General features: G+C 74.2%; 46 protein-coding genes and 1 riboswitch (1 of these 47 cut by a window edge). Of the genes, 25 read left to right on the top strand and 21 right to left on the bottom strand.

Annotated elements, in window-relative coordinates; translation table 11 throughout:
* The 3 genes from ACFVUH_RS22005 to ACFVUH_RS21995 form a co-directional block, all read left to right on the top strand.
* Positions 1-45: the 3' portion of a hypothetical protein gene (locus tag ACFVUH_RS22005; protein WP_355369303.1), read on the top strand. 159 nt of this gene lie to the left of the window's left edge; the window shows 45 of its 204 coding nt (coding positions 160-204); its start codon lies off the left edge, out of view; the stop codon is at positions 43-45.
* Positions 46-141: 96 nt separating this feature from the next.
* Positions 142-777: a TetR family transcriptional regulator gene (locus ACFVUH_RS22000; protein WP_355369305.1), complete on the top strand. Its 636-nt coding sequence runs from the start codon at positions 142-144 to the stop codon at positions 775-777.
* Complete coding sequence (locus ACFVUH_RS21995) at positions 774-1,538, top strand: glucose 1-dehydrogenase (protein ID WP_355369307.1); 765 nt, start codon at positions 774-776, stop codon at positions 1,536-1,538. The genes ACFVUH_RS22000 and ACFVUH_RS21995 overlap by 4 nt, the downstream gene beginning before the upstream one ends.
* Before the next feature lie 60 nt (positions 1,539-1,598).
* On the opposite strand, the gene ACFVUH_RS21990 is transcribed toward ACFVUH_RS21995, so the two are convergent.
* Complete coding sequence (locus tag ACFVUH_RS21990) at positions 1,599-2,846, bottom strand: cytochrome P450 (RefSeq protein WP_387915006.1); 1,248 nt, start codon at positions 2,844-2,846, stop codon at positions 1,599-1,601.
* Between the two features lie 234 nt (positions 2,847-3,080).
* Here ACFVUH_RS21990 and ACFVUH_RS21985 point away from each other — a divergent pair, with 234 nt between their 5' ends.
* The 8 genes from ACFVUH_RS21985 (at position 3,081) to ACFVUH_RS21950 (ending at position 13,832) form a co-directional block, all read left to right on the top strand.
* Positions 3,081-4,121, top strand: a complete 1,041-nt coding sequence (locus ACFVUH_RS21985) for an alpha/beta fold hydrolase (RefSeq protein ID WP_387915005.1) — start codon at positions 3,081-3,083, stop codon at positions 4,119-4,121.
* Between the two features lie 292 nt (positions 4,122-4,413).
* Positions 4,414-6,048 carry a ribosomal protection-like ABC-F family protein gene (gene abc-f, locus ACFVUH_RS21980; RefSeq protein WP_387915004.1) on the top strand — a complete coding sequence of 545 codons (1,635 nt, stop codon included), beginning with the start codon at positions 4,414-4,416 and terminating at the stop codon, positions 6,046-6,048.
* A 175-nt stretch (positions 6,049-6,223) separates the two neighbouring features.
* A complete protein-coding gene (locus ACFVUH_RS21975) occupies positions 6,224-8,470 on the top strand; it encodes an MMPL family transporter (protein ID WP_387915003.1) in 2,247 nt (748 codons plus the stop codon).
* Positions 8,471-8,511: 41 nt separating this feature from the next.
* Positions 8,512-9,615: a glutamate--cysteine ligase gene (locus ACFVUH_RS21970; protein ID WP_387915002.1), complete on the top strand. Its 1,104-nt coding sequence runs from the start codon at positions 8,512-8,514 to the stop codon at positions 9,613-9,615.
* Between the two features lie 77 nt (positions 9,616-9,692).
* Positions 9,693-10,739: a YihY/virulence factor BrkB family protein gene (locus ACFVUH_RS21965; RefSeq protein ID WP_387915001.1), complete on the top strand. Its 1,047-nt coding sequence runs from the start codon at positions 9,693-9,695 to the stop codon at positions 10,737-10,739.
* A gap of 123 nt (positions 10,740-10,862) precedes the next feature.
* Positions 10,863-11,267: a DUF4259 domain-containing protein gene (locus ACFVUH_RS21960; RefSeq protein ID WP_387915000.1), complete on the top strand. Its 405-nt coding sequence runs from the start codon at positions 10,863-10,865 to the stop codon at positions 11,265-11,267.
* 115 nt (positions 11,268-11,382) lie between these two features.
* Positions 11,383-12,228 carry a PIG-L family deacetylase gene (locus ACFVUH_RS21955; RefSeq protein WP_387914999.1) on the top strand — a complete coding sequence of 282 codons (846 nt, stop codon included), beginning with the start codon at positions 11,383-11,385 and terminating at the stop codon, positions 12,226-12,228.
* 202 nt (positions 12,229-12,430) lie between these two features.
* Positions 12,431-12,669, top strand: a riboswitch (cobalamin riboswitch).
* Between the two features lie 53 nt (positions 12,670-12,722).
* Positions 12,723-13,832 (top strand): HoxN/HupN/NixA family nickel/cobalt transporter, encoded by a 1,110-nt coding sequence (locus tag ACFVUH_RS21950; protein ID WP_387914998.1) that lies wholly within the window; start codon positions 12,723-12,725, stop codon positions 13,830-13,832.
* Positions 13,833-13,915: 83 nt separating this feature from the next.
* Here ACFVUH_RS21950 and ACFVUH_RS21945 read toward each other — a convergent pair whose 3' ends face one another.
* Both ACFVUH_RS21945 and ACFVUH_RS21940 read right to left on the bottom strand, forming a co-directional pair.
* A complete protein-coding gene (locus ACFVUH_RS21945; protein WP_387914997.1) occupies positions 13,916-15,313 on the bottom strand; it encodes an erythromycin esterase family protein in 1,398 nt (465 codons plus the stop codon).
* Between the two features lie 176 nt (positions 15,314-15,489).
* A complete protein-coding gene (locus ACFVUH_RS21940) occupies positions 15,490-15,753 on the bottom strand; it encodes a hypothetical protein (protein WP_355369324.1) in 264 nt (87 codons plus the stop codon).
* 346 nt (positions 15,754-16,099) lie between these two features.
* On the opposite strand from ACFVUH_RS21940, the gene ACFVUH_RS21935 reads away from it, so the two are divergent.
* Positions 16,100-17,869, top strand: a complete 1,770-nt coding sequence (locus tag ACFVUH_RS21935) for an oleate hydratase (RefSeq protein WP_387914996.1) — start codon at positions 16,100-16,102, stop codon at positions 17,867-17,869.
* A 47-nt stretch (positions 17,870-17,916) separates the two neighbouring features.
* On the opposite strand, the gene ACFVUH_RS21930 is transcribed toward ACFVUH_RS21935, so the two are convergent.
* Positions 17,917-18,216 (bottom strand): WhiB family transcriptional regulator, encoded by a 300-nt coding sequence (locus ACFVUH_RS21930; protein WP_355369326.1) that lies wholly within the window; start codon positions 18,214-18,216, stop codon positions 17,917-17,919.
* A 47-nt stretch (positions 18,217-18,263) separates the two neighbouring features.
* Positions 18,264-18,710 carry an SsgA family sporulation/cell division regulator gene (locus ACFVUH_RS21925; protein WP_355369328.1) on the bottom strand — a complete coding sequence of 149 codons (447 nt, stop codon included), beginning with the start codon at positions 18,708-18,710 and terminating at the stop codon, positions 18,264-18,266.
* A gap of 200 nt (positions 18,711-18,910) precedes the next feature.
* On the opposite strand from ACFVUH_RS21925, the gene ACFVUH_RS21920 reads away from it, so the two are divergent.
* The gene (locus ACFVUH_RS21920) at positions 18,911-19,693 is read left to right on the top strand and encodes a hypothetical protein (RefSeq protein WP_387914995.1); all 783 of its coding nucleotides are present in this window, start codon (positions 18,911-18,913) and stop codon (positions 19,691-19,693) included.
* Between the two features lie 76 nt (positions 19,694-19,769).
* Here the strand turns inward: ACFVUH_RS21920 and ACFVUH_RS21915 are convergent, their stop codons facing one another.
* From ACFVUH_RS21915 to ACFVUH_RS21905, 3 genes are all read right to left on the bottom strand, one after another.
* A complete protein-coding gene (locus tag ACFVUH_RS21915) occupies positions 19,770-20,252 on the bottom strand; it encodes an ATP-binding protein (RefSeq protein ID WP_387914994.1) in 483 nt (160 codons plus the stop codon).
* 132 nt (positions 20,253-20,384) lie between these two features.
* The gene (locus tag ACFVUH_RS21910; protein WP_355369334.1) at positions 20,385-20,780 is read right to left on the bottom strand and encodes an STAS domain-containing protein; all 396 of its coding nucleotides are present in this window, start codon (positions 20,778-20,780) and stop codon (positions 20,385-20,387) included.
* Positions 20,781-20,895: 115 nt separating this feature from the next.
* The gene (locus ACFVUH_RS21905) at positions 20,896-21,771 is read right to left on the bottom strand and encodes a SigB/SigF/SigG family RNA polymerase sigma factor (protein WP_387914993.1); all 876 of its coding nucleotides are present in this window, start codon (positions 21,769-21,771) and stop codon (positions 20,896-20,898) included.
* 261 nt (positions 21,772-22,032) lie between these two features.
* Between ACFVUH_RS21905 and ACFVUH_RS21900 the strand changes: the two genes are divergently transcribed.
* Both ACFVUH_RS21900 and ACFVUH_RS21895 read left to right on the top strand, forming a co-directional pair.
* A complete protein-coding gene (locus tag ACFVUH_RS21900; RefSeq protein ID WP_387914992.1) occupies positions 22,033-25,512 on the top strand; it encodes a HAMP domain-containing protein in 3,480 nt (1,159 codons plus the stop codon).
* 60 nt (positions 25,513-25,572) lie between these two features.
* Positions 25,573-28,071, top strand: a complete 2,499-nt coding sequence (locus ACFVUH_RS21895) for a SpoIIE family protein phosphatase (RefSeq protein WP_387914991.1) — start codon at positions 25,573-25,575, stop codon at positions 28,069-28,071.
* Here ACFVUH_RS21895 and ACFVUH_RS21890 read toward each other — a convergent pair.
* The 3 genes from ACFVUH_RS21890 to ACFVUH_RS21880 all read right to left on the bottom strand — a co-directional run bounded on the left by ACFVUH_RS21890 (position 28,014) and on the right by ACFVUH_RS21880 (position 30,185).
* A complete protein-coding gene (locus ACFVUH_RS21890; protein ID WP_387914990.1) occupies positions 28,014-28,280 on the bottom strand; it encodes a hypothetical protein in 267 nt (88 codons plus the stop codon). The genes ACFVUH_RS21895 and ACFVUH_RS21890 overlap by 58 nt on opposite strands.
* A gap of 79 nt (positions 28,281-28,359) precedes the next feature.
* On the bottom strand, positions 28,360-29,457 hold the full coding sequence (locus ACFVUH_RS21885) for a chemotaxis protein (RefSeq protein ID WP_355369344.1): 1,098 nt from the start codon (positions 29,455-29,457) through the stop codon (positions 28,360-28,362).
* A gap of 74 nt (positions 29,458-29,531) precedes the next feature.
* Positions 29,532-30,185 carry a flavin reductase family protein gene (locus ACFVUH_RS21880; protein WP_387914989.1) on the bottom strand — a complete coding sequence of 218 codons (654 nt, stop codon included), beginning with the start codon at positions 30,183-30,185 and terminating at the stop codon, positions 29,532-29,534.
* Between the two features lie 510 nt (positions 30,186-30,695).
* Between ACFVUH_RS21880 and ACFVUH_RS21875 the strand changes: the two genes are divergently transcribed.
* From ACFVUH_RS21875 to ACFVUH_RS21860, 4 genes are all read left to right on the top strand, one after another.
* Positions 30,696-31,517, top strand: a complete 822-nt coding sequence (locus tag ACFVUH_RS21875) for an alpha/beta fold hydrolase (RefSeq protein ID WP_387914988.1) — start codon at positions 30,696-30,698, stop codon at positions 31,515-31,517.
* Between the two features lie 279 nt (positions 31,518-31,796).
* Entirely contained in the window at positions 31,797-32,900 is a 1,104-nt protein-coding gene (locus tag ACFVUH_RS21870) for a substrate-binding domain-containing protein (RefSeq protein WP_387914987.1), read from the top strand.
* Positions 32,901-33,006: 106 nt separating this feature from the next.
* Positions 33,007-33,669, top strand: a complete 663-nt coding sequence (locus ACFVUH_RS21865; protein ID WP_387914986.1) for a hypothetical protein — start codon at positions 33,007-33,009, stop codon at positions 33,667-33,669.
* Positions 33,670-33,767: 98 nt separating this feature from the next.
* A complete protein-coding gene (locus ACFVUH_RS21860) occupies positions 33,768-34,136 on the top strand; it encodes a hypothetical protein (RefSeq protein WP_355369354.1) in 369 nt (122 codons plus the stop codon).
* Between the two features lie 143 nt (positions 34,137-34,279).
* Here ACFVUH_RS21860 and ACFVUH_RS21855 read toward each other — a convergent pair whose 3' ends face one another.
* Positions 34,280-35,764 carry an FAD-dependent monooxygenase gene (locus ACFVUH_RS21855; RefSeq protein WP_387914985.1) on the bottom strand — a complete coding sequence of 495 codons (1,485 nt, stop codon included), beginning with the start codon at positions 35,762-35,764 and terminating at the stop codon, positions 34,280-34,282.
* A gap of 97 nt (positions 35,765-35,861) precedes the next feature.
* On the opposite strand from ACFVUH_RS21855, the gene ACFVUH_RS21850 reads away from it, so the two are divergent.
* The 3 genes from ACFVUH_RS21850 (at position 35,862) to pntB (ending at position 39,754) form a co-directional block, all read left to right on the top strand.
* Positions 35,862-36,497 carry a TetR family transcriptional regulator gene (locus ACFVUH_RS21850; protein WP_355369358.1) on the top strand — a complete coding sequence of 212 codons (636 nt, stop codon included), beginning with the start codon at positions 35,862-35,864 and terminating at the stop codon, positions 36,495-36,497.
* 215 nt (positions 36,498-36,712) lie between these two features.
* Positions 36,713-38,290 (top strand): Re/Si-specific NAD(P)(+) transhydrogenase subunit alpha, encoded by a 1,578-nt coding sequence (locus tag ACFVUH_RS21845; protein ID WP_387914984.1) that lies wholly within the window; start codon positions 36,713-36,715, stop codon positions 38,288-38,290.
* A gap of 6 nt (positions 38,291-38,296) precedes the next feature.
* A complete protein-coding gene (gene pntB, locus ACFVUH_RS21840; RefSeq protein ID WP_387914983.1) occupies positions 38,297-39,754 on the top strand; it encodes a Re/Si-specific NAD(P)(+) transhydrogenase subunit beta in 1,458 nt (485 codons plus the stop codon).
* A gap of 78 nt (positions 39,755-39,832) precedes the next feature.
* Here pntB and ACFVUH_RS21835 read toward each other — a convergent pair whose 3' ends face one another.
* From ACFVUH_RS21835 to ACFVUH_RS21795, 9 genes are all read right to left on the bottom strand, one after another.
* On the bottom strand, positions 39,833-40,534 hold the full coding sequence (locus ACFVUH_RS21835; protein ID WP_387914982.1) for a DUF3152 domain-containing protein: 702 nt from the start codon (positions 40,532-40,534) through the stop codon (positions 39,833-39,835).
* Positions 40,535-40,696: 162 nt separating this feature from the next.
* Positions 40,697-41,434, bottom strand: a complete 738-nt coding sequence (locus tag ACFVUH_RS21830) for a class I SAM-dependent methyltransferase (protein ID WP_387914981.1) — start codon at positions 41,432-41,434, stop codon at positions 40,697-40,699.
* Between the two features lie 92 nt (positions 41,435-41,526).
* A complete protein-coding gene (locus ACFVUH_RS21825) occupies positions 41,527-42,561 on the bottom strand; it encodes a substrate-binding domain-containing protein (RefSeq protein WP_387914980.1) in 1,035 nt (344 codons plus the stop codon).
* A 225-nt stretch (positions 42,562-42,786) separates the two neighbouring features.
* Entirely contained in the window at positions 42,787-43,830 is a 1,044-nt protein-coding gene (locus ACFVUH_RS21820) for an NAD(P)-dependent alcohol dehydrogenase (RefSeq protein WP_387914979.1), read from the bottom strand.
* Positions 43,831-44,038: 208 nt separating this feature from the next.
* Positions 44,039-44,722 (bottom strand): pyridoxamine 5'-phosphate oxidase family protein, encoded by a 684-nt coding sequence (locus tag ACFVUH_RS21815; protein ID WP_387914978.1) that lies wholly within the window; start codon positions 44,720-44,722, stop codon positions 44,039-44,041.
* Positions 44,723-44,874: 152 nt separating this feature from the next.
* Positions 44,875-46,875, bottom strand: coding sequence for an NHL repeat-containing protein (locus ACFVUH_RS21810; protein ID WP_387914977.1), 2,001 nt, complete (start codon positions 46,873-46,875; stop codon positions 44,875-44,877).
* 172 nt (positions 46,876-47,047) lie between these two features.
* Entirely contained in the window at positions 47,048-48,514 is a 1,467-nt protein-coding gene (locus ACFVUH_RS21805) for a hypothetical protein (RefSeq protein WP_387914976.1), read from the bottom strand.
* Between the two features lie 50 nt (positions 48,515-48,564).
* Positions 48,565-49,821, bottom strand: coding sequence for an MFS transporter (locus ACFVUH_RS21800; RefSeq protein WP_387914975.1), 1,257 nt, complete (start codon positions 49,819-49,821; stop codon positions 48,565-48,567).
* Positions 49,822-50,045: 224 nt separating this feature from the next.
* A complete protein-coding gene (locus tag ACFVUH_RS21795; protein ID WP_387914974.1) occupies positions 50,046-50,810 on the bottom strand; it encodes an HPF/RaiA family ribosome-associated protein in 765 nt (254 codons plus the stop codon).
* 356 nt (positions 50,811-51,166) lie between these two features.
* Here ACFVUH_RS21795 and ACFVUH_RS21790 point away from each other — a divergent pair, with 356 nt between their 5' ends.
* The 3 genes from ACFVUH_RS21790 (at position 51,167) to pflB (ending at position 57,197) form a co-directional block, all read left to right on the top strand.
* Complete coding sequence (locus ACFVUH_RS21790; RefSeq protein WP_387914973.1) at positions 51,167-52,039, top strand: universal stress protein; 873 nt, start codon at positions 51,167-51,169, stop codon at positions 52,037-52,039.
* Positions 52,040-52,201: 162 nt separating this feature from the next.
* Entirely contained in the window at positions 52,202-54,850 is a 2,649-nt protein-coding gene (gene adhE, locus ACFVUH_RS21785) for a bifunctional acetaldehyde-CoA/alcohol dehydrogenase (protein ID WP_387914972.1), read from the top strand.
* Positions 54,851-54,896: 46 nt separating this feature from the next.
* Positions 54,897-57,197 carry a formate C-acetyltransferase gene (gene pflB, locus ACFVUH_RS21780; RefSeq protein ID WP_387914971.1) on the top strand — a complete coding sequence of 767 codons (2,301 nt, stop codon included), beginning with the start codon at positions 54,897-54,899 and terminating at the stop codon, positions 57,195-57,197.
* The last annotated feature ends 107 nt before the right edge of the window (positions 57,198-57,304 follow it).

Here is a 57,304-nt window from a genome sequence, read left to right as displayed (position 1 = left end):
GTCTGGTACCAGGACCACTGGGTGACCGTCTCGACCAGCTGCTGACACCCTTCCGGCCCCTCGGCCCCGCCGTCCCGCGACGGCGGGGCCGAGGCGTTCTGCTTCATTGACGTTAATAATGCCCAGTATTAATCTGGTCGTATGGCAAGAACGTCGGCGGGCCATGAGACCCGCGAGAGGCTGCTGCGGGCCGCGGAGGAACTCTTCGCGACCCGGGGCGTCGAGGCCTCGCTGACCAAGGACATCGTCCGGCTGGCCGGGCAGAGCAACCCGTCCGCCGTGCAGTACCACTTCGGCTCCCGCGAGGGCCTGCTCGACGCGATCATGGCCGCCCGCCAGGAGCGCACCGAGCGGGCGCTCGCACCGGACCTGCCGGCGCTCGCGGACGCGGACCTGCCCGGACTGCTCGGCGCGCTGGTCACCGCCGAGGCCACCGAACTGCGTACCGAGCAGGGCCGGCGCTGCCTGCGGATCTCCGCGCAGATCAGCCACAACAGCGGCGTCCGCACCCGGACCCCGCACCCCACCCTGGCGGGCGGCGGCTACTGGCGGCTGATCGAGCTGACCGAGGAGCGGATCTCCGCGCTGCCGGAGCCGATCCGGCTGGAGCGGCTCGACCTGGTCCTCACCCTGATCGGCGCGGCGCTCGCCGACCGCGCGCAGCAGTACCTCGCCGGATCCGCGCCGCTGACGGACGAGGAGACCTTCCTCGCCGACCTGGTGACGGTGTCCGCCGCCATGCTCGCCGCCCCCGCCCCCCGAAGGAGCACGTCATGAACGACCTGACCGGCAAGACCGTCATCATCACCGGAGGCGCCCGCGGCCTCGGCGCCGAGGCCGCCCGGCTGGCCGTCGCGGCCGGCGGCAACGTGGTGATCACCGACGTCCTGGAGGACGACGGCCGGACCACCGCCGCCGAGCTCGGCGAGCGGGCCCGGTTCGTCCGGCACGACGTGACCTCCGAGGAGGAGTGGCAGCGCGTGGTGGACTTCGCGGTGGCGGAGTTCGGCGCGGTGCACGGCCTGGTCAACAACGCGGGCATCTCCACCGGCACGCTGCTGGCGGACGAGAGCGTCGAGCACTTCCGCCGGGTGCTGGACGTCAACCTGACCGGTGTGTTCATCGGGATGAAGACCGTCGTCCCGGCGCTGCGCGCGGCCGGCGGCGGCTCGATCGTCAACATCTCCTCGGCAGCCGGCCTGATGGGCCTGGCGCTGACGGCCGGCTACGGCGCCTCCAAGTGGGGCGTGCGCGGCCTCAGCAAGATCGGCGCGGTCGAGCTGGGCACCGAGCGGATCCGGGTCAACTCGGTGCACCCGGGCATGACGTACACGCCGATGACGGCCTCGGTCGGCATCCAGCGGGGCGAGGGCAACTACCCCAACACCCCGATGGGCCGGGTCGGCGAGGCCCCGGAGATCGCCACCGCCGTGGTCTTCCTGCTCTCCGACGACTCCTCCTACGTCACCGGCGCCGAGCTGGCGGTGGACGGCGGCTGGACCACCGGACCGACCGTCAAGTACGTCATGGGCCAGTGAGCCCCGCGCGGCCGCGCCGTCCCGGAGGGTGCCCGGGGCGGCGCGGCCGCGTTCCCGCCGTCAGGCCCGCGGGCCGTGCAGCAGCACGGGGAGCGTGCGGTGGCCGTTGGAGATCAGCGACTCCACCGGCCGCAGCTCGGCGTCCGGGGCGAGCACGAGGTCCGGGAAGCGCTCGAAGAGCCTGCTCAGGGCGGTGCGGCCCTCCAGCCGGCCGAGCGGGGCGCCGAGGCAGAAGTGCACGCCGTGACCGAAGGCGAGGTGGTCCTTGTCCGCCCGGGTCAGGTCGAAGACGGCGCCGTCGGTGTGCCGGGAGGGGTGGCGACCGGCGGCGGCGTAGGAGGCGAGGATCGCCTCGCCGCGGCGGACGGTCACCCCGCCCGGCAGCTCGATGTCCTCCACCGCGTAGCGCAGCGGCAGGTGGGCGACGGGCGCGTCGCGGCGCAGCGTCTCCTCGACCACGTCCTCCCAGCCGACCTTGCCCTCGCGGACCAGGGCGAGCTGGTCGGGGTGGGTGAGCAGGTTGGCGATGCCGTTGTCGATCAGGTTCACGGTGGTCTCGTAGCCGGCCGAGACCACCAGCAGCAGGGTGTCGAGCAGTTCCTGTTCGCTCAGCCCGGCGTCGCCGCCGTCGGCACCGCTGTCGACCCCGTCCCCGGCCCCGCTCTCGCAGGCGGCGATCAGCGCGGAGGTCAGGTCGTCGCCGGGCTCGCGGCGCTTGGCGGCGATCAGCTCGCCGACCATCCCGTAGAAGGCCACCGCGTTGGCCTCCGACTCCGCCGGGGTGAGCGTGGTGTCGAAGGCGCCGTCCACATGGGCCCTGAAACGATCCGTCAACTCGGGCGGCAGACCGAGGAGTTGGGCGATGACCTGGATCGGCAACGGGTAGGCCAGGCGCTCGCGGAGGTCGACCGGCGTACCGGGCGGCGTCGCGGCGAGGTCGTCCAGCAGGGCCTCCGTCAGCTCCTCCACGCGCCCGGCGAGCTCGTTGATCCGGCGGGCCGTGAAGGCCGTGCCGACCAGCCGGCGCAGTCGCCGGTGGTCCGCGCCGTGGGCGGTGAACATGCTGCGCACGGTCACCCAGAGGGCCAGCGGCCAGCCGGAGGAGATCTCGGGGAGCTCGGGCCAGTGCCGGCGGCCGTCCTTGGAGACCCGGGGGTCCTTGAGCAACTCCTCCAGCAGGTCCGGGTCGGCCACCGCCCAGGCCTTCACCCCCAGGATGTCGACGGGCGTGGCCGGTCCGCGCGCGTGCAGCTCGGCGGTCTCGGCGTCGCGGTCACGGCCGGTCGGGTCCAGCACGAGACGGTCCACAGGGGCTCCTTCGGTCGTACGGCGCAGGGACGCGGCACGGTCCGGACCGTGCACGGGGACGAGCATGCCGCCGCGCGTCCGCCGCGTCGAGAGGGCCTTCGCGGTGCGGATGACACCCTTCCGGGGCACCACCCGAACAGCCGTCCCACCGTCAATCGGCCGATGCGCGCGGTCGCTTCACCGCCGACAGTGGCTGGTACCGGCCGATCCGGCCGCACCACGGAGGGAACGAGCATGATCGACAGGCGCACCTTCACCAAGGCGCTCGGACTCGGCGGGGGCACCACCGCGCTGTCCCTGGCCGCCCGGTCCGGGCCGGCGCAGGCGGCGGACGGCGGCCCCGGACCGCGCACGGCGCCGACGGCGCACACCGGCTTCGCCCGGCTGGCGCAGGTCCGGGCCGGGCTGCTGGACATCGGCTACGCCGAGGACGGCCCGGCCGACGGCCCGGTGGTCCTCTGCCTGCACGGCTGGCCGTACGGCATCCACAGCTACGTCGACGTCGCCCCGCTGCTCGCCGCGCACGGCTACCGCGTCGTCGTCCCCTACCTGCGCGGGCACGGCAGCACCCGCTTCCTGTCCGACCGCACCGTCCGCAACGCCCAGCAGTCGGCGATCGCGCTGGACGTCCTGGCGCTGCTGGACGCGCTGGGCGTCGAGCGCGCCGTGCTGGCCGGCTTCGACTGGGGCTCGCGCACCGCCGACATCCTGGCCGCACTGTGGCCGGAGCGGGTGAAGGCGCTGGTCTCGGTCAGCGGGTACCTCATCACCGATGTGAAGGCGCAGCAGGAACCGCTGGCAGCCGCCGCCGAGCACACCTGGTGGTACCAGTTCTACTTCGCCACCGAGCGCGGCCGGCGCGCCATGGAGGATCCGCGCAGGCGCGACGACCTGTGCCGGCTCGTCTGGGACACCGTGTCCCCCAGCCGGCCGTTCGACGACGCGGTCTTCGCCCGCACCGCCGCCGCCTTCGACAATCCCGACTACGCCGCGATCGTGGTGCACAACTACCGCTGGCGGCTGGGCCTGGCGGACGGCGAGCGCCGCTACGACCGCCTGGAGGAGCGGCTCGCGGCGCGCCCGCGGATCGCCGTGCCGACCGTCACCCTCGACGCCGGGCGCGACCCGTTCACCGCGCCGGGCGACGGCGCCGGCTACCGGCAGTACTTCACCGGGCCCTATCTGCACCGCACCCTGCCGGAGGTCGGCCACAACGTGCCGCAGGAGGCGCCCGCCGCCTTCGCGCGGGCCGTCCTGGACGCCGACCGGCTCTGAAGCTCCGCCGGCCGGCGGCACGGGCCTCCGCTGTCCCCCTGCGGATCCATCCACCTGCGGCGCGGGGCCCGTGCTGCTACAGTGGCGAGAACGTTGATCTTTCGTCGAGGAGACCGGACATGGTGGTGGACGACGACATCTCCGGGTGATACCCGGACCGACAGGCCGCTCGCCGGTGCGCTGAAGCACCGCTGCCGCGGCCCGGCTGTCGTCCCCTCCTCCCCCTCGTCCACTCAGGGGACAGGTGTGTCCTTCCCTGCCCCTGAAGCCGTCACCCCGTGAGGTCGTCTTCATGTCCGGCGCTTCCGTCGTCTGCTCCACCCTGTCCTTCTCCTGGCCCGACGACACCCCCGTCTTCCAGGACCTCTCCTTCGCCGTCGGCGCGGGCCGCACCGGCCTGGTCGCGCCCAACGGCAGCGGCAAGAGCACGCTGCTGCGGCTGATCGCCGGCGAGCTGCGGCCCACCGCCGGGTCGATCACCGTGGACGGCACCCTCGGGTACCTGCCGCAGACCCTCCCGCTGACCGCCGGGCTGACCGTCGCGGAGGTGCTGGGCGTCGCGGAGATCATCCGGGCCATCGACGCGGTGGAGTCCGGGGACGTCGACGAACGGCACTTCACCGCCATCGGCGACGACTGGGACATCGAGGAGCGCACCCGCGCCCAGCTGGACCGCCTGGGCCTGGGCTCGCTCACCCTGGACCGCACGCTGCGCACCCTCAGCGGCGGCCAGATCGTCTCGCTGGGCCTGGCGGGCCAGTTGCTGAAGCGGCCCGACGTACTGCTGCTCGACGAGCCCACCAACAACCTCGACCTGGACGCCCGGCACCGGCTCTACGACACCCTGGAGGACTACCACGGCTGCCTGCTGCTGGTCAGCCACGACCGGGCACTGCTCGACCGGATGGAGCGGATCGCCGAACTCGACCGGGGCGAACTGCGCCTGTTCGGCGGCAACTTCACCGCCTACGAGGAGGCCGTACGGGCCGAGCAGGAGGTCGCCGAGAAGAACGTCCGCAACGCCGAGCAGGAGCTGAAGCGGGAGAAGCGGGAGATGCAGCTGGCCCGCGAGCGGGCCGACCGCCGGCAGAGCAACGCCGCCCGCAACCTCAAGAACGCGGGCCTGCCGAAGATCTTCGCCGGGAACATGAAGCGCGGCGCGCAGGAGGCCGCCGGACGGGCCGGCCAGGTGCACGCCGGCCGGGTCGGCGAGGCGAAGGCGCGCCTGGACGAGGCCGGGCGGGCGCTGCGCGAGGAGCAGCGGATCGTGCTGGACCTGCCGGACACCCAGGTGCCCGCCGGGCGCACCCTGTTCCTCGGCGAGGGGCTGCGCGTGCGGCTCGGCGAGCGGGAGGTCTTCACCGGCGCCGGCGTCGACCTGACCGTCCGCGGCCCGGAGCGGATCGCGCTGACCGGCCCCAACGGCGCGGGCAAGAGCACGCTGCTGCGCCTGCTCACCGGCGACCTCGCCCCCGGGGGCGGCGAGCTGCGGCAGGCCGACGGGCGCGTCGCCTACCTCTCGCAGCGCCTGGACCTGCTCGACCCGGACCGCACCGTCGCGGAAAACTTCGCCGCGTACGCCCCGGAGCGGCCGGAGGCGGAGCGGATGAACCTGCTCGCCCGCTTCCTGTTCCGCGGGGCCCGGGCCCATCTGCCGGTCGGGGTGCTGTCGGGCGGCGAGCGGCTGCGCGCCACGCTGGCCTGTCTGCTCTGCGCCGATCCGGCCCCGCACCTGCTGCTGCTGGACGAGCCGACCAACAACCTCGACCTGGTCAGCACCGGGCAGTTGGAGAACGCCCTGAACGCCTACCGGGGCGCGTTCGTGGTGGTGAGCCACGACGAGCGCTTCCTGAGCGGGATCGGCATCACCCGCTGGCTGCGGCTGGCCGACGGCGAACTGCGGGAGACGGCGGCTCCGGTGCGCTGACGGCCGCCGATGCCCGGGCAGGGGCCGGCCGGACGGCGGTCGGCCCCTGCCCGGGCGTCCGGCCGCACACCGCCGCCGGGGCGACTACCCGCCGGTACCGGTGCGCGGCGCGGCCCGCCGGGGAACGCTGCGCCGGATCGGCGCGCAGCCGCGCCGGAGACCCCGGGAGCCGTCCATGCCGCCGTCCGACCGCCGCTCCGCACCGGCCGCCACGCCCGCGGCCAAGCGTGCGGGCCTGCGCCGCCTGGGCGAGTGGTGCGCGCGTCACTCGCTGCTGGTCATCGTGCTGTGGATCGTGGCGCTGGCCGCCGTCCAGGCCGCCAACCGGACGGTCGGCGGCACCTACTCCGACGACTTCTCACTGCCCGGCACCCAGGCGGCGCAGGGCAAGGAGGTCCTCCAGGCGCACGAGCCGGCCGCCGCGGGCACCAGCTCCCAGGTGGTGCTGCACGACGCCGCGCCGCTGACCGGCTTCCAGACGCAGATCGGCCAGGCCGTCTCCGCGCTCCAGGCGCTGCCGCACGTGCTCGGTGCGCAGAGCCCGCTGCCGCCGCCCGGGCAGCCCGCGCCGCCCGGCGGACCGCTGTCGGCCGACGGGCTGACCGGCTACATCACCGTCCGGTTCGACACCAACCCCACCCTGCTCGGCGACGACTACCTGATCGGCGTGGACGCCGCCGTCGCCCCGCTGCGGGCCGCCGGGGTGCAGGTGGAGTACGGCGGGCCGCTCGGCGAGCTGGCCCGGCCGGCGCCGGACGACCGCTCCAGCGAGGCGATCGGCTTCGCGGTGGCGATCGTGGTGCTGCTGGTCGGCTTCGGCAGCCTGCTCGCGGCCGGGCTGCCGCTGCTGACGGCGCTGTTCGCGGCGGTGGTCGGCCTCGGCGTGCTGGGGCTGATCGCCGCGCTGTCCACCTTCGCGACGGTGGCGCCCACCCTGGCGACCATGATCGGCATCGGCGTCGGCATCGACTACGCGCTGTTCCTGCTCACCCGGCACCGGCAGAACCTGATGGACGGCGTGGACCCGGTCGCCTCCGCCGGGCAGGCGGTGGCCACCAGCGGGCGCGCGGTGCTGGTCTCCGGTTGCACGGTGATCATCGCACTGTCCGGGCTGTCGGTGTCCGGCATCTCCTTCATCGCCAAGCTCGGGGCCGCCGCCGGGGTCACCGTGGTCACGGCTGTGCTCGGCGCGCTCACCCTGCTGCCCGCGCTGATGGGGCTCATCGGCCGCCACATGGACCGGATCTCGATGCGCCGGCCGATCGCCGAGAGCGGCGGTGCCCGCGGCGAGGAGGCCACCGGCGCCTGGCACCGCTACGCCCGGCGGGTGGAGGCGCACCCCTGGCGCTACCTGGTCGCCGGCGTGGTCGCGCTCGGGGTGCTGTCGATCCCGCTGTTCTCCATCCAACTCGGCCACATCGACGACGGCGCCGACTCCACCGACTTCACCGACCGGCGCGCCTACGACCTGATGTCCCAGGCCTTCGGCCCCGGCTCCAACGGGCCACTCACCCTGGTCGTCGACCAGGGCGCGGTGCCGGCCGGCAACCGCCCCGCCGTCCAGGCCTCGGTGCAGCAGGCCCTCACCGGCCTGCCCGGCGCGGCGAGCGTCGGCCCGCTGCAGACCAGCCCCGACGGCGTGGTGCTGTTCAACACCGTCGTCCCGGCCACCGCGCCGCAGGACCGCGCCACCACCGACCTGGTGAACCGGCTGTCGGACACCGTACTGCCGGACGCCGTGGCCGGCACCGGCGCGAAGACCTACGTGACCGGCAACACCGCGGCCCAGGTGGACTTCCTGGACATCGTGTCCAGCCGGCTGGTGCTGATCATCGCGGTGGTCGTCGGGCTCGCCTTCCTGATCATCCTGGCCGTCTTCCGCGGCCTGCTGGTCGCCGTCAAGGCCGCCGTGCTCAACCTGCTGTCGATCGCGGCCTCGTACGGGGTGGTGGTGGCGGTCTTCCAGTGGGGCTGGGGCGGGCCGGCGCTCGGGGTGGCCGGGAAGGTGCCGATCGAGAGCTACGTGCCGATGATGATGTTCGCCATCGTCTTCGGACTGAGCATGGACTACGAGATCTTCCTGCTCTCCCGTGTGCACGAGGCGTGGGTGCGCACCGGCCGCCCGCACGACGCCGTCGCGCACGCCCTGGAGATCACCGCCCGGGTGATCACCTGCGCCGCGCTGATCATGGTCAGCGTGTTCGCCGCGTTCATCGTCAGCGACAACATCGTGATCAAGATGATGGGCCTCGGTCTGGCCGTCAGCGTGCTGGTCGACGCCACGATCGTGCGCCTGCTGCTGGTGCCCGCCGTGATGACCCTGCTGGGCGCCGCCGCCTGGTGGACGCCGCGCTTCCTCGACCGGATCCTGCCCCACATCGACACCGAGGGCGAGGGCGAGCAGGTGCAGACCCTTGGGTGACGGAGGGCGTGGGACAGGCGGTCGCGGGTAGCGGAGGGGCCATGCTGACACTCGGAGTCGAGGAAGAGTACCTGTTGGTCGACCCGCGGGACGGCACCCCGCTCCCCCGGGCGGCCGAGGTGCTCGCCGCCGCCGATCTTGCACCGGCGCTGCGGCCGAGCGAGGCCCAGCACGAGTTGCTCCAGGTCCAGGTCGAGACGGCCACCCCGGTCTGCGAGGACCTCGCGGCGGTGGTCCGCCATCTGTCACGCGTGCGCGCCGGGCTGAACGCGGCCGCCGCGCAGCACGGCTGCCGGGTCGTCCCGGTCGGCTCGGCGCCGTTCGGGCTGGACGATCCGGTGCCCGTCACGGACGGCACCCGCTACCGGCTGGCCCGCCGGCAGGCGCCCGCGCTGGTCGACGACCTGATGCTGAACGGCATGCACGTGCACGTCGGCGTCGAGGACGAGGAGGTGCGCCTGGGCGCGCTGGTGCGGCTGCGGCCCTGGCTGCCGGTGCTGATCGCGCTCTCCGGCAACTCGCCGTACTTCCGTGGCCGGGACACCCACTTCGCCAGCTGGCGGACGGTCCGCTTCGACCAGTGGGCCGTCGGCGGCCCGCCGCCCGCCTTCGTCGATGCCGCGGACCACCGACGGCGGGTGGCCGCGCTGCTGAGGAGCGGAGCGATCGCGGACGCGGGCCAGCTCCACTGGCACGCCCGGCTCTCCAGCCGCTACCCGACGGTCGAGGTGCGCGCCGCCGACGTCCAGCTGACGGTCACCGACGCCGAACTGTTCGCCGGCCTGATCCGGGGCCTGGTGGTCCGCGCCGTCCTGGACGAGCGGGCCGGGGAGCCGCGCCCGGCGGTGCCCGGGGAACTGCTGCGCGCGGCGACCTGGCACGCCGCCCGGACCGGCCCGCGCGGCCGGCTGGTCTCCCCGGTCAGCGGCACCGCCCGGCCCGGCGCCGAGGTGGTCCGGGAGTTCCGTTCCCACGTCGCCCCCGGACTGCTGGCCACGGGGGACAGCGGGCGGATCGCGGAACTGTGGGAGCGCTACGAGCGCGAGGGCAGCGGCGCCGACCGCCAGCGCCGCTGGTACGCCGAGGGCGGGCGGGAGGGCCTGACCGAGCACCTGGTGGGCTCCACCGTCTGCCCGGAGCAATGAGGCGGCGAGGCGGTCTCGGCGGTTGGGAGGGCGCGCGTCCAGGTGTCCCGTCGCGCGGCTGGGGCAGACGCGCGGGCGTGAATCCGATCGAACGCGCCCTGCGCGCGGTGGACCGCTTCCAGCAGCGCCACCGCCCGCCCGCCTTCGTCTTCGGGGTGATCAAGAAGTACGGGGACGACCGCGGCGGTCTGCTCTGCGCGCTGCTCACCTACTACGGCTTCGTCGCCCTGATCCCGCTGCTGCTCCTGCTCAGCACCGTGCTCGGCTTCGTCCTGCACGGTCACCCCGGGGCGCAGCAGGCGGTCGTCAACTCCGCGCTCGCCGACTTCCCGATCATCGGCGACCAGCTGCGCCAGAGCACCCACTCGCTCCAGGGCAGCGGACTGGCGCTGGTCATCGGTGTGCTCGGCCTGCTCTACGGCGCGCTCGGCGTCACCCAGGTGCTCCAGCACGCGATGGCCGAGATCTGGAACGTGCCCGGTGTGCGGCGGCCCGGCTACTTCCCCCGGCTGGCGCGGGGACTGCTGCTGTTCGCCGTCCTGGGCACCGGGCTGGTGCTGACCACGGCCGGCGCCACGCTCGTCGGCACCGCGCTGGGCGGGCTGCCCGCGCGGATCGGGGCGCTCGTCGTCTCGGCGCTGCTGAACACGGCGCTGTGCCTGGCCTGCTTCCGGGTGCTCACCCCGCGCGACGTGCCGACCCGGTCGCTGTGGCCGGGCTGTCTGCCGGCCGGGCCGTTGTTCACCGCGCTGCAGGCGTTCGGCTCGCTGCTGGTCGCGCACGAGCTGCGGCACGCCGGGCAGGTCTACGGCTTCTTCGCCACCGTGATCGGCCTGCTCTTCTGGCTCTACCTGACCGCGCAGGTCACCGTGTACGCGGCGGAGACCGACGTGGTGCTCGCCCGCCGGCTCTGGCCGCGCAGCCTGCTCCAGCCGCCGCTGACCGCCGCCGACCTGGACGTGCTCGCCTTCGTCGCCCGGCAGGAGGAGCGCCGGCCCGAACAGCGGGTGGACGTCTCGTTCCACGACACGGGCGCTACGGAGCCGGAGGGCCCGGAGCGGAGCGGCGGGGAGCCGGAGGGCCCGGCGCCGGACCACGGGGAGGCCGACGGCCGGGCCGGGTGAGCGGGGCGCCCACCGGTCGACGGGTTCGGCGGGACGGCCGCCCCCCGGCGATGTCAGTGCGGTCTGCTTCGATGAGCGGGACAGACACCGGGACGGACAGCGGGACCCTTCGAAGGAGACCTTGTGGGCACGTGGGGCAGCGGGAACTTCGAGAGCGACACGGCCCTGGACCACCTGTCGCTCGTCATCGACCGGCTCGTCGACGAGGTCGCCCAGGCGATGGCGGGCGACCCCGTCGAGCTCGAACCCGACGAGTACTGGGGCGTCGCCGTGCCGTGCAACCTGGAGCTGCTGTTCTCCCTCGCCCGGGCCGGCCACGGCGCCGGCGACCTGCCGGAGGCCCGCGTGATCATGCAGTGGAAGACGACGTTCATGGCCGTCTGGGAGCGGAGCATCGACGGCCTGGAGCCCTCCCCGGGGTTCAAGGAGGCACGCCGGTCGGTACTGAACCGCACGTTCGACCAGTTGGCCGAGGCCATCGCCCGGAACGCGGCGGCCGATCCGAGCGGGCCCGGCTCCCCGGAATAGGGGACCGCGGCTCCCTCGTTCCCAACAGTCGATCAGAAACACGGCGGACCGCGCTCTGTCGGCCCCGTGCCGCAGACCGAGGCCGAACACTCGGCAGACCTAAGGATGAGCCCCCATGACCGACCGGCCCCTGACCCTGATGGCCGTGCACGCCCACCCCGACGACGAGGCCACCGGCACGGGCGGTGTGCTCGCCCGCTACGCGGCCGAGGGCATCCGGACGGTGCTCGTCACCTGTACCGACGGCGCCTGCGGAGACGGCCCGGGAGGAGTCAAGCCCGGCGAGGCCGGACACGACCCGGCGGCCGTCGCCGCGATGCGCCGTCAGGAGCTGGAGGCCAGCTGCGAGGTCCTCAAGGTCGACCACCTCGAAATGCTCGACTACGCGGACTCCGGGATGATGGGCTGGGCCGCCAACGACGCGCCCGGCTCGTTCTGGACCACGCCGGTGGACGAGGCGGCCGCCCGCCTCGCCGAACTGATGCGGCGCTACCGGCCCGACGTCGTCGTGACCTACGACGAGAACGGCTTCTACGGCCACCCCGACCACATCCAGGCCAACCGCATCACGTCGCGGGCGCTGGAGCTGGCCGGCACGACGCCGAAGGTGTACTGGACGACGGCCCCCCGCTCGATGATGGCGCGGTTCGGGGAGGTCATGCGCGAGCTCGGCGCGGACTGGGAGGAGCCGGGTTCCGAGGAGCCGGGCTCCGGGGAGTCGGAGATGCCCGAGATCGGCCTCCCCGACGAGGAGATCACCACCTGGGTGGACACCACCGCGTTCGGCGGCCAGAAGTTCGACGCGCTGGCCGCGCACGCCAGCCAGGGCGAGAACATCTTCTTCCTGAAGATGGGCAAGGAGAAGTTCACCCAGCTGATGGGCGTGGAGACCTTCGTCCGGGTCCACGACACCACCGATGCGGAGCTCCCCGAGAACGACCTCTTCGCCGGCCTGCGCTGAGCAGCCCCCACCCGGCGGCGCGCCCCGCGCCGCAGACCGTGATGAGCCGTCGCCCGGCCGGGCGACGGCTCATCGGTCATCAACGGGGACCGGCCGGAGGAAGGATCGCTCCAGGTCAGAACCACCCCCTCGACCGTGCGGACCCGCCCTGTTGCGACGGGCACGCAACTGCACAGCCTTGTCGGCAGGAGGGCCCAGCCCCTACGGTGTTCCCCGCCGTGGTGCTCGGGAAGACCGGTGGCGGCCCGTCAGGGCCCAATCCGGCGCGGCCCTCGCCACTGTGAAGGGAAGTACCCCCGACGTGCCCGCGACCGACGCGGGCAGTCACCGGTGCCGTACGGCACACGGGAAGACGAGTCAGGGGTGCGCTCCGCCCTGCCCGGACGCGGGTGCGGCGGTACACCCGAAGCCAGGAGACCGGCCACGGCGCGCGCAGTACCCCCCGGCCCCGCCCGGGGGTGCCCCCCATCGAGGAGCTGGAGAGGCCGCCCGTCATGACCCTCACCGACGACACGTCGTCATCGACCCTGCCCAGGGCCCCGCGCTGGCAGCGCGGGGACACCGTCCGCACCGGCGGCCTGCTGGCCGTCATCGCCGCCATGCACGTCGTCGCCTTCGGCACGCTGTTCCTGCTGGTCGCCCCGGAGAAGTACGAGGTCGGCACCCAGGTGTTCGGCGTCGGCCTGGGCATCACCGCCTACACCCTCGGCATGCGGCACGCCTTCGACGCCGACCACATCGCCGCCATCGACAACACCACCCGCAAGCTGATGGCCGACGGCCAGCGCCCGATCTCGGTCGGCTTCTGGTTCGCGCTCGGCCACTCCAGCATCGTCCTGGCGATGGCCGCCCTGGTCGCCGGCGGTGCCCGGTTCGCCGGCACGCTGGTCGACGACCAGTCCACCGTCCGCGGCGTCCTGGGCGTCATCGGCACCGGTGTCTCCGGCACCTTCCTGTACCTGATCGCCGCCCTCAACCTGTTCGCCCTGGCCGGGATCCACAAGGTCTACAAGGCCATGCGGGCCGGGCAGTTCGACGAGCGCCAGCTGGAGAAGCACCTCGACGAGCGCGGCTTCATGAACCGCTTCCTCGGCCGCCTCACCAAGTCCATCACCCGCCCCGGCCAGATGTACCCGCTCGGTGTGCTCTTCGGCCTCGGCTTCGACACCGCCACCGAGGTCACCCTGATGGTGATGGCCGGCTCCGGCGCCGCCTCGGGGCTGCCCTGGTACGCGATCCTCTGCCTGCCGCTGCTCTTCGCCTGCGGCATGAGCCTGTTCGACACCCTCGACGGCACCTTCATGAACTTCGCCTACCACTGGGCGTTCTCCAACCCGGTCCGCAAGGTCTACTACAACCTCACGATCACCGGCCTGTCGATCGCCGTCGCCTTCCTGATCGGCACCATCGAGCTCGTCGGCGTGCTGCACGAGAAGCTCGACCTCACCGACCCCGTCACCACCTGGATCGCCGACATCAGTCTCGACAACGTCGGCTACGTCATCGTCGGCCTGTTCGTCGTCGTCTGGGCCTGCGCCCTCGGCTACTGGCGGCTCGGCAACGTCGAGCAGCGCTGGAGCGCCCGGGTGGAGAAGACCGGCTGACGCCCCTCCGGACCGCGCCGCCGCGCCGGCGCGCGCCGCATCCCGACCGGGGCCCGGCACGGCCCCGGTCGGAGCGGACCCGATCAGAACCTGCGCGCCTCGGTGACCTGGTTCAGATGGATGAGGACGTCGTAGGCCCGGCCGATCGCGAGCCGCGGCAGGGGGTCCTTGACGAAGATCGTGCCGGCGTCGTAGGTGGGCCGGCTGACGTCCAGCCAGTCCCGGGCCGCCCGGGGAGCGGTGCGCAGGTCGACGTAGTAGTCCCGGTAGCGGACCCGGTCGAGGGTGTACTCGTTCATGTCCGGAGTGGCCGCCGGGACGGTGACGGACTTCCAGCCGCCGGTCAGGACCGCGTCGGTGGTGAGGAAGGAGCCGCTGTCGAAGGTGAAGCCGATGGCCACGTAGTCGCGGCCGTAGGTGTCGCGCAGCTGGGAGCCCTGCGGCTCGGGGTACAGGAAGGTGTCGGTGGACAGGTAGCCGGCGTGGCCGTTGTGCGCCGACATCAGCACCTTGCCGCCGGTGCGGCGCTGCCACCAGGCGGTGTTCTCGGCCATCGCCCGGTCGCGCAGCTGCTCCGAGGCCGCGACGGAGGCCGGGTCGCCGAGGTCGAAGGTGGCGAAGGCGAAGGTCTGGGCGATGTTGCGGGCGTGCTGCACGGCCCACTCGTACGCGTCGTCGCCGGGGGTGCCGCTCGCGGTGACCAGGTCGAGCGCCTGCCGGGCCGTGGCGGCGTTCGCCCGGCGCTCGGCGACCGGCCTGCCGATGTAGGCGAAGAGGTCGTCCAGGGGCCGCAGGCCGGCGTAGAGCCCGTCGAGCTGCGGGAGAGCGGCAGGCCTGGCCTGCCGCACGTAGGAGGTGACCCGGTCGAAGGCCGGGTCGCCGAGCCTCGGGAGGCCGAGGTCGTCACCCACGAAGTGGACCGGGTTCTTCGGGTGGCTCCGGTTGTGGGCCCGCATCCAGGCGATCAGGTCGGCGAACTCCTCGCGCTCCCACGGGCTGCCGCCCAGGACCTCCTTGACGAGCTGCCGGGCGTCTCCCGGCCCGCCCTGGACGTACTCGTCGATCTGCAGACCGCTGGTCCAGCTGGTCTCCAGGGCGAAGCTGGTGAAGCCCTTCTCCTCGACCAGGTAGCGGAAGAGCCGCTGCTTCATCGCGAAGAACTCGTGCGAGCCGTGGGTGGCCTCGCCGAGGCCGACCACCTTGGCGTCGCCGATCATCGCGCCCAGCGCGTTCAGGTCGGCGGTGCGGCCGCCGGCTTCCGTGGTGCGCAGCGGCTGGGCGACGCTCTCCAGAGCGCGCACGACCTCGGCCCGGCGGGCGTACTCGGCGTTCACCTCCGCCGTGGCCGCCGGTCCCACCGGGGCGGCGACCGCCGCCACCGGGGCCGGCACGGCCACTGCCGCCACTACCGCCACTGCCGCCACCGCCGTCGCCGCCGCCGCCAGCAGTCCGCGCCGCCCGATCCGCTTGCTGTCCGTCATCGTTCCGGTTCACTCCTCGACTCGGCCTGAACGCCGTCGACCTCGGCGTTTCGGTGAGTCGATCCTGACTTCGGCGGCGACGGCGGCGCACTGGGGACGGCCTCCGGCCTTCCTGGGGGCAACCCCCCGGCGGAATTCGGTGGGCGTCCCCCCGCCCGCCGGGGGGCCGCCGTCCGTTACCGGGTGCGCAGGGCCCGCTCGCACTCGCGGCAGCGCTGCTCGGCGAGGGTCGGCGGGTACCAGGGTTCGCCCAGGCCGGGCCGGAAGTGGGCGTGCTCCATGTCCCCGGTGTCCCGGCCGCACAGGGTGCGGGGCAGCGGGTCCTCGGGCACGTCCGGGTCGGAGCCGGCGGCGTGCACGGCCGCGACGGCGGGCTCGACCCCGTCGGGGCCGAGGACCCGGGCGGGTTCCAGCTCGTAGAGGACGACGATCGAGGCCATGGCACGAGGATCGGCCGCCCGGGCCGCCGGGACACCCCGGGGTGGGCTGTTCGGGGGCCGGGGACCGTTCGAGGGCGCGCCCAGCGGGGTCGGAAGCGGCGCGAAGGGCGCGAAACGGGACCAATGGCACGATCCGTCCGGGACCTCCGGACCGGGATCAGGTCCCGGTGGACCGATCCGCGGCCGTGCCGGACGGGGCAGTGTGGTGATCACGGCGCAGGGCGTGCCGGGCCGACGGGGTGTCACCCGTTCGGACCAGCCGCGTTGCCGCCGGAAGCGCCGTTGGCCAGCGTGGGCGAGGTCTGCCGGCGCGCCGACGGCTGATCCACCGATCGAAGGAGTGCACGTGTACTGGAGCAGCGGGAACTACGAGGCGTTCGCCAAGCCGCGCAAGCCCGAGCGGGCCGACCGGGCGAGCGCCTGGTTCGTCGGTTCGGGCCTGGCGTCGCTCGCGGGGGCGGCGTTCCTGGTACGCGATGCGCAGGTGCCCGGCGAGCGGATCACCGTCCTGGAGCGGCTGCGGCTGCCTGGCGGTGCGCTGGACGGCATCAAGGAGCCGGAGAAGGGCTTCGTGGTGCGCGGCGGCCGCGAGCTGGAGGACCACATGGAGTGTCTGTGGGACCTCTTCCGCTCGGTGCCCTCGCTGGAGGTCGAGGGCGCCTCGGTGCTCGACGAGTTCTACTGGCTGAACAAGGACGACCCGAACTTCTCGCTCCAGCGGGTCACCGAGCAGCGCGGCCGGGACGCCCGCACCGACGGCCTGTTCGCGCTGAACGACCGGGCGCAGAAGGACCTGGTGCGGATCTTCCTGGCCACCCGCGAGGAGCTGGAGGGCAAGCGGATCGACGAGGTCTTCGGCCGTGACTTCCTGGACAGCAACTTCTGGCTGTACTGGCGGACCATGTTCGCCTTCGAGGAGTGGCACGGCGCCCTGGAGATGAAGCTCTACCTGCACCGCTTCGTCCACCACGTCGGCGGCCTGCCGGACCTCTCGGCGCTGAAGTTCACCAAGTACAACCAGTACGAGTCGATGGTGCTGCCGCTGACCCGCTGGCTGATGGACCAGGGCGTGACCTTCCGCTTCGACACCGAGGTCACCGACATCGACTTCGACCTCACGCCCGGCCGCAAGCGGGCCACCCGGATCCACTGGACCGAGGCCGGGAAGCCCGGCGGCGTCGAACTCGGCGAGGACGACCTGGTGTTCACCACCATCGGCTCGCTCACCGAGAACTCGGACAACGGCGACCAGCACACCCCGGCCCGGCTGGACGACGGCCCGGCACCGGCCTGGGACCTGTGGCGGCGGATCGCCGCCAAGGACCCGGAGTTCGGCCGCCCCGAGGTGTTCTGCGGCAACATCGCGCAGAGCAAGTGGGAGTCGGCCACCGTCACCACCCTGGACCCGCGCATCCCCCGGTACATCCAGCAGGTCGCCAAGCGCGACCCGTTCAGCGGCGGCGTGGTCACCGGCGGCATCGTCACCGCCCGTGACTCCTCCTGGCTGCTGAGCTGGACGGTCAACCGGCAGCCGCACTTCAAGCAGCAGCCGGCCGACCAGATCGTGGTCTGGCTGTACTCGCTCTTCGTCGACCGGCCGGGCGACTACGTCCGCAAGCCGATGGCGGAGTGCACCGGCGAGGAGATCACCCAGGAGTGGCTGTACCACCTGGGCGTCCCGGAGGCGGAGATCCCCGAGCTGGCCGCCGAGGCCGCCCGCTGCGTGCCGGTGATGATGCCGTACGTCACCTCGTTCTTCCTGCCGCGCAAGGCCGGCGACCGGCCGCAGGTGGTGCCGGAGGGGGCGGTGAACTTCGCGTTCATCGGCCAGTTCGCGGAGACCGGGCGGGACTGCATCTTCACCACCGAGTACTCGGTGCGCACCGGCATGGAGGCGGCCTACCGGCTGATGGACGTCGAGCGCGGGGTGCCCGAGGTCTTCAACTCCACCTATGACGTGCGCAAGCTGCTCGCCGCGACCAGCAGGCTGCGGGACGGCGCCGAACTGAACCTGCCCGGCCCGGAGTTCCTGCGCAAGCGGCTGCTGCACCGGCTGGAGGCGACCGAGGTGGGCGCCCTGATGGAGGAGTTCGGGCTGATCGACGAAGGGCGGTAGCGGCACGCGCCGGCGGGTCCGCGGACCGGGAACGGTCCGCGGACCCGCTACGCGATCCGCCGGTCCGGCGCCGAGGCGTCGGTGAACAGCACGCGCCGCTCCTCCTCGGTGAGTCCGCCCCACACCCCGTAGGGCTCCCGGGTGGCGAGCGCGTACCGGCGGCACGGCACCCGCACCGGGCAGCGGGCGCAGACCGACTTCGCGTTCTGCTCGCGCTCCTTCGCGGCGGCGCCGCGCTCGTTGACCGGATGGAAGAAGATGCCGCTGTCGACGGTGCGGCAGGCTCCCTCCAGCTGCCAGTTCCGGTGCTGCTCGGCGGCTCCGGGGAGGCGGGGGATGTCGGTCACGGCGGCCCTTTCCTGACGCGGGACGGTGGTCGGTTTCGCCCGCCCGTCTAACCCCGATCCGGCCCTTCATGCCTGCCGGACCGCGGACCCGCCGGTCCGCCGGAGAGCAGGGCGCCGATGCAGCGGTCCCAGTCGATGCGCCCCGACTCGGCCCCGACCGGGACCGCCCGCCCGGTGGCCCGCAGGAAGCGGGCGAGCGGGCGCACCGGGGTGTTCAGGAGCGCCACGCCGTCCGGGCCGCCGAGCGCGACGAAGACGTGCTCGCCGGTGCCGCCGGGCTCGATGTGGATGTCGCCCTCGCCCGCCGGCCCGCGCAGCCCCGCCGCCAGCAGGTCGCGGGACAGCACCCAGACCGCGCCCTCGTCGGCGCCGAAGTCCAGCCGCACGGCGTACGGGTCTCCGCTGTCGTAACGGCACTCGACGTCCAGGTACCGCCCCTGCCCCTCACCGGTGATCAGACACATCCTCAGCTGTGCCACGACCACTTCCGACATCGGCCTCGCCCTCCCTCGACTCGTGCTGCCCGACCCTGTGGGCACCGTCTGCCCCGGCCGACCCGGCTCATGCACGGAATCGACGGGCGTGCCACCCGGAGGACAAAGGGTCGTCGGTACCCGTACGAAACGTCGCGATCACTGATGGTTCGCCCCGGTATCGAACGGTTCGCCCGCCGCGCAGCGGGCAAGCAAGGCGTATGGATGACACGCGCAACCGCGAGGTGGACGCCGTGGCCGACCGGGCCGACGCGCGGCAGCTGACCGACGAGCTCCGCGCGGCGGTGACGGAGCCCCGCACCGCCGCGCTGGTACTGACCCGGCGGGTGCGCGCCGCGCACCGGAGCCGGGCGTGGACGGCGCTGGGCCACCCCTCCTGGGACGCCTACGCCATGGCCGAGCTCGGACTCCCCCGGCCCACGGCCTACCGGCTGCTGGACCTGGCGGACACCGCCGGGATGATCGAGGACACCGTGGCCCGCGAGGCCGGGCCCTCGCTCGCCCACGTCTGGGACAGCTGGGCCGTGCTGGACGTCCGGGCGGTCGTGGACCTGCGCGGCCGGCTGGCCGAGCTGTCCGACCTGCTCGCCGACCGGCTGGGCCAGGTCCGCGCGGACGCCGGCGACCAGCCCCAGGAGCCCGCCCGGGTCGCCGCCGCCGTGGCCGACGCCGTCGCGGAGCTGTGCGAGCGCCCGGACGTGCCGCCCGCCGATCTGCACAGCGTCCCCGGGCCCGACGGCATGGACGTCGAGGCCTGGCGCACGGCCGTCGGCGAGGGGCTGGAGGTGCAGAAACGGCTGCGGGGCGGCTTCCGCGAGCTGGGCCTGCTCGCGCTGCGCGTGGCGCCGGGCTACGTGTCGGACCACGACGCCGAGGCGGTCCTGCACCTGCTCGGCGAGGAGATCGGCAGCACCTGCGACGAGCTGCTGGCCTGCCGCCGCTACGCGCTGACCGGCGACGCCCGCGCCGTCGAAGGGATCTGAGCGGCGGGGAACCCGGCGGTCGGCGCCCACCGCCCGCCCAGCGCCCGCCCACCGCCGGGGCGGCGGCTGCGGCCGGTCAGTCGCCGCGCAGGAAGCGCGCGGTGTCGACCTCGGCCCAGATCGTCTTGCCCTGGCTGTGCGGCTCGGCGCCCCAGCGGTCGGCCGTGCGCTCCACGATGAACAGGCCGTGACCGCCGGGCAGCGCCGGGTTGTGGGGCCGGCGCAGGGTGGGCATGACCGGGCTGCGGTCGCTGACCTCGACCCGCAGCCGGGCCCCGGTGACCTCCAGCACCATCTCCAGCGGGCCGTCCCCGTGCAGCATCGCGTTGGCGACCAGCTCCGCGATCAGCAGCACGACGTCCTCGGCGGTCCCGTCGCCGGCGCCGGGCGCGGCGTGGGCCGGGTACCAGTCGGTGAGGGCCTGGGCGGTGAAGGTCCTGGCGTGGGTGACCGGCTTGGAGAGTCCGGCCAGGGTCAGCCGCCGGCGCTGGCCGCCCGGGGGTGCCGCGGGTCCGGCCTGCGGGGATTCTCCGTCCAGGGTTCCCCGGCTCAGCGTCATAGGAGGGCACCCTTTCGGATCGACGGCGGTGGTCCGCATGGTCGGTTTCCCGGCGGTTCCGGAATTATGCCTGCCGCCGGACCGGTCTGCGCGCACCGCGGCTCACCGGGCTCAGACCGCGGCTCACCGGGCTCAGCCGGCCAGGGCCGCGTCCACCGTGTCGTGGATGGCGAGCACCGTCCGCGCCCCGGTCAGGTCGAGCACCCGCATGACGGTGGCCGGGACGGCGGCGAGCCGCAGCTCCAGTCCCGCCCGCTCGGCGCCGAGCCGGGTGCGGAGCAGGACGTTCAGGCCCGAGGAGTCGCAGAAGCCGACCCCGCGCAGATCGAGCACCAGGACCCTGGGCCGTTGCGCGACCAGGTCCGCGAGCGTCTCGGCGGCCGGTGCCAGCGTCTCGACGTCGAGGTCGCCGGCCAGCACGCAGACCGCCGCCCCGTCGGGCCCGGAGCGGGTCCGCACCACCAGCTCCGGTCGGGGCTGGGAGGCCGCGAGCACGGTGTCTCCCCGGTCGTTGTCGGATGGCGTCATCGTCGTCCCCTCCATGTGCGTGCCTTCCGACCATACGGAGATCGCGCCCGCCGGCCAAGCGAGGGGTGGCGGTCCGGGGCACCCGCGGCCCCGGGAGCCGCGCCGCGCGGCACCGTCAGGCGGCCTCCAGTCCCTCGCGCAGATGTCGCAGCGTGCGACTGAGGAGGCGGGAGACGTGCATCTGGGACAGGCCGAGCCGGGCACCGATCTGGGACTGGGTCAGGTCCTCGCAGAAGCGCATGGACAGGATCAGCCGCTCGCGTTCCGGCAGCGCGCCGACCAGCGGCTTGAGCGCGACCAGGTCCTCGACCAGGGCGAGTTCGCGGTCGTCCTCGCCGAGGTGGTCGCCCAGCGGGCCGGGGCCGTCGCCGTCCTCGCCGCTTCCGCCGTCCAGGGAGCCCGCGGTGTGGCCGTTGGCGGCGGTCAGGCCCTCGACCACCTCCTCCGGGCCGATCCCGACGTGCGCGGCCAGTTCGGCCACGGTCGGGGCCCGGTCGAGGCGCTGTGCGAGGCCTTCCTGGGCCCTGGCCAGGGTGATCCGCAGCTCCTGCAGGCGGCGCGGCACGTGGACGGCCCAGGTGGTGTCGCGGAAGTGGCGGCGTATCTCGCCGAGCACGGTCGGCAGCGCGAAGGTGGTGAACTCCACACCGAGCTCGGGGTCGAAGCGGTCGATGGCCTTGATCAGGCCCATCGCGCCGACCTGGAGGAGGTCCTCCTTCGGTTCGCGGTGCGAGTCGAAGCGGCGGACCGCGAACCGTACCAGGGAGAGGTTCATCTCCACCAGCGTGGAGCGGACGTAGGAGTACTCCCGGGTCCCCTCCTCCAGGGTCGCCAGCCGGCGCAGGAGGACCCGGGTGAGCGCGCGGGCGTCCGCCGGAGCGACCTCGCGCGGGTCCTCCACGGCCGCCAGTTCGGGCGGCAGCAGCTCCCGCAGCCCGGTCGCGGTCGACGCGGCGGCGGGAACGAGCAGTTCACCGGTGGGGGCCACCATGGGAGTCCTTCCGTCTTGTCGGCACGGTCCTGCGCCCGCTACCCCGGATGCGGAAAAGGATGCAGTGGCCGTCCGTGAAGGTTTCGCGCAGACGGCCCGGGTCGGCGCCGGGGCGGCGGGACCCTTGGAAGGTTGCCTCAGGCACCCAATTGTTTTCAACCGCCGTAAGGGCTGGGGTAGCCTCCGGGGCGGTACACACCACGCCCGGGGACCGGTCGGCCGACCCGTGCTCGCGGCGCCAGGATCGGAGGCGAGCGTTCGATGGCCGGCCCCACGACCTCTCAAGGCCCGCAGCAGGACCCGGCGTACGACCCGCGGCGCGACCCCGGGCAGGGACCCGACACCGCGCGGGTGGGCGAGCCCGAACTGCGGCTGCTCCTGGCCGGGCTGACGGCGGTCCGGGACGGCGACTTCGGCACCGAGCTGCCGGACGACGCGGACGGGCTGCTCGGCGAGATCGCCACCGTGTTCAACGGCATGGTCGACCAGCTGTCCCGGTTCACCTCCGAGGTGACCCGGGTCGCCCGCGAGGTCGGCACCGAGGGCCGGCTCGGCGGCCAGGCCCAGGTCCCGGGTGTGTCCGGCTCCTGGGCGGACCTCACCGACTCGGTGAACGCGATGGCGGGCAACCTCACCACCCAGGTCCGCGACATCGCCCAGGTCGCCACCGCGGTCGCCAAGGGCGACCTCTCGCAGAAGATCACCGTCGACGCCCGCGGCGAGATCCTGGAACTGAAGAACACCGTCAACACGATGGTCGACCAGCTCAGTTCCTTCGCCGGCGAGGTGACCCGGGTCGCCCGCGAGGTCGGCACCGAGGGCATCCTCGGCGGCCAGGCCGACGTGAAGGGTGTCTCCGGCACCTGGCGCGACCTGACCGACTCGGTGAACTTCATGGCCGGCAACCTCACCGGCCAGGTACGGGCGATCGCCCAGGTCGCCACCGCGGTGGCCGGCGGCGACCTCTCGCAGAAGATCACCGTCAACGCGCGCGGCGAGATCCTCGAACTGAAGGAGACCATCAACACGATGGTCGACCAGCTCAGTTCCTTCGCCGACGAGGTGACCCGGGTCGCCCGCGAGGTCGGCTCCGAGGGGCGGCTCGGCGGCCAGGCCCAGGTGGACGGCGTCTCCGGCACCTGGAAGCGGCTGACCGAGAACGTCAACCGTCTCGCCGGCAACCTCACCCGGCAGGTGCGCTCGATCGCCGAGGTCACCAGCGCCGTCGCGGCCGGCGACCTGACCCGCTCGATCACCGTGGACGCGTCCGGCGAGGTCGCCGACCTCAAGGACAACGTCAACTTCATGGTGCAGTCGCTGCGCGAGACCACCCGCGCCAACGAGGAGCAGGACTGGCTGAAGACCAACCTCGCCCGATTCTCGGCGCTGATGCAGGGCCGGCGCGACCTCGTGGTCGTCGCCGAATCGGTGATGGACGAGCTCGCCCCGCTGGTCACCGCGCAGTGCGGTGCCTTCTACCTCGCCGAGGAGGGCCCGGAGGGGACGGTGCTGCAGCTCGTCGGCTCCTACGCGTTCCCCGACGGCGAGCGCCCGACCCGCTTCCGGCTGGGCGAGTCGTTCGTCGGCCAGGCCGCGCGCGGCCGGCGCACCATCACCGTCGACTCGCTGCCGCCCGACTACCTGGCCGCCTCCTCCGGCCTCGGACGCACCGGCTCGCTGTCCCTGGTGGTGCTGCCGATCGTGGTCGAGGAGCAGGTCCTCGGCGTCATCGAACTGGCCTCCGTCCAGCCGTTCACCCAGGTGCACCGGGACTTCCTGGAGCAGCTGATGGAGACCATCGGCGTCAACGTCAACACCATCATCGCCAACGCCCGGACCGACGAACTGCTCGGCGAGTCCCAGCGGCTCACCGCCGAACTCCGGACCCGGTCCCAGGAGTTGCAGGCGCGCCAGGAGGAACTCCAGGCATCCAACGCGGAGTTGGAGGAGAAGGCCGAGCTGCTCGCCGCACAGAACCGCGACATCGAGGCCAAGAACCTGCAGATCGAGCAGGCCCGCCAGGAGCTGGAGGACCGCGCCCACCAGGTCTCGCTCGCCTCGACGTACAAGTCCGAGTTCCTGGCCAACATGAGCCACGAGCTGCGCACCCCGCTCAACAGCCTGCTCATCCTGGCCCAGCTGCTCGCCCAGAACCCCACCCGGAACCTGACCGCCAAGCAGGTCGAGTACGCCGGCATCATCCACTCGGCCGGCTCCGACCTGCTCCAGCTCATCAACGACATCCTCGACCTGTCCAAGGTCGAGGCGGGCAAGATGGACGTCAACGTCGAGGCCGTTCCGCTGCGCGCGCTGCTCGACTACGTCGAGGCCACCTTCCGCCCGATGACCGGCCAGAAGAACCTCGCCTTCGCCGTCCAGACGGTCGACGGCGTGCCCGCCGAACTCGCAACCGACGACTACCGGTTGCGCCAGGTGCTGCGCAACCTGCTCTCCAACGCGGTCAAGTTCACCGAGCAGGGCCGGATCGAGCTGCGGATCGAGCCGGCGGCCGCGGCCGAACTCCCGGACGGCGTGCGGCGCGACGGCGGCCCGGTGCTCGCCTTCCGGGTCGGCGACACCGGCATCGGCATCGCGCCCCAGCACCTGGAGACCGTCTTCGGCGCCTTCCAGCAGGCCGACGGCACCACCAGCCGCAAGTACGGCGGCACCGGTCTCGGCCTGTCGATCAGCCGCGAGATCGCCTACCTGCTGGGCGGCGCGATCACCGTCGAGAGCACCCTCGGCCGGGGCAGCACCTTCACCCTCTACCTCCCGGCCGCCCGGCCCGGGGCGGTCCTCCGCACCGACGGCGCGCCGCGCCGGGCGTCGGCCGGCGCGGCGGAGCCGCGCGGGGACGGGGACCAGGACCCCGGGGGCCGGCCGGCCGCCGCCGGTCCGCGCCGTCTGCTCGTGGTGGAGGGCCGCCCGAACGGCCTGCTCTCCCTGGTGGCGGAGAACGCCGTGGCGGACCTCGCCCGCTACGCCGGCGCGCAGCGCCAGGTGGAGATCGTCACCGCGGTCGGCGCCCAGGAGGCCGCGACCGCGCTGGCCACCTCCGCGTGCCACTGCGTCGTCCTGGAACTCGACCTGCCCGACCGCACCGCGGCGACCCTCCTGGCGGAGATGGAGCGCGACCCGGCGCTGCACGCCGTCCCGGTGCTGGCGCACCACAACCGGGGCGTCGGCGCGGAGGACGAGCACGCCGTGCACCGGGAGGCCGGCCGGCCGCTGGAGTTCCTGTCCAGCCTGGACGAGCTGCGCGAACGCGTCGCGCTGCACATGAGTGCCGACCGTCCCGGGGGCGTGCTGCCGCTGGTGCGCGGCACCGAGCGCGACCCCGGCTGGAGCCCGGAGGCGGACCCGGCCCTGGCTGGCCGCACCGCGCTGGTGGTCGACGACGACGACCGCAACCTCTACGCGCTCACCAGCATCCTGGAGCTGCACGGCCTGCGGGTGCTCCAGGCGGAGAACGGCCGGGCGGCGCTGGAGGCACTGGCCGCGCACCCCGGGATCGACGTCATCCTGATGGACGTGATGATGCCGGAGATGGACGGGTACACGGCCACCGCGGCGATCCGCGCGATGCCCGAGCACGAGGGGCTGCCGATCATCGCCGTGACCGCGAAGGCGATGATCGGCGACCGGGAGAAGAGCCTGGCCTCGGGCGCCAGCGACTACATCACCAAACCGGTCGAGGCGGCCGAGGTGGTCGCCCGCATCAAGCACCACCTGGCCCGGTAACGCCCGCCCGCCGCGGCCACCGGCCCCGCGCCCTGAGCCCCGACCCCAGGAGTCATCACCGTGCAGCAGCCGCAGGACCCCCCGACCACGGGCCCTCCCGCACCGTTCGAGGGCGCGCCACGGGTCGGCCCCCGGCCCGGCCCGGCCCCGATCGGCGGGCCGGGAGCCGCGGCCGCCGGCGGTGAGGCCACCGCGGTCGGTCGGCTCGCCGGCACCGTGGAGCGGCTGCGGCTGGAGCTGGACCGGGCACAGGCCCATTCGGCGGGCCGCGCCGTGGTCGAGATGGGCGTCGGCGTACTGGTCGAGCGCCTGCGCTGCGGGCCCACCGAGGCGGCCGGGCAGCTGGAGAGCCTCGCCGAGCAGGCCGGGGTGTCGGCCCTGGCGCTCGCCGCCGACCTGGTCAACCAGGCCGCCGCGGACCAGATATCGGCACTCGCGCGCGCCTTCGTCGAGGAGGCGGCCGTCCCCCCGGACGAGCCGGACGAGCCGGTGGCGGTCCGGCTGCGCAGCACCGAGGCGGACGCCCTGGCGGGCGGCGACGCCGCGGCGGCGGCCCGGGCCATGCTGGACCACGCGCTGCGCCCGCTCGGCGTGGCGGCCGTCGCGGTCTGGGCGGCCCACCCGGACCTCTCGCTGTCGCTGGCCGGCAGCGCCGGCTTCCACGAGGAGGAGGCCCGCCGCTGGCGCCACGTGCCGCCGGGCGTGCCGACCCCGGCCCGCCGCGCCCTGGACGAGCGGGCGGCCGTCGGCTATCCGACCCTCGCCGAGGCCTCGCTGCCCTCGATCGGCCAGCACGAGATCCGCGGCGGCCGGCTGGCCGTCCCGGCGGGCAAGGGCGGGCGGCTGATCGGCGTCCTGGAGCTCTGCTGGCACGAGCGGCTGCCGGAGCGGTCCCAGCCGCTGCAGCGGCAGTTCGAGGCGCTCGCCGAGGTGGCCGCCGCCACCCTGGAGTCCGGCGGCGGACGGGGACCGCACCCGCCGGACGCCGCCGACGCGCAGTTCGAGGAGCTGCGGCGGCTGACCGACGGCCTGCTCGACCCGTGCCTGGTGCTGCGGGTCGCGCCCGACGGCGAGGACGTGCCACCTCCGTTCGTGATCCGGCACGTCAACCCGGCCTTCGTCGACTTCGCCGGCCGGCCCACCGCCGCGATCACCGGCGCCCGGCTGCTGGAGGCGTACCCGCTGGCGGCCGAACCGGGCGGCCTGGCCGAGAAGGTCGAGCACGTGTTCGCCACCGGGGAGCCGTTCCGCACCCCGGACCTGCGGCTCGCCGCGCTGGTCGACGGGGTGCCGCTGGTCACCCGGGCGCAGGTGAGCATCAGCCGGCACGGCAGCCACCTGGCGGTGGTCTGGCGCCTGGACGACGGCACCCCCCGGGTGGCCCGGCTGCTGCAGCACGCGCAGCGGCTGGGCCGGATCGGCGGCTTCGAGGAGGACCTGCACACCCGCCGGATCGCCTGGAACGACACCCTGTTCGAGCTGCACGGCCTGCCCTCCACCGCGCCGCCGATCGCCCTCGACCAGTTGCCCGAGCACGCCCACCCGGACGACCGGCAGGCCATCGGGCGGTTCCTGTGCACCCTGCTGCACCACCACCGCCCGGCGTCCACCGCCTTCCGGCTGCAGCGCGCCGACGGCGTCACCCGTCACATCCGGGTGGTCGCGGAGCCGGTGCGCGAGGCCGGCAGCGGGCTGCGCACGGTGCGCGGCGCCTACCAGGACATCTCCGCCCAGCACTGGACGGAGGTCGCGCTGGCCGCCACCCGCGACCAGCTCGCCCAGAGCGAGCAGCAGGCCGCCGAGCGCAGCCGCCTGGCCCTCCAGCTGCAGCACGCGATCATGCCGCCCGCGCGCGGCCCGCTGGACCTGCCCGACCTGCGGGTCGGCGTGCGCTACCGGCCGGCCGAGAAGGGCCACCTGGTCGGCGGCGACTGGTACGACGCCCTGCCGCTGCCCTCGGGGGACGTCCTGCTCTGCGTGGGCGACGTCGCCGGCCACGGCATCGAGGCGGCCACCGGGATGGTCGCGCTGCGCAACGCGCTGCGCGGCCTGGCCGCCACCGGGGCCGGGCCGGCCCAGCTGCTGGGCTGGCTGAACAGCGTCACCCACCACCTGACCGACAACGTCACCGCGACCGCCGTCTGCGGCCTCTACCGGCCCGGGTCGCGCCGGCTGCGCTGGGCACGAGCGGGCCACCCGCCGCCGGTGCTGCTGCGCGGGGAGCGGGCGACCATGCTCCCGCAGCTGGGCGGCATCCTGCTCGGCGCGGTCGACCGGGCCGTGTACCAGGAGGGTGAGCTGGTCCTGGAGCCGGGCGACAGGCTCGTGATGTACACCGACGGGCTGATCGAGCGGCGCGACGAGTCCCTCCAGGCGTCGCTGGCGGGTCTGACGGCCCTCGCCGAGCAGGCCCGCGCCGCCTCGTCCGGCGGCGGAGCGGGCCACGGCGGGGCGGCCGGTGGCGCCGACGGCCTGGAGGAGCACCTGGATCACCTGCTGCGCTACAGCAACGCCGACACGGACGACGACACCTGCCTGGTCGGGATCGCCGTCCGGTAGGCCCGGCCCCCTCCCCGGTCCGCCGGCGGACGCACGCCGCTGGAGGTGGTCACCGGGCCGCCGTCGGCCGTCGCGATCCGTACGACGTAGCCGGGCCGGTCGGCTCCGCCGACCCGGGAGGCGACGGAGAACACCTCGGCCGGTCCGGTGGCGTCCAGCAGCTCGATGCCGGGGAAGGCGACGATCACGACGTGGTGCGGTCGGGGCATGCCCCGGTCCTGCCGCCGGACCGGGCACGGCCACAACGACCAGGATCCGTCACATCGGGCCGTCGGGGCCCGACGGCCGTCAGTAGCGCAGCACGGCGGCGATCCGGCCGGCGTCGGACAGCGTGCCGTCGGGCACGAAGCTGACCTGGCCGCCGGTGTCGAGGGTGCGCTCGACGACCTCGTCGACGATGTCCTCGCGGGCGCCGGACTCCTCGGCCGCGGCCGGCACCAGGTGCTCGCCGTCGTCGCGGACGGTGGTGCGGAAGTTCTCCTCGACCACCAGCCGGCCGAGCCGGCCGTCACCGGCGGCCCGCCAGACCTCGTCCAGGCCGGCGGCGAAGGTCTGACGGCCGCGGGCGGCGTCGAGCTGGGCGAGCGCCTCGGTGGTCTCGCGCGCGGCGTGCGCGCGCACGGCGGGCTCGACCACCTTGCGGACCGTCTCGGCGTCCGCCTGGGCGAGGCCGCCGTGCGGGATCTGCTCGGTGGCCTCCTTGGCGATCGGGCCGACGGCGTCCAGCAGGGCGAGCGCGGCGGCCTCGCCGGTCACGTAGAGCGGGCGGCGGTCGGCCGCGAGCAGCTTGCCGACCTCGGTGTCGGCCTGCCGCAGGAAGGTCTTGGTCTCCTCGTCGCGGAAGGTGCTGGGTGTGTCTCCGATGCGCTCCTGCCGCTCGGGGTCGGGGTTGTCGAAGACCCGCACCAGCGGGAAGCCGTGGCCCCGGTCCTCGGTGACCCGCTCCTCGTCGCCGCCCCACAGCACCACCCGGTCGGCGGCGACCGCGAGCACCCAGTAGGGGCGCTCGGCGGCCTGGGAGGCGACCAGGTTGCGGGTCAGGAAGGTGTCCGACAGCACCACCCGGGCGGGCGCGGTGCGCCCGAGCGACCAGACCTGGTGCTCCCCGGGGGCGGCGAGGATCGCCAGGCCGTCCTCGGCGTGCACCAGGTCCACCTCGGCGAGGGCCCGGTCGAGCTGCTCCAGCACGTCGATCCGGTCCGCGCGGGAGACCTCGGGGTCGGCCTGGACCCGCTCCTTGGCCTCGGCCAGCAGGTTGCGCAGCCGGACCGGGTCCTGCGCGTTGTCCGGCTCCCGGCGGTGCGTGGGCATCAGGACGGACACCGCCGGATACGGCCTCGGCCGGCGCAGCTCGGCGAGGACGGCGGGGCTGAGGGCACGCTGCATGGGGACCCTTTCCGAAGGCGGCTCGGCCTTCTCTGCCTGGACACGCGGAGCCCGGAACCGCCCACGCCTGTCCGTCATGTCCTCAATGTACCGACATGCCACTCGGCCCGCCGCCCGCCGTCCACCGCTCCCCCGGGGCACCTGCCGTCACTCGATCCGGGCCAGCACCCCCGGCGCCGAGCCGGAGGTAACGCCCGATCATGCCCATGGCCCGCGGCCCAGGCCGGGCCGCCGGCACTCCCCCGGGCCTCCGCGGGGCGGCCGGCCCCGGCCTCGTCGACGTCGCGGTGGGACAGGACCGCGGCGGCTCCGGCGGACGGGGCCTCGACGGCCACCGGGGCCAGCAGCAGGCCGGTGTGGTCGCCCCAGTCGACGCACTCCAGCACCCGCCCGACGAACCACGCGGGCGCCTGGGCCAGCACCGGCACGCCGTACGGGCCGTGGTACCACTCGACGCCCGCGAACCGGTCGGTGTCGTCGCCGTCGCGCCCGTCGAACAGCGCGGCCGGCCCGTGCCCGTACGGCAGCAGGTGGACGCCCAGCGCGTCGGCCGCGAGGGCCGCGTCGTGGGCGCGGTCGGCCTTGGGGATCCACACCACGAACCGCACCGGGTCGATCGAGCACTGACCCGCGAAGGCGACCAGGCAGCCCGCCGGCGGCGGCCCGGGCGCGGTGACCATGTACACCGGCTGGACCAGCAGGGCTGCGAACGTCTCGAAGTCGCCCATGCCCCCAGCCTAGGAAGCCGTCCGGGGCTTCGCACCCGCCCCGGGACGAACCTCTCGCCCGCCGGGCGGACGTCCGCCGCCCGCACGCCCGCGCTGCGCGCCTCCTGCCCGGAGACCGGCACGGAGTACAGCGCGACGGGCCCGGTCGACGCCGTCCGGGAGACCCTGCGGGATCGGCGGGCCGTCGGCCGGTCCGGGCCCGCGCGGGCGGCCCGGTGAGCGGGGTGCTGCCGGGCCGCCGGACCGGCCGGGGCGCCGTGCAGGAGCGGCCGGCCGTCGTCGCCGAGGCGGTGCGCGCCCCGATCACCGGGACGGACGGGCCGCCGGGGCGCCGGAACCGTCCCGGACCGTACGGCGCTTGACTGACGGTGCACAGGAGGCCCGGAAGGCTGCCGCCGGACAAACCGGCCGGTCATGCTGGGAACCGGCCGAGTGGAACACCGGGTTCCCGCACCGGCCGATCATCTCCCCTGCTCGGCACCGCTCGACGAGCACGACCGAAAGGCCGTCATGCCCTTCATCACCCTCTCCGACGGTTCCCAGAAGTTCTACAAGGACTGGGGCAGCGGACGGCCCGTCGTCCTGTCGCACGGCTGGCCGCTGAACGCCGACGCCTGGGAGGGCCAGGCCGTGGCCCTCGCCTCGGCCGGTTTCCGGGTCGTCGCCCACGACCGGCGCGGCCACGGCCGCTCCACCCAGACGTGGGACGGCAACCACATGGACCAGTACGCCGACGACCTGGCCGAGTTGATGGACCAGCTCGACCTGACCGACGCGGTGCTGGTCGGCCACTCCACCGGTGGCGGCGAGGTCGCCCGCTACCTCGGCCGGCACGGCAGCGCCCGGGTGCGCAAGGCCGTCCTGCTGGGCGCCGTCCCGCCGCTGATGCTGCGCACCGACGCCAACCCCGAGGGCACCCCGATGTCGGTCTTCGACGGCATCCGCGCGGGTGTGGCCGCCGACCGCTCGCAGTTCTACTACGACCTGAGCGAGGCCTTCTACGGCTTCAACCGCCCGGGCTCGGAGCCCTCCGAGGGCAAGCGCCGCGAGTTCTGGCTGCAGGGCATGCAGGCCGGTCTGAAGGGCGCCCTGGACTGCATCGCGGCGTTCTCGGAGACCGACTTCACCGAGGACCTCAAGAAGATCGACGTCCCGGTGCTGGTCGCGCACGGTGACGACGACCAGATCGTCCCGATCGCCGCCTCCGCGAAGAAGGCCGTCGAGCTGCTCCCCCGGGGCATCCTGAAGGTCTACCCGGGCGCGCCGCACGGCCTGGTCGGCGCCTACGAGGCCGCGTTCACCAAGGACCTGGTCGAGTTCGCCGCCTCCTGACCGTCCGTCCCGGTTCGGCCCGGCCCCGGCTCTCGTGCGGGCGTCGGCTGTTCTTCCACCGGCCACCCCCAGGGGCCCCTCGGGCGGTGGCCGACGGGCGGCCGTCGGACGTCCTGCGGAAGAACGGCCGGGGCCGGGCGGGCGGCCTGGCGGGGGTGGCCTGCGGCGCGACGGCGGACCCCGCCGGGTTCCCGGTGGAGGGGGCTTCCGGCCATCGGGCCGGACCCCGAGGATACCGCCGGGAATTCGACGGACCCCCTCCGGAGAGTAGGTCAGTTCATGCTCCGCTTCGCCGCCCGGGCCGCCTCGGCCCTCGCCCTCGCCAGCGCGCTGGTCCTCGCCGCCACCGCCCCCGCTCCCGCCGACCCGACCGTCACCCCCAACGCCCAGGACCTCGTCGGCCTCGGCGCGCAGGCGACGGAGGGCCTGTTCACCCAGCTCTCCGGCGAGTACGACGCCTCCCTCGCCGCCGCCGGTGACACCACCTCCTCCCGCCTCTACAGCTGGGACTCCAGCGGGACGAGCAACGTGATCGTCACCAAGTACGGGGCGACGACCATCTACCGGCCGTGGAGCACGGACACCGGCCTCAAGGCCCTGACCTACAACACCAAGGAGACGGTCGACTTCGTCCGCGCCACCCGCCCGCCGAAGCCCACCGACCCGGTCGACGGGCCCACCGGCCTCCCGCTGACCTTCGTCGCCGTGGCCAAGGACGCCGTCAGCTGGGCCGCCCCGGCCGGTGGGAACGCGCCGACCACGCTGACCCCCGCCCAGCTGACCGCGATCTACTCCTGCAAGACCACCAGGTGGAGCCAGATCAGCCTGTCGCTCCCCAACACCCTCATCCGGCCGGTCGTCAGCGGCGACGTCACGGTGGACTACTACGGCGTGCACGGCACCGGACTCGACGCCACCAGCTTCTTCCTGGAGAAGATCGGTTACGCCCAGGCGGTCCAGGACCTCTCCTTCGACCACTCCTGCGTCAGCGTGGTGGCCCGCGAGAACCAGGGCACCGACCCGATCCTGCAGAACCCCGACGCCCTCGTGCCGTACTCCGTCGGCCGCTACGTCGGCCAGGCGTACGGCGGCCACAGCACCCCCGGCGACCAGCCCGGCGTCCTGACCCCGCGGGCGATCAACGGGGTCGTCCCGGTCACCACCGCCCACGTCATCAACCCCGCTTTCACGGCGACGCCGTTCGGCCGGATGCTGTCCGCCGTCGTCCGCCCGACCGAGTGGACCGCGCAGAACGCCCACGGCACCGCCCTGCACGCCGTCTTCGGACCCAGCGGGTGGATCTGCCAGCAGGGCCAGGCCGCCATCAGCGGCTACGGGTTCCAGAGCCTTCCCTCCCCCGTCTGCGGCACGATCGTGCACTGACCCGCCGCCGGCGCGACCGCCCCGGACGCCCGCAGGCGGCGTCCGGGGCCGGTCCGTCCCCGGCCCGCGGGGGCGGCTGACAGTGGCGCGTGGGACAGTGCCGTCCATGAACATCACGACCACACTGCACAGTTGGGACGATTCCGTCGCACTCTTCGAGCAGCGCGGGCTGCCCGAGGACTCCTACGAGAACCTGTACGAGGAGGAGTACGACGTCCATGCCGGGGATCTGGCGGTGGAGGGGAACTTCGACCTCGACGCCGCCGAGCCGGACGGCACCGGCTACATCGTCGACGGCGCTCTCACCGTCGGCGGCGCGGTCATCAACACCGACGACGGCTGCCCCGCGCTGATCGTCCTCGGCGACCTCACGGCCGCCGCCGTCTACCTGGAGGGCGACGCCAAGCTCCTGGTCCGGGGGGACGTCCGGGTCGGCGCCTTCGTCGGCCACATGACCGACAAGCTGGTGATGATCAACGGTGACCTGCGGGCCCAGGTCACCGTGCTGTCCTCCGAGTTCAGCCCCGACCTCATCGGCGGCACCCTGCACGGCCCGGTGCTCGCGCCCCCGTACCTCGCGCCCGACCCGCAGGCGCCGGTCGCCCCGGAGAGCGTGCTGGTGCCCGAGGTCCTGCGCGCCGAGGGCGAGGACGACCCCGACGAGCTGCGCAACTTCGACGCCCCCGGCGTCCACGGGGGCCGCCTGCTGCAGCGCATCGAGGCCGGCCTTCCCGTCGCCCTGACCGGCCCGGACGCGGCCGGACGGTAGGGCGGACGGTAGGGCGGACGGCCCGTAACCCGTGCGGACGGCCCGCCCGGACCGTCCGCACGGGGCGGGCGGGCCGAGCCGGTGGGAGGATGTCCGGCATGACGGACAAGGAGACCCTCGGCGAGGGCGTGGTCCTGGACGAACTGCTGCGCGAGGCCGCCTCCGACGAGGCCGGGGCGCTGTGGCGGCTGACCGGGGCGGAGCGCCAACTGGACGCCAACGTGGTGCGGCTGCGACCGGAGGCGACCGTCGCCGAGCACGTCGAACCGGACCTGGACGTGCTGGTGCTGGGGATCGCCGGGGGCGGCACGCTGCGCTGCGGCGGCGTCGCGCACACGCTGGAGCCGGGCGTGCTGCGGCTGCTGCCGCGCGGCGCCGCGCGCGGTGTGTCGGCGGGACCGGAGGGCGTCGTCTATCTGACGGTCCACCGGCGGCGGCCGGGCATGACCGTCCGCCCCCGCCCCTGAGGCCCGTCAGCGCCCCGTCTCCCGCCCCCGCGGCCTGACCGGACCGGAGTCGTAGGCCGCCACGGCCGCCCGCTTGGGCCCGAGGAACCCGGTGACCCGGCCCGGCCGGACGCGGAAGTCCAGTTCGGGCGCGCGGTGCCCGCCTACCGGGCGCCGAGCCCCGCCAGGTAGCCGAGCACCGCGTCGTGGGCGCCCGACAGGGCGGTGAGGGCGATGTGGTTGTCCGGCCGGACCAGCACCAGGGCGTCGCCGGCGACCCCGTACGCCCGGCGGACCGCGCCGTCGGGGTCGTCCAGCGCCACCGGGCGCACCTGGGCGGGCAGTCCGGCCAGGCCGGGCCGGGCGCCCGGCCCGAGGCCGAGCAGGGTGAAGTGGTCGCCGGCGAAGTGCTCGAAGAGGCGGGCCGGTCCGCCCCCGGGCCCGGCACAGGGACTGTCGGGCGCCCGGTCCCCGGCCCGGACGGCGCCGGGGAGGCGGTCGGCGGCCAGGCTGCTCCACCGGTAGCCGAGCGCGAGACCGGTGAGGTCGCCCACCCGGCCCGCCTCGACCCCCACGCCGGGCGTTTCCGCCCCCGCCATGACGGCCGCCATCCCGGCGCTGGTGACGTCGAGCGTCCAGGCGGCGATCGGCAGCCGCTCCTCCTGGTAGGTGTCCAGCAGGGCCGGCCCGGCGAGGCCGCGCAGCACGTACCCGAGCTTCCAGGCGAGGTTCCAGGCGTCCTGGATCCCGGTGTTCATGCCGAGCCCGCCCGCCGTCGGGTGGACGTGCGCGCAGTCGCCGGCCAGGAAGACCCGCCCCTCGCGGTAGCGCTCGGCCATCCGGACGTTGACCCGCCAGGTGGAGAGCCAGGTGGCGTTGGCCAGCCGGAGGTCGGTGCGCCCGGTGTGCAGGGCGGCCAGCCGCTGGAAGCTCTCCAGCGAGGGGGCGACCGGCCGGCCGTCGGCGTCCGTCTCCGGGCTCGCCTGCAGCTGCCAGCGGCGGGTGCCGGGGAACGGGCAGAGCATGAACGCGCCCCGCGGCCCGAACCACTGGTGCCAGGCGGCCGGGTCCAGCCCCGCCACCTCCACGTCGCCGCAGACCATCACCGGCTCCGGGTCGCCGTCGCCGACGAACGGGATGCCGAGCAGCCTGCGCACCGTGGAGCGCCCGCCGTCGCAGGCGACCAGGTAATCGGCGGCGATCCGCCCGCCGTCGACCAGCGAGACCTCCACCCCGGCGCCGTCCTGCCGCAGGTCCACCAGTTCGGTGGCGAGCTCGACCCGCACGCCGTACTCGGCCAGCCGCTCGCGCAGCAGCCGCTCCACCCGGGTCTGCGGCACCCACAGGCTCGCCGCGTACGGGGTGGTGGCGGTGGGCTCGGCGCCGGCGAACGGCTCGGTCTCGTTGACGAACTCGCCGTCGAAGTACTTGCGGAACGGCAGGTGGGTGCGGCCCGCGGCCGCCAGCCGCTCGCCCAGGCCGAGGTCGGCGAAGATCTCCAGGCTGCGCGGGTTGACCGTCTTGCCGCGCGAGCCGGTGGGGAACTCCGGCGCCCGGTCGATCACCCGGACCGCCACGCCCTGGCGGGCCAGCCCGCACGCCAGGGTCAGTCCGGTCGGCCCCGCCCCCGCGATCACCACGGTCGTCATGTGTCTCGCCCCTTCCGGTTGTCGATGCACCTCATGAAACTGCAACTCAGTAATGAAAGCAACCCGGTAACGAATATTCCTGAGTTATGCTTCCGTCATGGACGCACACGACACGGACGCGGGTCTGCGGACCCTGAAGAAGCAGCGCACCCGCCAGACCCTCGCCGACACCGCCATCGCCCTCTTCCTCGCCCGGGGCTTCGACCAGGTCTCGGTGGCCGAGATCGCCACCGCCGCCGAGGTCTCCAAGCCCACCCTGTTCCGGTACTTCGCCAGCAAGGAGGAGCTGGTCCTGCACCGCTTCGCCGACCACCTCGGCGAGGCCGGACGGGTGGTGCGGGACCGGCCCGCCGGGCTCACCCCGCTGGACGCGCTGGAACGCCACCGCCTGGAGGGGCTGGCGGCCCACGACCCCAGCACCGGGATGACCTCCAACCCCGGGGCGCTCGCCTTCCTCCGGCTGGTCTACGAGACCCCCAGCCTCACCGCCCACCTGGTGGACTACCTCGACACCGACACCCGGGAGCTCGCCGCGGCCCTGGACCCGGACGGCGGCCTGGCCGCCCGCCTGCTCGCCGCCCAGTACGTGGCCGTCCGCCAGGTGCTCGCCCGCGCCGTCTGGACCCGGCTCGCCGCCGGGGAGGACGCCGAGGAGGTCGGCCGGACCGCCGCCGCCGAGACCGCCACCGCCTTCGCCCTGCTGCGCGACGGGGCCGCCGCCCTGGGATTCTGAGCTCTGCCCGGCTCCGCCCCCGCGGCCCCGATTCCACTCCACGACCTCCCCGACCCGCCCGACCTGCCGGACCTGATCCGGTGAAGCCCGTCACGGCCACGCCCCGTCGCCTCACGGGGCCGTGACGGGTAGGTTCCTGCCTCCAAGGGCGCGAGACTCCCCGCAACAGGCGGATCCCGCCGTCGGCGGTTCCTCCGATCAGAGAGGCACGAGTGATGACTGCACAGGGCTCCACGCACCACCCACCCCAGCGCGTCGGCGTGGTCGCCGAGTCGACCACCGGGGAGACCCGGGTCGCCGCGACACCGTCGACGGTCCGGGGCATCCTGGCCCTCGGCTACCGGGTCGTGGTCGAGTCCGGGGCGGGGACGGCCTCCGGGTTCACCGACGAGGCCTACACCGAGGCCGGCGCGGAGACCGGCGACGCCTGGGCGGCCGACGTCGTCCTCAAGGTCAACGCCCCCTCGACCGCCGAGCTCGCCCGGCTGCGCGACGGCGCGACCCTGATCGGCCTGCTCGCCCCGGCGCAGCGGCCCGAGCTGCTGGCGGAGCTGGCGGCACGCCCGGTCACCGCGCTCGCGCTGGACGCGGTGCCGCGGATCTCGCGCGCCCAGTCGATGGACGTGCTCAGCTCGATGGCGAACATCGCCGGGTACCGGGCGGTGATCGAGGCCGCCCATGTGTTCGGACGGTTCTTCACCGGCCAGGTGACGGCCGCCGGCAAGGTCCCCCCGGCCAAGGTGCTGGTGGCGGGAGCCGGCGTGGCCGGACTCGCGGCGATCGGCGCCGCCTCCAGTCTGGGCGCCGTCGTCCGGGCGACCGACCCGCGGCCCGAGGTCGCCGACCAGGTCAGGTCACTCGGCGGCGAGTACCTCGCGGTGGACGTCGCCCAGGAGGCGAGCACCGACGGCTACGCCAGGGCGACCTCGGCCGACTACGACCGCGCGGCGGCCGAGCTCTACCACGCGCAGGCACGGGACGTGGACATCGTGGTCACCACCGCGCTGATCCCCGGCCGGCCGGCGCCGCGGCTGCTCACGGCGGCGGACGTGGCGGCGATGAAGCCGGGCAGCGTCATCGTCGACATGGCCGCCGCCCAGGGCGGCAACGTCGAGGGCACGGTGGCCGGCCGGACGGTGGTCACCGGCAACGGCGTCACCATCGTCGGCTACACCGACCTCGCCTCCCGGCTGCCGGCCCAGGCCTCGCAGCTGTTCGGCACCAACCTGGCGAACCTGCTGAAGCTGCTGACCCCCGGCAAGGACGGGCGGCTGGTGCTGGACTTCGAGGACGTCGTGCAGCGGGCCGTGACGGTGGCCCGGGCGGGCGAGGTCACCTGGCCGCCGCCGCCCGTCGCCGTCTCCGCCGCCCCCTCCCCCGCGGCGGTTCCCGCCGACCCGGCCGGGGCCTCGGCCGAGCCGCAGCGGCCCCGGCTCACCCCGGCCGCCCGGTTCGGCCTGATCGGCGCCGGAATGCTGGCGATGTTCCTGCTGGTCGGCTTCGCCCCGGCCCAACTCGCCGAGAACTTCACGGTGTTCGCTCTCGCCGTGGTGATCGGCTACTACGTGATCGGCAAGGTGCACCACGCCCTGCACACCCCCCTGATGTCGGTGACCAACGCGATCTCCGGGATCGTGGTGATCGGCGCCCTGCTGCAGATCGGGCACGAGCGCACGCTGGTCACCGTGCTGTCCTTCATCGCGATCCTGCTGACCAGCGTCAACATCTTCGGCGGCTTCGCCGTCACCCGCCGCATGCTGAGCATGTTCTCGACCTCCCCCGAAAGGCGCTGAGCCCCGATGACCACCACAACGGCGGCCCACGCCGCGGACCTGGTCGCCGCCCTGCTGTTCATCCTCAGCCTGGCCGGGCTCTCCCAGCACCGCACCTCCCGGGCCGGGGTCGTCTACGGCATCGCCGGGATGGCCCTCGCCCTGGTCGCCACCATCGTGGTGGCGGCGCAGAGCATCACCGCCGGCGCCGTCGCCCTGATCGTCATCGCGATGGCGCTGGGCGGCGCGATCGGCCTGTGGCGGGCCCGGCAGGTCGAGATGACCCAGATGCCGGAGCTGATCGCGGTGCTGCACAGCTTCGTCGGCCTCGCGGCGGTGCTGGTCGGCTGGAACAGCTACCTGGAGGTGGAGGCGAACGGCGCGGCCCAGAGCGCCGTCTCCGGCGACCTGCTGGGCATCCACCACGCCGAGGTGTTCATCGGCATCTTCATCGGCGCGGTCACCTTCACCGGCTCGATCGTCGCCTTCCTCAAGCTGTCCGCCCGGATCGCCTCGCGCCCGCTGACACTGCCCGGCAAGAACGCGCTGAACCTGGGCGCGCTGGCCGGTTTCGTGGCGCTGACGGTCTGGTTCACGGTCAGCCCGGGCCTCGGCCTGATGATCGCGGTGACGGTGCTCGCCCTCGCGCTGGGCTGGCACCTGGTCGCCTCGATCGGCGGCGGCGACATGCCCGTGGTCGTCTCCATGCTGAACAGCTACTCCGGCTGGGCCGCCGCGGCCGCCGGCTTCCTGCTCGACACCAACCTGCTGATCGTCACCGGCGCGCTGGTCGGCTCCTCGGGTGCCTACCTGTCGTACATCATGTGCCGGGCGATGAACCGTTCCTTCCTGTCGGTGATCGCGGGCGGCTTCGGCATCGAGGCCCCGTCCGGCGGCGGCGAGGAGCAGGGCGAGCACCGGGAGGTCCGCGCCGAGGAGGTGGCCAGGGAGCTGGCGCTGGCCAAGTCGGTCGTGATCACCCCCGGCTACGGCATGGCGGTCGCCCAGGCGCAGCACCCGGTCGCGGAGCTGACCCGGCGGCTGCGCGAGCGCGGCGTGGAGGTGCGGTTCGGCGTCCACCCGGTCGCCGGGCGGCTGCCCGGCCACATGAACGTGCTGCTGGCCGAGGCGAAGGTGCCCTACGACATCGTCCTGGAGATGGACGAGATCAACGACGACTTCGCCGCCACCGGCGTGGTCCTCGTCATCGGCGCCAACGACACCGTCAACCCGGCCGCGATGGACGACCCGGCCAGTCCGATCGCGGGCATGCCGGTGCTGCGGGTCTGGGAGGCGGAGCAGGTGGTCGTGTTCAAGCGGTCGATGGCCTCCGGCTACGCGGGGGTGCAGAACCCGCTGTTCTTCCGGGAGAACAGCGGGATGCTCTTCGGCGACGCCAAGCAGAGCGTGGAGGACATCCTGCGCGCCCTGGACGCCGAGCTGCCGCAGGGCACGGCCCAGGCCGCCCACCGGGCCGGGGTGTAGGAGGCGGCGGACGGTCCGCCGGGCGGGGAGCCGGCCCGGCGGGCCGCCGCGGCGGTCACGGCCGGGGCGCGGCGGCCGTCACGGCTGGGGCGCGGCCGGCGGGAGCTGCGGACCGGTGAGCAGGGTGCCGTCCTCGGCGTACGGCCGGCCGTTCGGCACGCAGCCGTGCAGTCCCTTGATCTGCTGCATCATCACCGGTGCGGGCGCCCCCGCGCCGGGGCAGTCGACGTGGCCCTGGCCGAGGATGTGCCCGACCTCGTGGTTGACGGCGAGGGCGTGGTACTCCTCGGGCTGTCCGACGTAGAACTCCGAAAGCTCGTTCCAGCGCTTGAGGTTGATGACGACCTGGCGGTTGGCCGCGCAGTTCACCCAGCCGCCGGTGTCCAGCCCGTACTGGCCGCAGATCCGGTCGGTGGACGCCGGGGTGGCCAGGTAGACGGTGAAGTCCACCGGGTCGGCGGCCACCCGCTGGAACGACCAGGTGCCGCCCGCCGACCAGCCGCGCCGCACGTCGCCGAGGACCTGGTCCACCTCGGCGGCGAATCGGTCCGGGCTGATCCTGAGCCCGTCCTCCGCCCGCACCTTGTAGCGGTACAGCTTCTCGCCGGTCCCGAAGCGGGCGGAGCCGCCGGCGGCCGTGGTGAACGCCAGGGGCTTCGGTCCGTCGTCGGCCCACGGCTGCCACCAGAGCAGGCCCGCCGTCACGGCGGCCACCACCGCGAGCGCCACTGCCGCGTACCCCGTGCGCCCGCCGGGGACGCCGAGGCCGGGGGCCCTCACCCGGACCGCCGGGCGAGGGCGCCGGCTATCGCGGCGCGGTCGGGCGGCGCGGCGGTGCGAACCGGTGGGACGGGCAGCAGAACGGTCATGTCAGGAGAGACGTCTCCCGGCCCCCGCCCGGTTCACCTGCCTCGGTTCACTGGGCACCGCTCACCGGACCGCTCAGGACGGCCGGGCGCCGTCCGGGGCGAGCGCCGCCCAGTGCGCGGGCAGCTCGATCCGCTCACCGGTGGAGGTGAACTCCGTGGTGGACAGCGGGAGTTCGCCGGAGGCCAGGACGCTCAGCCCGGCCGTGCGGAGCAGGTCACCGAAGGCCGCGTCGGCGACCTCGGCGGGCGCCAGGCCGTGGGCGAACACCGGGCGCAGCTTCGGCGGCGGGCCCGCCGGGTCGCGGGCGAGATCGCCCAGGACGTGCTTGGCCGCCTCGGACAGCTCGACCACGAAGGCCCGGCCGTGCGCGCCGAGCAGTGCGGCGACGGCCTCGGCGACCGGACCGCGGTCGGCCGGCTCACTCTGGTGGATCACGCCGCGCAGGTACACGTTGGCGTCGCCGAGGCGTTGGTGCAGCTCCCGGACGGCAGCCCGGTCGGTGGCGTCCAGCTGGACGTACGCCGCCCGCTCCGCCGGGTCCGAGCGCCGGGCGAGTTCCACGGCGGCGGCGGACAGGTCGGCGCCGACGGCGCGGGTGAAGCGGCCCGCGAGGAAGCGGGTCTGGGTGCCGTTGCCGCAGCCCAGGTCGACCACCGGCAGCGCCGGGTCGGCCAGGAACGGCTCGAACAGCGCGAGGTGGCGTTCGGCGGTGAGGGCCGGGTCCGCGTCCCAGATCACCGACCCCTGTTCCGCGGGCGCGGCGCGCCAGAAGCCGTCCCAGGAGTCCCGGTACCGGTTGGTCACGCTCATCAGGGCCTCCCGAAGGTCACGCGGAGTACCCCCAGTGTACCGCTCGGTGGCCGGCCCGGATGCGGACTCCGGGCCGGCGCGGGGCGGGGCCGTCAGATGTCGACGGCGACGCCGCAGTCCGGGATCGGCGAGAAGCCGCGGGCCTCGATCGAGGCCGGGCGCAGACAGATCCAGCCCTTCGGACCGAAAACGCCGACCAGTGCCTCGGCGTGGGCGTCGGAACCGTTGAACTCGGCGGTGCGGACGATGTGCCACAGCTGCCGGCCGTACGGCGAGGTGAGCAGCGACGGGTTGATGACCTGCCGCCCGGGCGAGAGCACGACGGGTGGAATCCCGTCCACGCTGCGCACTCTCAGCGGCCCGGGCGACACCTCGGGTGTGCGGTGGCCCTTGTACGCCTGGTCGATGTAGATGCCGACCGAGTAGGGGATCACCACGTTGACGTCGTCGAGCAACGGGTCGGTGCCGCGGTTCTCGAACTGGATGTCACTGAAATTGACACAGAGACCCGGCGTCACCGCCACACCTCCTCCCAACACCTTCAGGAGGGCGATGCTGACGTCAGCGCCCCGCTGCGGCAGGAAGGGCTTGATGACGGCGTTCACCCCACCGATCTGGGCCCAGTTCGTGATGGTGCACTCGTAGATGCCCTTGAGCTGGGCGGTCGTCAGGTTGTTGGGCGCGTTGCCGCCGGACTTGGCTGCCCAGGTGACGGCGTCCTTGGCGAACGGCAGGAAGCTGTACCCCGTGGGGTCGCCGGGCAGCGGGGTGCGTGCGGAGCGGGCGTAGTCCACCGTCGCACTGGTGGACTCGGCCAGTGCGCGGAATCCGTAGCCGGAGCCGTTGGGCCGGACGATGGACGTCGCACCGTCCTTGGGCACGATCGGGCTCGAACCCTTGGCGTCCCAGCCGTAGAGCCGCGGCTGCCCTGCCGGTGCGGCCGCGTTGTACTCGGCGGAGGTCTGGTTCATGAACCCTTCGGTGAGGACCGCCCCGACCCCCACCAGATCGGTGGCGGCCGGCACGACACCCGGCGGCGGGTCGGCCACGGCGGCGGGCGCCACCGCCCCGGCCACGCAGACGGCGGCGACCGCACACGTCGCCACGCGGGCAGCGAAAGAGCGCATCGAGGATCCCTCCCGGTGTGGACCCGTCCGGCCCGACCGGCCGGCGGTGCGCCCATGATGTCCACCGCCCTCGGGCCGGACAATCCTCGATCGTCGCCAACTGCATTGCACAAGAGGCCAGTTGGGTGCCTCCATCAGCCCGGATCGCCGATCGGCCGACGGGCGGGCGCCAACTGTTCTTCCCCCGGCCACCCGCCGCGACCGCGGACCGGCGGGACAGCGGGGTCACAGCGTGGCGGTGTCGATCACGAAGCGGAAGCGGACGTCGCCGGCGACGACCCGGTCGTAGGCCTCGTTGATCCGGCCCACGCCGATCAGCTCGACCTCGGCCGCCACCCCGTGTGCGGCGCAGAAGTCCAGCATCTCCTGCGTCTCGGCGATGCCGCCGATGCTGGAGGTGCTCAGGCTGCGGCGCCCGCCGTTCAGCGCGCGGAGGTCGAGGAGCACCGGCTCCTCGGGAAGGCCGACGCTGACCAGCGCGCCGTCGGTGCGCAGCAGCCCGAGGTGGGCGGCGAAGTCGAGCGGGGCGGAGACGGTGTTCAGGACGAGGTCGAAGCGGCCCGCGAGCTCCTCGAAGGTCGCCGGGTCCGCGGTGGCGCGGTAGTCGACGGCGCCGAGCCGCAGGCCGTCGTCCTTCTTGCGCAGGGACCGGGACAGCACGGTGACCTCGGCGCCGAGCGCGTGCCCGATCCGCACCGCCACGTGGCCGAGCCCGCCGAGGCCGACAACGGCGACCCTCCGGCCCGGCCCGGTGTTCCAGTGCCGCAGCGGCGAGTAGGTGGTGATGCCCGCGCACAGCAGCGGCGCGGCCGTCTCCAGCGGCAGGGCGTCCGGGATGCGCACGACGAAGTGCTCGTCGACGACGATCTCCTGCGCATAGCCGCCGTAGGTGCGCTGCCCGTCCCGGCCGACGGCGTTGTACGTCCAGACGGGGCCCTCGGCGCAGTACTGCTCCAGGCCGGCCCGGCAGTTCTCGCAGACCCGGCAGCTTTCGACCATGCAGCCGACGCCCACCCGGTCCCCGGGGCGGTGGGCCGTCACGCCGGGGCCGGTCTCGGTGACGATGCCGGTGATCTCGTGGCCGGGGACCATCGGGAACAGCGCCGTGCCCCAGCCCTCGCGCGCCTGGTGGACGTCGGAGTGGCAGATGCCGACGAACGTGATGGCGATCCGCACGTCGAACTCGCGCACGTCGCGGCGTTCGACGGTCGCGGGCCCCAGTGGGGCCTTGGCGGCGGGCGCGGCGTAGGCGGAGACGGTGGTGGTCACGGCGGTTCGCTCCCTTCCCTTCTCGGTCCGGCGGACACGGCGACGCCGCCCGGGGCGGCGGGGCGGGTGGGCCGCGCCGACACGCCGAAGGAACCCCGCCCTTCCATGGTCGCGGAGCGCGCCGGGGTGAACCACTTCAGCGGGTGCTCCCGACGGCACGAGGGCTCGGGCGGCGGGCGGCGGGCGGCGGGCGTCAGGCGGCGGCGGCTCAGCCGGCGCCGAGGCGGCGGCCGGTCACCTCGTCCGGGGTGATCCGCACCCAGAGCGGGCGGTCGCCGCCCGCCCAGGGCGTCGCGCCGGGCAGCCGGGACAGCCGCTGCTCCTCCTCGGGGTCGTCGACGTGGTGCGCCGAGCCGAGCATCAGCACGCTCCAGCCCTCGCTCAGCCGGTCGTCGATGTGGTCGACCTGGAAGGAGAGCGGCGAACCGTCCTCCGCCGCCGCGGAGCCGTGCGGCGTGGTGTGGTAGACGATCGTCCGGCCGTCGACGGCGTAGTTCACCGGGTAGACGGTCGGCGCCGGGGAGCCGGGAAGGCCCACCCGGCCGACCCCGTGGGTGCCCACCAGGAACCAGCACTCCGGCTCGGAGAGGTGCAGCAGCAGCGGCCGCGGCGTCCCCGGTACCGGCTGCGACTGCCCCGGCGGAGCGTCCGACCGGCCCTCCAGCAGCTCCGCCCAGGTCATCCTGAGCGCGGCCGCGATCCGGACGAACCCGGCCGGGTCGAAGGCCGGGCCCGCCGCCAGCAGGTACCGGAGGTAGGCGGGCGACATCGCCGCCTGGTGGGCCAGGGTCAGGTCGTCGATGCACAGCTCGTCGCGGCGCTCGACGATCCGGCGGGCCACGTCGGTGGGGTCGGCCCGCCGGACGGCTTCGAGGTCGGGGGCGCGGTTCACAGGTCGGCTCCTCGGCTCACGGTCTCCTCGTTCCGCTCTCCCGTCCGGCACTCCCCCCTGGCAGGATCCCCGGCCCGGGCCCGGACGGCGCGGGGCGTGGGCCGTTCGGCCCTGCCCCGGCACCGACCGGCACCCCACCGGTGCCCACCCGGTCACGACCGTCCGGGCCCGCCGAGCCTCGGGACCGGGACGGGGGCGGCGGCCCCCACCAGGACGACGAGCTCATGGCCGCCGGGGTTGCTCTGCACGGGGACGGTGCGCCAGTTGTTGGCCAGCCAGACGTTGCCCGAGGGGTCGATCTGCAGGCCGGTGTTCCGCTCCAGCCCGTCGCTCGGGTAGCCCGTGTCGGGCGGGGAGATCGGCTGGCCGGTGCGGAAGCCGGGCGGGCAGGCGGTGAGGTCGGTGCCGCACAGCCGGGCGACCCGGTGGCCGCCGAAGTTCGCCACCCAGACCGTGTCCTCCCCGTCGACGGCGACGCCCCACGGCAGGAACAGCCCGCCGTTGCTGAAGGGCTCCGGGGCCGGGGTGCCGTCGGCCCCGATCAGGGTGACCGAGGCACCCGGGCGCGGGCCGCTGTCGCCGCCGACGGCGGCGGCGGCCAGCTCGTCCGCCGTGCTGCCCCCGCACGGGACCGGCAGGATGCCGCTGTTGCTGACCCAGGCGTTGCCCCGGCTGTCGGTGGCCACGGCGAGCGGACGGCGCAGACCGCCGCCGGTGACGGTCAGCTCCGGGGCGCCGTCGGGGGCCAGCACCTGGACGCTGTCGCTGCCGTTGCCGGTGACCCAGAGCCGTCCGGCGGGGTCGGTGGCGGCGCCGAAGGGCTTGTGCAGCCCGGGGGTGGGAACCTCCTCGGCGCGGGTGGCGTCGCCGTCCGGGATCCTGGTCACGCTGTCGCCGCCGCAGTTGGCGACCCAGACGGTGCCGGCCCGGTCGGCGGCCATGCCCTGCGGCTGGACGATGCCGCCCCGCCGCCAGCCGTCGGGCGGCGACAGCGGGGTGCCGTCCGGGGCGAACCGGGAGACGCTGCGCTCCAGCGGGGTCGGATCGATCGGGCAGCCCGACCCCTGGAAGCCGAAGTTGCCGACCCAGGCGCTGCCCCGGGCGTCGACGGTGATGCCGAAGCCGGCGCCGTAGAGGCCGCCGCCGTGGAAGGGCGCACCGGGTGCGTCCCGGCCGGTGGGGGTGAACTTGAGCACCGTGCGCCCGCCGCAGACCGGGACGGCGGGGTCGGCGCCGTAGCGGTAGTTGTTGCTGACCCAGGCGTTGCCCTCCCGGTCGAAGGCGAGGTTGCCGGGGCCGTCGAGTTCCTGGCCGTTGCCCGCGTAGCGCAGGGCCACGGTCCAGGCAGCCGGGGCGGCGGACAGCGCGGGGAGGTAGCTCGGGGTGGTGGCGGCCAGGTCGTAGAGGGCGGCGGCGTTGTGGCCGGGGTCGTGGGCGATGTCCACGGCGGCCCGCAGGGTGTCGCGGGGCCGTTCCCGGCCGGGGCGGCGGGCCAGGTCGAACAGCTGGTCGCAGGCGCCGCCGGTGACGCAGGCGGCGAGCAGGTTGGCGAGGGTGTTGAACTCGGCCAGGGTGGAGGTCCGGTCGCCGTTGGGCGGGTCGGCGAGCGTCGCCGCGATCCCGCCGGTCCCGGTGTCGGCCAGGTTGTGCGCGACGCCGGCCGCGTTCCCCAGACCGGGCTCGGTGCCGGCGATGCCGGCCGGGCCGGTGAAGCGGGCCAGCGCGTAGGCGACGGCGACGGTGGTGCGCTCGTTGACGACGAGTTCGGGCGGGGCCTCGGCTCCGCTCAGCGCGGCGGCGAGCACCACCGGGCCGTCCTGCCCGTGGTCCGCGCCCCGCTCCCGGGCGCGCGGCAGGTCGGCGAGGACGTAGAGCACGGCGCGCGGGTCGTCCGGGCGGCGGTAGTCGAGGTCGAACCGCCCGTCCTCCCCGCTGCGGGCCCGGGCCAGTACCGTCGGCGCGGCACCTTCCCCCTCCCCCGCCCGGTAGAGCGTCACCTCGGCTCCCCCGAGCGGGGTGTCGCCGCTGCGCACCACCCCGCACTGCTCGGCCGGCTCCCCCGCGCGGGGCACGGAGCTCACCGCGTGGGACGGCCCGGCGGCGAGCTGGGCCAGGAGGGCGGCGGTCAGCAGGACGCCACGGCGTCGGCGCATGGCAGGGCTCCGTTCGGTCGCAGGAGGTCACTCGGGAAGCGGCCGGCCGCTCCGCCCCCGCGACGAGCACGGGTGTGGGGCCGCCGCCCTCCTGCCTGCCACATCCCCGGCCCGCCCGCGCGCGACCGGCCGCAGGACCCGACCGAAATTGCCCGGGACGGCCGAGGCGCCGTCAGCCCAGGTCCAGATCGAGCGCGTGCTCCTCCACGGCGAGATAGGTGTCGCGCGTCGCCGCCTCCAGGAATCCCTCCGCCGCGGGCACCACCACCCGGGGGGACACGTCCGCGAGCTGCGCCCAGGACTCCGCGCGGCCCCGGGAGAACCCGCGGCGGACCGCGCCGCGACGGATTCCCCCCTCCCGGTCCCGGCCCTCCTGGAGGGCCTCCGCCCGTTCGCGGGTCCGGCGCTCGCTCTGCGCCTCCGTGCCCCACCCGGCCGCCTGCCGAACGGTCGGCAGCACGTCGTCGACGGCGGAGGCCAGCCGCCGGTCCTCCCGGGCGAGCTCCCGGCAGGCCCCGAAGAGGCGGCGGGACATGCCGAGCATCAGATCGGTGCCGGGCAGCCGCCCCACCAGCATGTCCACCCCCTGGCGCCGCCCGATCGCGTCCACCGTGGCACCGCCGCCCAGCTCCCGACGCAGGGCCGCCGTCCCCTCGTCGCCCTCCAGCAGCGTGACCAGTCCGCTCCGCCGACGCGCGGGGCCGGGCTGCGGGCTGCCGACCGCCACCGCCCGCAGACCGTCCCGGGGTATCGACACCAGGGCGAGGTAGGTCAGCATCCTCGCCTGGGCGAGGCCGAGGAGCGCCTCGTCGTCGTCCTGCACCAGGTCCTCGTCGAGGTCCGCCGCCGCACCACCGGTGGGCGGGCCGTCAGGGACGGACGGCTCGTCCTCGACGTCGATCATCATGAAGAGGCGCTTCTCCAGGCTGGTGCCGCAGAGGACCTTCCGGTGGGGCGCGGTCATCAGGGCGCCGACGTCCAGCTGGCGGGCGCCCTTCCGCCGGCTCCGGTCGGGGAGCCACCTGCCGCCCTTCGCCTCGACCAGCCACAGCTCCGCGGACGACGGGTGCGTGCCGAACAGGTCGGGCAGGCTCCTGGTGGTCCTCCACTGCGGCGCGGCCCCGGGCGGGGCGGCGCTCTCCGCGTGCGTCGTGGGGCCGAGACCCATCAGGCTCCGGCAGGCCCACTCCGCCATCGTCATGCCCACGTGGTACCCGAAGGCCGACCGCATGGAGCCCTCGGTGCCGTGCGTGTAGACCACGCTGGGCACGATCTCCGTACCGGCGCCGCCGGGCGCCGGAGACGTCGTCCGCTGCCGGGCCAGATAGGCCCCCAGCGGGTGGCGCCGCGCCATGATCTCCCGGCGCGCCAGGCGGGGCACCGCCACCAGCCACGGCGCGATGTCCCGGCCGACGGTGGTCGCCGCGTCCAGCAGGTCCCGCCAGGTCGTGGTCACCAGGTAGGCGCCGTCCGGCGGCACGGCTCCCGGCGACGGCCACGGCTCCTTCACCTGCGCCACGACGACGGGCTTCGGGCGCTTGACCGGCTCCAACGGCGCACTGCGGCGCACGAAGACGGGGACGTCGAAGGAATCGGGCGCCGACACCACCGCGTCGACGGCCCCGGCAGGAGGCAGCATGGCGTCACTCTGTCACGGGCCTGCGACAGCCTCGACGACGGCCCTTGGGCTCACCGGCTCTTCGCGGTGGCGGCGATGGCGGGGAGGACGGCGAGCGCGAGCAGGCCGCCGGCCAGGGAGAGGACGGCGTAGCCGCCGGTGGAGACCACGAGGCCGGAGGCCAGGCCGCCGGTCGCGCCCGCGACGGCGATGGCGACGTCCACCGTGCCCTGGGTCCTGGCGCGGGTGGCCAGCGGTGCGGCGTCGGTGATCATCGCGGTGCCGGAGACCAGGCCGAGGTTCCAGCCGAGGCCGAGCAGGGCGAGCGCGAGGGCCAGCAGGCCGACGGAGTCGGCGGGGGCGGCGGCGGCGAAGAGGCCGGCGGTGAGCAGGGTGAGGCCGGAGGCGGCGGCGACGGCGGTCGGGCCGTGCCGGTCGACCAGCCGGCCGGTCAGCGGGGAGGGCAGGTACATGGAGCCGACGTGGACGGCGATGACGAGGCCGGAGGCGCCGGTCCCGTGGCCGTGGTCGTGCATGTGGACGGGCGTCATCGTCATGATCGCGACCATGACGAGCTGGGTGAGGATCATCGTCAGCGCGCCCAGCAGCAGCACCGGACGGCGCGCCTGCTCCGGCCCGGAAGCGGCGACCACCCCGGATGCTTGCGCGCGCTCCTCGCGCTGCAGCGCACGGGCGAGCAGCAGCGGGTCGGGGCGCAGCCAGCCGGCGAGGACGAGGGCCGCCAGGGCGTAGGCGGCGCCGGCGAGGAGGAACGGTCCGGCGAGGGCGGGGAGGCCGAGGTGGCCGGCGAGGGTTCCGGTGGGGGCGGCGAGGTTGGGGCCGACGACGCCGCCGAGCGTGGTGGCGACCAGGACGGTGGAGACGGCGCGGGCGCGGTGGGCGGGCGCGGCCAGGTCGGCGCCCGCGTAGCGGGCCTGGAGGTTGGTGGCCGTGCCGGCGCCGTAGACGAACAGGGCGATGAACAGCAGGACGGGGTTGTCGAGCGCGGCGGCGGCGATGACACCGGCGCTGCCGACGGCGCCGGTCAGGTAGCCCGCGGCCAGGCCCGGGCGGCGGCCCCTGGCCTGGGAGACGCGGCCGACCGCGACCGCGGCGAGGGCCGATCCGGCGGTGAACAGCGCGCTGGGCAGCCCGGCGAGGTCGGTGGAGCCGAGCATGTCCTGGGCGAGCAGGGCGCCGACGGTGATGCCGGCGGCCAGGCCGGCGCCGCTGAGGATCTGGCTGGTGACCAGGACGGTGAGGACGCGGCGCTGCGCCTCGGAGCGGGTGGGTATGCCGGTGGGGGCGGCCGGGCCGGTGCTGGTCACGGGGTGGTTCTGCCTTCGGGTGCGACGGTGGGGCTGCCGCCCGGCGTGGGCGGGGTCGCCGCCGGGCAGCCCCCACCGTAGGCCGCCCGCCGCGGAGCGCGGTAGAGGATCATGGCCAAGGGAGCCATAAGCAACGGCTATGGCCCGACCCGCCCCACAACGCGCCCGCGGCCCGGTACCACGCGTCCGTGGGACCGGGCCGTCGGGTGCGGGACGGGGGCCGCTCAGTCGCGGACGGGGGTGATCAGCCCGTAGTGGCCGTCGTAGCGGTGGTAGAGGACGTTCCCGCGCCCGGTGGCCGTGTCGGTGAAGAAGACGAACGGCAGGCCGGACAGGTCGAGGCGCTCCGCCGCGCCGTCCGTCGTCAACTCCGGTACGGCGGCCGGGCTGACCGTCAGTCCGGGGACGGGCTCGGCGGTGGCGCCGGCCGAGGCGAGCCGGTGGGTGCCGGTGCGGGCGTCGCGGTAGACCACGCTGTCGGCGCCGCTCCCGGCGTCCGTGAACAGATGGAAGGCGTAGTCCATCGCCTCCAGGTCGAGCACGGCGGCCCAGGCGCTCTGCCGGGCCAGGCCGTAGGTCTTGTGCCGGACGATCCGCCGGTCCTCGGCCGCCCGTTCGACGTGCTGCGGGCTGTGCTCCTCGCCGCCGCGGCCGACCCAGGCGCCGGTGTGGTGGCGCTGGCGCACCTTTGCGAGCTTGGTGCCCAGGCGGTCCTGGAGCCGGTCGACGGCCTCCTGCATGGTGGCGGCCGCGACCTGGGCCCGGACCGGCCGGCCGTTCAGGTCCACGACGGCCTGGGCGACGGACGGACGGACCACCGAGTGGTGCGGCTCCTGGATCAACTTCACCCGTACCGCGAGGACCGGCTCGTGGATCCGGCGGAGCACGGCCTCGACCTTCGCCCGGGCGTAGTCGGGCGCGGCCAGCGAGACGGCGCCACGGGTGGCCACGGTGATCTCGACGGCGGGCGGGCTCTGGAGCTGGGTCATCGGAACGTCCTTTCCTGAAGGAGCCGGGACGTGAACACACCGACCGTGTCGCCGTGTTCACGGAACCGATCCTCCGGGGGCGGGCGCCGGGGAGGCAGGGCCGGAGGACCCCCTCGTGGCCGCCACCGGTCCCGGTGCGGACAGCCCGAGGGTCCCGGGTGGCCCGTGCGGGTCGGTCGCCGCCCCGTGACCACGGGTGGGACGGCCCGAACGGCGCACCCGCCCCGGGACCTTCGGCGGCCGGATGGGGCTGCTCGGGCCCTGGGGCCGGGCACCCGGCGGGCGGGACGCTGGTGGTCGGACGGGGCCGCGCACACCGGTGACGCGGACCGCCGAGGACCGGGGAGGTCGCGGACATGACGCACAACGTGACGGTGGGCATCGACGGTTCGGCGCCGAGCGCGGCCGCGGCCGAGTGGGCCGCCCGGGAGGCCGGCCGGCTCGGGCTCCCGCTGCGGATGATCCACGTGGCGGGGACCGAGGCCGACGCCCTGGAACGCGACCTGGGCGGCGGGGCCGCGCTGCCCGGGCGGGTGGCCGACATCTGCGACAGGGTCGCCGCCGAGCTGCCCGAACTGGACGTCACCTGCGAGGTGCAGCCCGGGCATCCGGCGTTCACCCTCGCCGCCGCGAGCGGGCGGGCCGAACTGCTGGTGCTGGGGTCGCGCGGCCTCGGCGGCTTCACCGGGCTGCTGATCGGCTCGGTCGGGCTGCGGACGGCCGGCCGCTCCCTGTGCCCGGTCGTCCTGGTCCGCAGCGAGGCGGACGGGCACGACGCGCTGGACGGCGACGCGGCCGGCGACGTCGTGGTGGGCGTGGAGAGCGACCGGCCGGCCGACGCCGTCCTGGAGTTCGCCTTCCGGTACGCCGCCGACCACGGCGTCGGCCTGCGGGCGGTGGAGAGCCGGACCACCTCCCACGACACCTACACGACCCGGGCCCCGGTCGAGCAGGCGGAGATCCGGGAGGCGATGGCCGCCGCCGAGCAGCTGCGGCTGGAGGACGCGCTGGCCGTCCGGCGGGAGAAGTACCCGCAGGTCCGGACGGCGGCCGAGGTGTGCCCCTGGAGCGCGGGCCGGGCGCTGGTGGAGGCCTCCCGCGGCGCCTCCCTGGTGGTGCTCGGCCGGCGGACGGCCAAGCACCCGCTGACCGGCCCTCACCTCGGCCCGGTCGCCCAGTCGGTGCTGCACCACGCGCACGCCCCGGTCGCGGTGGTCCCGCACGACTGAGTCCCGCTGTCCCGGCGGGACCAACCACCCGCCACCGCAGGGACCTTCGGACCCCGAACGGGGTCCCGTTGGACGGATGTCCGCCGGACCCCGCGCAGGGAACCTGGAATCGAAGGCGCCCACGGCGCCGATGTCGGACGATGACCTGAAAGGCAGTCCAGCATGTCGACCCGCCCGAAGCACGACGTGAAGCCGTCGCCCACGAGCGAGCTCCCCGCCCCACCCGTCAGCGTCGACGGGCTGGTCGCCGCCGCCCTCATCGCCCTGGAGGAGTACGCCTCCTTCACCCAGGAGCAGATCGACCACATCGTCAAGAAGGCCTCGCTGGCCGCCCTGGCCCGGCACACCGGACTCGCCGCCCTGGCGGTGGAGGAGACCGGCCGGGGCCTGTTCGAGGACAAGGCCGTCAAGAACGTCTTCGCCTGCGAGAACGTCACCCATGTGATGGCCCGCACCAAGACCGTCGGGGTGGTGCGCCGGGACGAGATCGACGGCATCGTGGAGATCGCCGAACCGGTCGGCGTGGTCGCGGGCATCACCCCGGTCACCAACCCCACCTCCACCACGATCTTCAAGGCGCTGCTCGCGCTGAAGACCCGCAACCCGATCGTCTTCTCCTTCCACCCGGCGGCGCAGCGCTGCTCCGCCGAGGCGGCCCGGATCGTCCGCGACGCGGCGGTGGCGGCCGGGGCGCCGGCGCACTGCGTGCAGTGGATCGAGGAGCCGTCGATGGCGGCCACCGACGCGCTGATGCGCCACCCGGGGGTCGCGACGATCCTCGCCACCGGCGGCAACGGCATGGTGCGGGCCGCGTACAGCTGCGGCAAGCCCGCGCTGGGCGTGGGCGCGGGCAACGTGCCGGCGTACGTCGAGCGCAGCGCGGACCTGCGGCGGGCGGTGAACGACATCGTGCTGTCGAAGACCTTCGACAACGGCATGATCTGCGCCTCCGAGCAGGCGGTGATCCTGGACGCGGAGATCCGCGACGCCGCACTGGCGGAGTTCCGCAAGCTGAAGGCGCACCACGCGAGCGCCGAGGAGAAGGCGCTGCTGGAGCGGTACCTGTTCGGCGTCGGTGACGGGGTGTCCTGCGCGGGCGCCAAGCTGAACGCCGAGGTGGTGGGCCGCACCGCCGCCGAGATCGCGACGGCGGCCGGCTTCGAGGTGCCGGCCGACACCTCGGTGATCCTGGCCGACTGCGAGCGGGTCGGCCCGGACGAGCCGCTGACCCGGGAGAAGCTCTGCCCGGTGCTCGCCGTGCTGACCGCCGCCTCCCGCCGGGAGGGTGTCGAACTGGCGGCCGCCATGGTGGAGTTCGACGGGCTCGGGCACTCGGCCGCGGTGCACACCGAGGACGCGGCGTTCACCGAGGAGTTCGGGCACGCGGTCAAGGCCTGCCGGATCATCTGGAACGCGCCCAGTTCGCAGGGCGGCATCGGCGACGTCTACAACGCGTTCACGCCCTCGCTGACGCTGGGCTGCGGCAGCTACGGGCACAACTCGGTGGCGGGCAACGTCTCGGCCCTGAACCTGGTGAACATCAAGCGGATCGGGCGACGGAACACCAACATGCAGTGGTTCAAGGTCCCGCCGAAGATCTTCTTCGAGCGCAACTCCGTCAAGTACCTGGCGAGCATGCCGAACGCGCGCCGGATCGTGGTGGTCACCGACCACACCATGGTGGCGATCGGCCACCTGGAGCGGATCCGGGCCGTGCTGGACCGGCGCCGGGAGCCGGTCGAGGTCCGGGTCGTCGACTACGTCGAACCCAACCCGAGCATCGACACGGTGCGCCGCGGCGCGGAGCTGATGCGGGAGTTCGAGCCGGACACCGTCATCGCGCTCGGCGGCGGCTCGCCGATGGACGCGGCCAAGGTGATGTGGCTGATGTACGAGCACCCGGAGGTGGAGTTCGCGGACCTCAAGGAGAAGTTCTTCGACATCCGCAAGCGCGCCTTCACCTTCCCCGACCTGGGCGAGAAGGCCAAGCTGGTGTGCATCCCGACCACCTCGGGCACCGGCAGCGAGGTCACCCCGTTCGCGGTGATCACCGACACCGCCACCGGCCAGAAGTACCCGCTCGCCGACTACGCGCTGACCCCGACCGTGGCGATCGTCGACCCGGCGCTCACCACCCGGCTGCCGGCCGACGTCACCGCCGACACCGGCTTCGACGCCCTCACCCACTGCATCGAGACCTATGTCTCGGTCTACGCCAACGACTTCACCGACGGCCTGGCCCTGCAGGGCGTGCGGCTGATCTTCGAGAACCTGGAGCGGGCGGTCACCGCCGGCGCGGACGACCCGCGGGCCCGGGAGCGGATGCACAACGCCGGGACGATCGCCGGCATGGCCTTCGGCTCGGCCTTCCTGGGCGCCGTGCACGCCATGGCGCACACCCTGGGCGCCACCTTCCACGTCGCCCACGGGCGGACCAACGCGCTGCTGCTGCCGCACGTGATCCGCTGGAACGGCTCGGCCCCGGCGAAGGTGACCGGCTGGCCCAAGTACCAGAGCTACCAGGCCCCGGAGCGCTACCAGGACATCGCCCGGATGCTGGGCCTGCCGGCCGCGACCCCGGAGCAGGGCGTCGAGTCGCTGGCGGCGGCGGTGGAGGAGCTGCGCGACCGGGTCGGCATCCCGCGCTGCTTCAAGGACGCGGGCGTCGACGAGGAGGCCTTCCTGGCGGCCCTGCCGCAGCAGGCGATGAACGCGTACGAGGACCAGTGCGCCCCCGCCAACCCCCGGATGCCGCTGCTCGCCGACCTGCAGCGGATGATGCGCCAGGCCTACTACGGCGACCGGGCCTGAAGACCGAGTGCCGGACAGCCGAGAGCCTGAGAAGGGACACCCCGAGATGACCACCTCGCAGCAGACCCAGACCCGGACCCAGTCGCAGCCGCGGACCGTCCCCGCCCCGGCCGGAGCCTGGGACGGCTTCGCGGACGGCCCCTGGCAGGACCGCGTCGACGTGCGCGACTTCGTCCAGCGCAACTACACCCCGTACGAGGGCGACGCCGCCTTCCTGGCCGGCCCCACCGAGCGGACCCTGGCGGTCTGGGGGCGGATCACCGAGCGCTTCCCCGAGGAGCGCGCCAAGGGCGTGTACGACGTCGCGCACGACATCCCCTCCACCATCACCGCGCACCGGCCCGGCTGGATCGACCGGGACCGCGAGCTGATCGTCGGCCTGCAGACCGACGCCCCGCTCAAGCGCGCGATCATGCCCTACGGCGGCTGGCGGATGGTCGCGGGCGCGCTGAAGACCTACGGCTACCCGGTCGACCCCGGGCTGGAGAAGGTCTTCACCGAGTACCGCAAGACCCACAACGCCGGGGTGTTCGACGCCTACACCCCGCAGATCCGGGCCGCCCGCAAGGCCGGCGTCGTCACCGGTCTGCCCGACGCCTACGGCCGCGGCCGGATCATCGGCGACTACCGCCGGGTCGCGCTCTACGGCGTGGACCGGCTGGTCGCCGCGAAGCTCGCCGAGAAGGCCGAGCTGGACGCCGCGCCCACCGACCCGGCGCGGGTGGAGGAGGTGATCCGCGGACGCGAGGAACTCGCCGAGCAGATCAGGGCGCTGCACGAGCTCAAGGAGATGGCCTCGGCCTACGGGTACGACATCTCCGGCCCGGCCGCCACTGCCCGGGAGGCGGTGCAGTGGCTGTACTTCGCCTACCTGGCGGCGGTGAAGGAGCAGAACGGCGCGGCGATGTCGCTCGGCCGCACCTCCACCTTCCTGGACGTCTACCTGCAGCGCGACCTCGGCGCCGGGCTGCTGACCGAGGAGGCGGCGCAGGAGCTGATCGACGACTTCGTCATCAAGCTGCGGATCGTCCGCTTCCTGCGCACCCCCGAGTACGACGAGCTGTTCTCCGGCGACCCGACCTGGGTCACCGAGTCGATCGGCGGCATGGGCGAGGACGGCCGCACGCTGGTCACCCGGACGTCCTTCCGCTACCTGCAGACGCTGTACAACCTCGGCCCGGCGCCCGAGCCGAACCTGACCGTCTTCTGGTCGCCGCAACTGCCCCGCGGCTTCAAGGAGTTCTGCGCCCGGGTGTCGATCGACACCTCCTCGGTGCAGTACGAGTCGGACGAGCTGATGCGCCCGCGCTTCGGGGACGACACCGCCATCGCCTGCTGCGTCTCCGCGATGGCGGTCGGCAAGCAGATGCAGTTCTTCGGCGCCCGGGTCAACCTCGCCAAGACGCTGCTCTACGCGATCAACGGCGGCCGGGACGAGAAGTCGGGCGAGCAGATCGGCCCCGACACCGGCGCGATCACCTCGGAGGTGCTCGACTACGACGAGGTGCTGGCGCGCTTCGACGAGCAGATGGAGTGGCTGGCCGGGACGTACGTCCACGCGCTCAACGTCATCCACTACATGCACGACAAGTACGCCTACGAGCGCCTGGAGATGGCGCTGCACGACCGGGACGTGCGACGCACCATGGCCTGCGGCATCGCCGGCCTCGCGGTCGCGGCGGACTCGCTGTCCGCGATCAGGTACGCGAAGGTCACCCCGGTGCGCGACGCGACCGGGCTGGTCACCGACTACCGGATCGAGGGCGAGTACCCGGCGTACGGCAACAACGACGACCGCGCGGACTCGATCGCGGTGCACCTGGTCGAGGAGTTCATGCGCAAGGTGCGCAAGCACCCCACCTACCGGGGCGCCGAGCACACCCAGTCCGTGCTCACCATCACCTCGAACGTGGTGTACGGCAGGAAGACCGGCAACACCCCGGACGGCCGCCGGGCCGGCGAGCCGTTCTCCCCCGGCGCCAACCCGATGAACGGCCGCGACCGCCACGGCTACGTCGCCAGCGCCCTGTCGGTCGCCAAGCTCCCGTACGCGGACGCCGAGGACGGCATCTCGCTGACCCACACCGTCGCCCCGAACGGGCTCGGCCGCACGGCCGAGGAGCGGATCGACAACCTGGTCGGCGTGCTGGACGGCTACACCGCGGTCGGCGGCTTCCACATGAACGTCAACGTCCTGAACCGGGACACCCTGCTGGACGCCATGGCGCACCCGGAGAAGTACCCGCAGCTGACCATCCGGGTCAGCGGCTACGCGGTCAACTTCGTCCGGCTCACCCGCGAGCAGCAGCTCGACGTCATCGGCCGGACCTTCCACGACGCGCTGTAGGGCGTGTCCCCGCGCCGTCGGCACCCCCCGCCCGGGGTGCCGACCGCCCACCCACCGACAAAAACCCCACCAACGCGCAAAGAGACCACCAATGACGACCACGCCCC

This window comes from Kitasatospora sp. NPDC058032 (assembly GCF_042885845.1).
In the GTDB taxonomy this organism is placed as follows: Bacteria; Actinomycetota; Actinomycetes; order Streptomycetales; family Streptomycetaceae; genus Kitasatospora.
The sequence above is the reverse complement of the archived record's forward strand: the minus strand, read 5'-3'. Positions and strand labels throughout refer to the sequence as shown.

Excerpts from the sequence above, each read along its gene's own strand:
- ACFVUH_RS21975 (WP_387915003.1), top strand. The coding sequence starts at position 6,224 with ATGCCGCCGTCCGACCGCCGCTCCGCACCGGCCGCCACGCCCGCGGCC.
- ACFVUH_RS21825 (WP_387914980.1), bottom strand. The coding sequence starts at position 42,561 with ATGCGCTCTTTCGCTGCCCGCGTGGCGACGTGTGCGGTCGCCGCCGTC.
- ACFVUH_RS21885 (WP_355369344.1), bottom strand. The coding sequence starts at position 29,457 with ATGCAGCGTGCCCTCAGCCCCGCCGTCCTCGCCGAGCTGCGCCGGCCG.
- ACFVUH_RS21875 (WP_387914988.1), top strand. The coding sequence starts at position 30,696 with ATGCCCTTCATCACCCTCTCCGACGGTTCCCAGAAGTTCTACAAGGAC.
- ACFVUH_RS21860 (WP_355369354.1), top strand. The coding sequence starts at position 33,768 with ATGACGGACAAGGAGACCCTCGGCGAGGGCGTGGTCCTGGACGAACTG.
- ACFVUH_RS21805 (WP_387914976.1), bottom strand. The coding sequence starts at position 48,514 with ATGCTGCCTCCTGCCGGGGCCGTCGACGCGGTGGTGTCGGCGCCCGAT.
- ACFVUH_RS21850 (WP_355369358.1), top strand. The coding sequence starts at position 35,862 with ATGGACGCACACGACACGGACGCGGGTCTGCGGACCCTGAAGAAGCAG.
- ACFVUH_RS21905 (WP_387914993.1), bottom strand. The coding sequence starts at position 21,771 with ATGGTGGCCCCCACCGGTGAACTGCTCGTTCCCGCCGCCGCGTCGACC.
- ACFVUH_RS21985 (WP_387915005.1), top strand. The coding sequence starts at position 3,081 with ATGATCGACAGGCGCACCTTCACCAAGGCGCTCGGACTCGGCGGGGGC.
- ACFVUH_RS21955 (WP_387914999.1), top strand. The coding sequence starts at position 11,383 with ATGACCGACCGGCCCCTGACCCTGATGGCCGTGCACGCCCACCCCGAC.
- ACFVUH_RS21940 (WP_355369324.1), bottom strand. The coding sequence starts at position 15,753 with ATGGCCTCGATCGTCGTCCTCTACGAGCTGGAACCCGCCCGGGTCCTC.
- ACFVUH_RS21855 (WP_387914985.1), bottom strand. The coding sequence starts at position 35,764 with ATGACGACCGTGGTGATCGCGGGGGCGGGGCCGACCGGACTGACCCTG.
- ACFVUH_RS21810 (WP_387914977.1), bottom strand. The coding sequence starts at position 46,875 with ATGCGCCGACGCCGTGGCGTCCTGCTGACCGCCGCCCTCCTGGCCCAG.
- ACFVUH_RS21795 (WP_387914974.1), bottom strand. The coding sequence starts at position 50,810 with ATGACCCAGCTCCAGAGCCCGCCCGCCGTCGAGATCACCGTGGCCACC.
- ACFVUH_RS21970 (WP_387915002.1), top strand. The coding sequence starts at position 8,512 with ATGCTGACACTCGGAGTCGAGGAAGAGTACCTGTTGGTCGACCCGCGG.
- ACFVUH_RS21900 (WP_387914992.1), top strand. The coding sequence starts at position 22,033 with ATGGCCGGCCCCACGACCTCTCAAGGCCCGCAGCAGGACCCGGCGTAC.
- ACFVUH_RS21920 (WP_387914995.1), top strand. The coding sequence starts at position 18,911 with ATGGATGACACGCGCAACCGCGAGGTGGACGCCGTGGCCGACCGGGCC.
- ACFVUH_RS21790 (WP_387914973.1), top strand. The coding sequence starts at position 51,167 with ATGACGCACAACGTGACGGTGGGCATCGACGGTTCGGCGCCGAGCGCG.
- abc-f (WP_387915004.1), top strand. The coding sequence starts at position 4,414 with ATGTCCGGCGCTTCCGTCGTCTGCTCCACCCTGTCCTTCTCCTGGCCC.
- ACFVUH_RS21845 (WP_387914984.1), top strand. The coding sequence starts at position 36,713 with ATGACTGCACAGGGCTCCACGCACCACCCACCCCAGCGCGTCGGCGTG.
- ACFVUH_RS21945 (WP_387914997.1), bottom strand. The coding sequence starts at position 15,313 with ATGACGGACAGCAAGCGGATCGGGCGGCGCGGACTGCTGGCGGCGGCG.
- ACFVUH_RS21915 (WP_387914994.1), bottom strand. The coding sequence starts at position 20,252 with ATGACGCTGAGCCGGGGAACCCTGGACGGAGAATCCCCGCAGGCCGGA.
- ACFVUH_RS21880 (WP_387914989.1), bottom strand. The coding sequence starts at position 30,185 with ATGGGCGACTTCGAGACGTTCGCAGCCCTGCTGGTCCAGCCGGTGTAC.
- ACFVUH_RS21890 (WP_387914990.1), bottom strand. The coding sequence starts at position 28,280 with ATGCCCCGACCGCACCACGTCGTGATCGTCGCCTTCCCCGGCATCGAG.
- ACFVUH_RS21870 (WP_387914987.1), top strand. The coding sequence starts at position 31,797 with ATGCTCCGCTTCGCCGCCCGGGCCGCCTCGGCCCTCGCCCTCGCCAGC.
- ACFVUH_RS21925 (WP_355369328.1), bottom strand. The coding sequence starts at position 18,710 with ATGTCGGAAGTGGTCGTGGCACAGCTGAGGATGTGTCTGATCACCGGT.
- adhE (WP_387914972.1), top strand. The coding sequence starts at position 52,202 with ATGTCGACCCGCCCGAAGCACGACGTGAAGCCGTCGCCCACGAGCGAG.
- ACFVUH_RS22000 (WP_355369305.1), top strand. The coding sequence starts at position 142 with ATGGCAAGAACGTCGGCGGGCCATGAGACCCGCGAGAGGCTGCTGCGG.
- ACFVUH_RS21865 (WP_387914986.1), top strand. The coding sequence starts at position 33,007 with ATGAACATCACGACCACACTGCACAGTTGGGACGATTCCGTCGCACTC.
- ACFVUH_RS21910 (WP_355369334.1), bottom strand. The coding sequence starts at position 20,780 with ATGACGCCATCCGACAACGACCGGGGAGACACCGTGCTCGCGGCCTCC.
- ACFVUH_RS21950 (WP_387914998.1), top strand. The coding sequence starts at position 12,723 with ATGACCCTCACCGACGACACGTCGTCATCGACCCTGCCCAGGGCCCCG.
- pflB (WP_387914971.1), top strand. The coding sequence starts at position 54,897 with ATGACCACCTCGCAGCAGACCCAGACCCGGACCCAGTCGCAGCCGCGG.
- ACFVUH_RS21830 (WP_387914981.1), bottom strand. The coding sequence starts at position 41,434 with ATGAGCGTGACCAACCGGTACCGGGACTCCTGGGACGGCTTCTGGCGC.
- ACFVUH_RS21995 (WP_355369307.1), top strand. The coding sequence starts at position 774 with ATGAACGACCTGACCGGCAAGACCGTCATCATCACCGGAGGCGCCCGC.
- pntB (WP_387914983.1), top strand. The coding sequence starts at position 38,297 with ATGACCACCACAACGGCGGCCCACGCCGCGGACCTGGTCGCCGCCCTG.